This is a genomic window from Lederbergia citri, assembly GCF_018343625.1.
In the GTDB taxonomy this organism is placed as follows: Bacteria; Bacillota; Bacilli; order Bacillales; family Bacillaceae_C; genus Lederbergia; species Lederbergia citri.
Genome location: NZ_JAGYPG010000002.1, coordinates 1,222,680 through 1,280,350, shown reverse-complemented (window position 1 = coordinate 1,280,350; position 57,671 = coordinate 1,222,680). Strand labels below are relative to the sequence as shown.

Here is a 57,671-nt window from a genome sequence, read left to right as displayed (position 1 = left end):
ATTACAAAGACGTAGAACGTGTGCTGAAGGTGAGCGGAGTGGAAGACTTCGATACAGATAAAGTTGAAATGGCGTTCAAAACAGTCATCGATGACGAGAAGTATGAGCTAAAAGCAAGCAGTATTGTGCCAAAATATACGTCGAAATCAATCAAAATTAGTACGAAGGTAGCCAATATTTCGATTAGCCCCAAAGACTTGAGATATGTTAGGCAGGTCCATTTTAACGGGAAACGTTGTTTATTGATTGAGGTGGATGAAGATACTGAGATTGAAGGGTTTACGTTGATTGAGGAAGCGTTATTGAGCTAATAGATTATAGGACTTTAGCAAAGGCTTGGTATCTAGTGAACCTTTGGACTAAAATATAAAACCCGATTTTGATCAGAACCCTATCACAACACAGATTTGACATAAAAGGAGTTTATTCAATAATGACAGAAAAAGAAAAGGCAAAAGCAGGATTGCTTTATAATAATAATCACGATCCGCAACTCATAAAAGAAAGAACCGAGTGTAAAAAGATTTGTAGAAAATATAATCTTTTAGAAATTGACGACTTTGAAGGCAGGGAAGCTACCATTAGAGAGCTGTTTTCTAAGATTGGAAAAGACTTTGTTATTGAACAGCCGATGTATTGTGACTATGGATATAATATTGAAATAGGTGATCATTTTTTTTCCAATCATAATTTAGTTATTCTTGATGAGGCTAAAGTAACGATAGGTGATTATGTGTTTATTGGACCAGATTGCGGAATATATACTGCAGGCCATCCATTAGACGTTGAACAGAGAAATGAAGGACTTGAGTATGCTTATCCAATTACAATTGGTCATAATGTGTGGCTTGGTGGCGGCGTAAAAATTATGCCAGGAGTGGCAATCGGAGACAACACTGTTATTGCTTCAGGAAGTATCGTTACAAAAAGTATACCTAGTAATGTACTTGCAGGAGGAGTTCCTTGTAAAGTAATCAGAGAAATAACGGAAGCAGATAAAGAAAAATACAAATAAATTATGAGTATAATCCCCACTACTGTCGGTACAGGATAAAATAAGAGAAACTTCAGGAGATGCGAGAGACCGCCCGAAGTTTCTCTTTATCTTCTTTTATAATAAAATTCCTGCCATTTGGCGTTTCATTCATAATAAATGCGACGCCACTCTTCATTTCCGTTTCGATACGATTCTCCCCATTATCAAAAGTCCCGCGAATTATGACCCGTCGATGTGAATCATAGTGAGAAAATTTTGTTTCGTATAGGATAATGAATAATTATTTTATACAATAAATAAAAAAAAGAGCAGTTAACACTATACAGAACAGGGCAATCTCTGCTCACTCAGAAATATTTACTTACAAAAGGGATTTTGATTCGGGTTATAGATAAGGAGAGGGAGCAAGATGAACAAATTTACATTTTGGGGAGTGGCAGTGCTAATTGGATTGGTAATTGGTGCAGGAATTTGGTTTGCTATAAAGGTGAGTAAATCCGAAGAATTTGTGTACAGTGAAAATGGGAAATTGTATTGGCTAGAACTTAAGAGTCGAACAGGGAATGTAAAAGGTATATTTCATCAACAGGAACTCATAGATGAAATCGGGAATGTCCCTTTTATTGAAGAAAAAGAGTTTTCCATTACTGGTGAAACGACCGAAAAAGGATTTAAATTTAGCGTTGATGATGGTGGGGAAATCAAAAAGTTTTCCGCCAGGTTTTCTGAGAAAAATCTTGTCGTACAAGAGCAAGGTGAAAGTGATGTAAAACTATTCCAATCCGTGACAGATCAAAGTCTTGAGCAACATAAAAAAGAATTACAACAAGAGTTGCAAATAGCGATTTATCACTCGGAAGAAAAGTTAAATAATTTCTTGAGAACCTTTTTTTCCGAACTGAGAAGTGTCTATGGATATCTTTATTCCACGGAAAACGGAAAGTATCAATTGTTTCTGAAAATCGATGAAGCTCTTCTCGAAGGTGAACTGTCAGGTTCTCTTCTTATGATGGTTGATACTGGGAATGAAAAAATTCCGTATGAAGAAGACACGTATGAGTTGAACGGTATTACAGACGGACATATGTTGAAACTATACACCACTGTAGACGGGAAGAAAATTAAGCTGGAAGGAAATTTTCACGAGGATGTTAGTAGCTTCGATCTGTCGTTTTGGGCAACCAACCAAAAACTGACGTATCACGCAGTCACAAAAGAAGAGTTTGAAAAGAGTTACGATGATTTCAAAAAGAAGGTACAAAATAGGTAAAATAGAAACAAAAGATTAAATTGAGGCTGATATAAATAGGTGGGAAAAAACCGAATACCTATGAAAAAGTAATTGGGAATCTAATCCGGTTCAAAATGACATGTAATTTTAAGCCGGATTTTTTTGTATAGAATCAATAGTGAAGTATGTATTCAAGGATCGCATTAAAAAAACCTCGCTTCAATAATGAAACGAGGTCTACTATAGTTTCGTGAAGAAAACTTGGTCCTGGGTAAAAATGGATCAATATTATCACTAATAGTTTTAAAACTTATTTTTTAGAAGGATGCGTATTTGTAATATTCGGAAGCCCTGAAATATAACCTACATCCCCTGATTTATTGACGCCAATTTCTCGGTCAATTGTTTCAATTAACTTGGCTTTGTCAACAGCTTTAATGCTTTTTCCTTCTAGTTCATCTCCAGGATGCTGATAGTTACTCATAAGATAAGAGAATCCGTTGCGATCATCAGCTGCCATTAATCCTGTTGCTTCTGCACCTGCAGGAACTGATAGAATGCGGGAAAGCTTTTTTGTCTCCGGATCATACGCCCAAACATAGTTGTTCGTATGCATGCCACTGTCTTCGCCAATAAAGAGAGTTTTTAGCGCATCTGAGTAAGATAAGTTATCAGGATTTGCTACTTTCTCAGGATGAGCAGTGTTCCCATATTCGTCAGCGCTTGTCATATCTTCACCAACGACTAATCCCTTCATAGAGGCTGCTACATAGCTACTGTTAATTTTATTTCCATTCCGATCTGTTTGGTTAGCTTGTAAATTTAATTCATACGTAACACCAGATTTAATTTTTGGGAGGCGGATGTCATCCTGTGGATCACTGGGATTTACTTCCATTCCTTTGCTTTGATCAGAAATGGCCATATAAGCCTTTTTATCTGCAGTATTCAGTGCAAGACCTTCCATTTTATTAAACTCACTTGTTGCGCCAAGTGTGGCTGCATAGCGGCGAGATTCTAAGAAGGCTGCAGCTTTTTCCATGCCCGGTTTTACTTTCAAGTATTCAACTTTTTGTTGGTTAGCGTATGTTTTGATTGCTGTAAATCCTGCCTTTGGTTCTGTTGATGTTTCGAATATGTCGCTGAATGTAATGCCGCTTTCAATATATTTTTCTATTTCTTTATCTGTTGCATGACCTAGCTTAATCCATGAAAGATCTCCAGAACCGCCATTTTCTGTTCCAGTTTGATGGAATTTAGCCGCATATAAAGTTCCGCTTGATAGATCCTTCGCTTTATCAGCTATATACATAAACATCATCGTATAGGAGCCATCATCTCCGAAATAGGCTGTTTTGCTATCAGGCATCATCTTCATTAATTCTTTCGAGAAGCGCCCTGTGCTGTAATGTTTCACAGCCTTTGCTTTGCCATTTGGATGAACGATTACTTCAGGTACGAATCCATACCAATATGGATTAGCCATCTCGGCACCTTTTTCCCCAAAGTAATAGTTTGCGAATGATTTTACGTTAGTAGAATCCTTGTCTGTTCCTAGTTCCTGTTCAAAGATACGTGCATCTGGTTCATACTCTTCAGATCCAAGATGAGTGTTCCATGGAGAGAGTGAGCCATTACATGGAATCCAAAGCCCTTTTGTTTCCGAGAAATCAATTTTCTCCACACCAGCAACTGTGAGCTTACCGGTTTTCTTATCCTGCTGTAATGTTGATAAGGTCATTGAGGCAGGTACTCTTCCATAAGCGCTTGAACCAGAATTGTCTACAGTTTGATACTCATAATGAGAAACTAAATGAAGCTTGCCACTATTACCATTTAGAGGCTCTAACAGGCTATTAGAATCGGGAGCATCTGAAATAAATGGTACTGGATCATTCGGAACACTGTGGTCTATTATTGGATTGCCTTTTGCGTCAATAGGTGTACCAGCCGGAATTTGTTTTCCATTTTTACTAAAAGTATCTGTTGATTTAAAAAGCTTTTCGTATCGGAGTGGGAAAGTTTTCTTTGTGCCATCACTATACTTTACATCGATTGTCGCATTTGAATAGGCTTTGGACATTTCCTCAACTGTTTTCGGTGCATCCATGCCATTAAATGAGACTGCTTGTACCTCAGCTTGTTTCGGAGCAGCCTGTATGGCAGCGGCTGATGGAAAAAGTAGTGAAGCAGTCAGTGTTAAAGCAATATGCTTTTTCATTTCTTCTCAACCTCCATAAAATGATTTGTACAAGGCAATCATAAACGAGGAATATGAGGTTATTGTTAATGAAATATTAAGAGTTTGTTAGACTTTACTACAGTCTTGTAAATCTGTGTATTTCACCCCGGGTACTTTTTACTAATAAATGAAATAGAGCTGTTTGCTGAGATGGAATTGAGTGAGCATTATTCAAAATATGGCTGGAAGTATCGAGTTATGGGTTATACGTAGTGGGCCTGTAACGACCTAGTCAGTGCTTCCACAAGTGTAAAGTCTATTCATCTATGTGGATAAACACGACGATGAGAGCAGAACATTAGAAAGGAAATAGAAAAATCATTTAATTGGTATAAAAATGTCATCGCATCAAATGGGGAAAATTTATAGAGCGGGTATTTTGGAGACGTTGTAAAAGTTCTCCAAAATAAAAATAGCACTGCTTTTGGGGTTGTGCTTTTTAATTTTATATTGATTTCATAGTTTTGTTATTGCTCAACATTAAAGCCAGAAAAGTTTTTAAGAAATAAAAAGGCCGGTTCTAGAACTTCCTAAATAGGACGTTCTAGAACCGGTCATATTAATAAACCACAACGGGGTCATACGTATTGAGATTATCATACACTTGTTTCATGATGCTTGGAGGCGTATTGACACAGCCGGCCGAGCCATTCCTAAGATAGGCATTACTAGCCCAGTTTGAACGCCAGCTAGCATCGTGAAATCCTTGGCCATCGTTTGTGAATGGAGCCCAGTAATTAACCTTTGCGGTGTAATTGGGATTTCCTACTGCACTACCTTTAAGTGTGTACGGTGAGCTTTTAAAAAGGATATACCAAACTCCAGGATGAGTACCTTCTCCAGTGCTTTGTTTGCCGGTTACTACATGAGTTGTAACGACCAATTTTCCATTTTTATAGATCCATGCACGCTGTTCGGCAATGGATACCTCCGCATATGTGCCGCCAATACCATTATTCGTTGTTGCTTCATAGCCAATGCCCTCATTCGTCCAGCCATGGCCGTAAATATTAGAAGCAGAGAGCGATTTTTCCCCATTTTCAAATGCTGCTTGGATGAGCTCTGCTTCCTTATCAGCATCTAATGCCCAGCCATAGCCTTGGGCTTTTACTTGAATGACTTTTCCTGAATGGGTCTTAAAGTCAATGGTTTTATTTAATGTGGATTGAGCATTATTAATCTCATTTATTTTGTTCTGAATATCACTTCCGGTGATTGTTACCGCATCATCTTTTGAAATAAAGGCATCTGTAATTAATTCACTAGCTTTTAACGTATATACTTTGTCCTGTACTTTATAATCAACTGTCCTTTCAAGGAATGCATGATACTTTTGTTCCTCTTCTTTAATAATCGGATTATCCGCTTCAATTGGTTCTAAGTATGCAGGGTTTAGATGGATATCGCTCGAATAATTCTGTTTTGTAAAATCTTTTAATAAAGCGGCAATATCATATTGTTCTCCACCTTCACTATTAGAGATGACAACTTTTCCACCTTCCAATTTAACCACTGCATTTTGCGGAGCTTTTAAATTCTCGTTCATGGATAGAAGATTTTCTTCTAACTGTGTTTTCATTGTTTCGTTACGAAACTCATCCTTCTTTATAGGTAATACCCAATAATTTTTCGACTCTGAGGAAGGAAGAAACGTCCACTGTTTTTTCAGCAATTTTTTAATCTCGGAAACATCTTGTTCCGAAAATGCCATTTGGGTATCTTTTTCATCTAAAATAAGTTCTTCTCCAACATAGACTCTATTTTTTAATTCAGTTCCCTTTAATTTATCTATTGCCTTATCAGCAGTTAGTCCACCGACTGATACGTCATTAATTGTAATGTTCGAATTGAATCGTGTTGCCTGATAAAAGCTAAGTCCTGCAAGCATTATTGCAATCACCAAAATGCTAACTCCAATTATCGTGAGATAGCGATTAGTACGTGGTTTGACTCGATTACGCCGTCCAATCTCTACAACTGGTTGATTTAATGCACTCATAAACTTCCCTCCGTTACTTGGTAACCCAGCATTTTATATGTGTGGAATTCACCGAAGACTATTGATTATTTATCTTACTTTTATATTACTATTATATTACTATTATATTACAACACTTTTGGTGTGGAATTTGTCATAATTTGAAATAAATTTTTAAAATAATTTTATAGTTGAGGTAAGTGGGGTTGAGCCATTTATTAGTTATGTAATTCATCTGTTTGAATCTCATAAATTGATGGGAGGAATTTTTTTATGAATACAAAACTAATAATTGTAGAAGGTTTATCTGGATAAGGTAAACAAGTTGTTTCTAAAAGGGAATTTTTAATAAAAGATGAATTCGAAAATCAATAGTAGGGATTTTAAAGAAGTATTTATTGATAGGGCTATTAAAAGAGGAAAAAAATATTTGTTAACGAATAAGGACCCAAATTTTCAGATCGGTTATTAAATGCTACTTCTAAAAATGATGTATATGAAATAACACTTAAAAAAATATTGAATTAACTTCTGGAAAATGGTCAGAAATTGCTGAAAAATCAATAAAGAAAATAAAACTTATATTTTTTTATGTTGTTTCTTATAAAATCCATATAGAATACGGAAAGAAGGATGCTTAAAGATGGACTACGAGATTATAAAAGCCAGTTTGGATTATCAAGAAACACTAAAGAACTTATTACAATTGTATATTTATGACTTTACAGAGTTCATTGATGCGCATGTTGAGGAAAACGGAAGATTTAGTGAATATCCTTTGAGTGACTATTGGGCGGGAGATCATCATTTTCCATACTTAGTTAAGTTGAATGGATATTACGCAGGCTTTGCCTTAGTTAAATGGATCGAAACCGAAACAAAACCACATTTTTCAATTGTTGAGTTTTTTATTATGAAAAAATATCGAAGAGCTAGTTTAGGTAAATTAATCGCTAAAGATATATTTCGATTACATAGAGGGAATTGGGAAGTTTTCCAAATTGAAAAAAATAAACCTGCACAATCATTCTGGAGAAGCGTCATAAATGAATACACAAGTGGCCAGTTTATTGAGCATGTAGTGGAAGGAAAAGGAATAACACAAGAGTTTGTTAGTTAAAGCATTGGGAAATCAATGAAAAATGAGGGGTAAATCAAATTCCAAGTAATAGCACAGTCAAAATTTTATGGAAGAGGAGTTAATAAATTTACATTCATAATTTTGAATATTAATATAATGAAAAAGAAAAAGTCGTCGGGAGGTTCATCATGTTTCGCTTAGAGAATGTGAAATATAAACAGATTTTACATATAGATCATGCAGCCATTCCAGAAAGAAAAACTACTTGTATCATTGGTAAAAGTGGGAGTGGCAAGACGACCTTTATTAAGCTATTAAACGGACTCATTAGCCCAGATGCTGGAGAGGTCTACTATAAAGGCAAAGCTCTATCACAATTGGATTTAATTAAACATCGTCGCCGCGTTATCATGTTGCAGCAAACCCCATCCATTTATGACGGAACGATAAAAGATAATTTACAGATAGGTAGGAGTTTTTCTAATTTAGATGAGGCTACGGATACTGAAATGAAAAAGGCGCTAGACTGCGTAAATTTACATAAAGAATTGAAGTCAACCGCGAATGAACTGTCTGGTGGCGAAAAGCAAAGGTTAGCGTTGGCTCGGATTCTATTATTAAAGCCGGAAGTGGTCATCATGGACGAGCCGACTTCAGCTTTAGATGAAGAAACTGCCCATGAAATGATGCAAAAGATTCTCCAAATAGGTAAGGATAAAGGCCAAACTATGATTATGGTTACCCATTCAAAAGAAGTAGTGGAAGCATTTGCTGAGTCTGTAATCGAAATTGATGCAGGGCGAGTGAGGTGAAGGACCAATGAAATCTGGAGTCATTGACATAGAATGGTGGAGGCTGGCGGCTGCGTACTTATTTATCGTTATTTTAGTAGGCATCGTCAAATGGAGGAGGATCAATCGGGAAAAGGAAATTGTTATTGCAACGTTCCGGATGTCGATTCAACTCGTCCTAGTGGGGTTTATTCTAGAATATGTATTTAAGAATGCACACCCACTTTATACGATTGGGATTTTGGCGATCATGATTAGTTTTTCCATCTATACAATATTAAAGCGGTTAAAACATGATTTGAACAAGCAAATGAAGCAATTAATTGGTGTATCACTCATTGTAGGTGTTTTATTCAGTATCGCGTATTTTATTTTAGTAGTCGTTGGTCTTAAGCCTTGGTATTTACCGACATACGTAATACCGATTGCCGGCATGATTGTTGGAAATTCCATGACAGGTATTACCCTTGGAGTGAATACATATATGAATGAAATGAAGTCTCAGAGGAATCTTGTTGAGGGAGCGCTCATGCTTGGGGCTACGCCTAAAGAAGCGACAAGACAAATTGCCAACCGCGCTTTTGATGCTGCTATGATGCCCACCATAAATAATATGGTAGGAATGGGAATCATTTTTTTACCTGGCATGATGACTGGACAAATTTTAGGCGGTGCTTCGCCACTTGTTTCCATTGAATATCAAATTGCCATCATGCTTGGTATTGCCGGAGCCGTTTCCTTATCCGTTATTTTGTTTGTTTTGTTCGGTTATAAAACATTTTTTAATAAACGAGGGCAATTAAAGGAAGTTCGTTAAGAAAAGCGGATATCTCTAATAAGTACCTTTTTGCCATGGTACATTAGGCTTTAAGGGACAATCGGAACAGTCTTTATTACCATTCTGTATTAATCGTGTTTCTAACCGCCTTTCGTTTGAAGATAAAAATTAATTTTAGAATTTGATGTAAAATAATGTAAGAGCGTCTTTATTAATTGAATCGTGAAATTCATGAAATCGATTTAGATGTACTATTAGGAAGTAAGACTGATACTTTTAACTCCCCTGATTTTATATTTTTACTCGATTGGTGATTTCGGAATTGAATATCAGGAGGAGTACATGTGAAAGAGAAAGCATTAGGGGAAAGAAGATATGATATTGACTGGCTTAGGAATCTAGGAATCTTATTGTTATTCCCGTTTCATTCAGCCAGAGTTTTTGATTATTGGGATCCGTTTTATGTAAAAAATGAGAGTTTAAGTTGGGGACTAAGCTGGTTTATTGCCACGACAAGTTGGTTTATGCCCCTGTTATTTTGGCTAGCTGGATCAGCTAGTTGGTATGCTTTACAAAAACGCTCTAGTTCCCAATATTTAAAAGAACGTTATGATCGTTTATTTATTCCACTCATTTTCGGTGTTCTAGTCATTGTTCCGCCACAAGGATATTTTGCATTATTGCATCATACAGGTGAGGCTGGGAACTACTTCTCATTCTTGAAAGGATTTTTTATAGATTTCAGTGATTTATCTGGTTACTTTGGAACGTTTACACCTGCACACCTTTGGTTTATTCTCTATTTATTTGTTTTGTCCATTGTGGCATTACCTATATTTACTAGTTACATGCGTTTAAATACAGTTAAAATAGATAAATTTAATCAGATTTTTAGTAAGCCGTTAATTTTCATTTCTTTTTTCATTGTCTTACTTATAACACAAGCACTACCTGCTCCAGGTGGCCAAAATCCATTTTATTTTCTTGTCATTTTTATTATGGGTTTTATTACTGCTAGTGACTCTAGGTATCAAGAAATGTTTAATCGTATACGATTTAAAGCTTTATTATTAATATTCATTTTGGTACCTGGTCATTTCTTTCTTATGAATGTCATTCAAGATGTTCCAAAATTCTCAGCCATGGATATATTTTTGACCTTATTAAGAACCATGAATGTTTGGTTGACCTTAATTGTGATTTTGGGTTATGGCAATAAATTTTTGAACTTTCCTCATAAAACTATTACATATATGAACGAAGCGGCTTTTCCAATCTATATCATTCATCAAAGTATTTTAGTAGTCGTAGGATATTATATTGTAAAGCTGAACCTGGGTATTTTCCCGAAATTCTTAATGATTATGTCCCTGACACTGGTATCTTCATTTTTACTGTATGAATTTGTAATCAAACGAATTGTCGTTGCAAGAGTGTTTTTTGGACTAAAAGTACATAAGAAGCAAAGATAAAAATAAAATCCAAAGAACTGAGCCTCCTAAATTATGCTCAGTTCTTTTTTGTTTAGGTCTATTACCTGACAGGATCATAGTTTTCAATTTTTAGATCACGACGGACTCAATCGGGCCAGATTATTGAAGAAGGATATTAGCTATTTTTAACGAATTCTGAATTACAAACAAACTTTATCAAGAGTGGTGAGATAATATAGAAAATAAAACAAATTTCTTTTTGGATAATAGAACGGAAAAATGTATAGTTAACAAGCTTCGGAGCGCCGGTTGTGTTTTCGCAGAAGATGAGGCCCGCATACTTATCTCAGAAGCACTTACTCTAGAGGTTCTTATGAAAATGGTGGAAATGCGAGTCGACGGTTTACCACTTGAATACGTGGTGGGCTGGACGGAGTTCTGTGGTCTACGAATTGAAGTGGGTCGAGGCGTTTTTGTACCGCGTAAACGTACCGAGTTTCTTGTTCATCAGGCGGAAGCCCTGTTACGCTTTAGAGATATCGTTGTTGACCTATGTTGCGGGTCAGGTGTTGTGGGTGCAGCACTCGCAGCAGCTTTGGTAAGAGTTGAATTGTATTCTGCTGACATTGATCCTGTCGCAGTAAAATGTGCTAGCCGCAATGTAATGGATTTCGGTGGCCAAGTTTTTGAAGGTGACTTGTATAAAGCTCTACCCCACAAACTTAAAGGCAATGTAAACATCCTGGTTGCGAACGTACCTTACGTTCCTACCGAGTTAATAAAGTTTCTCCCCCAGGAGGCACGCCTACATGAACCAAAGGTGACGCTTGATGGAGGTGAGGATGGCCTTAACATTTTGCGAAGAGTGGCAGAAGAAGCATTACTCTGGTTAGCTCCCGATGGACATCTTTTGATAGAGACGAGCGAAATTCAGGCATCCAAGGCCTTTGAAATCTTTGTTGGCGCTGGGCTTACCACGAAAGTGGCTAGAGACGAGGAACTGGACGCTACTGTCATTATCGGATCAAATAGAGTAAATAAGTATACTCAATTAAAGGGAGTAAAAACTAAGTATTTTAATTAGTACAATTTGTTAAGTTGAGTTTTAATAAATCAACTAACATTAGGTATGTAAAATAATTTACTTAGATTATTGGGTGCATTTGTTTTACAAGAGAAAGTAGTTAAGATCCTCAACAATCGGGCCAGTTTGTGGAATATGGTGGGTCAAACCAGATGCGGAGTTCTTCATTAAAGATATTGTATTCATAATAATTAATAGATTGACCTAAAAGAAGATGCTAAAAATAGAGCATGCTTATAAAATAGTCCTGTTATCCACATTCTTATACTAGGAATTTCCATTCTTACTATAAATGCCATAAGCAATAATTCCAAATAAATAGCCTATTGCAGCACCTATACTAACTGTAAATACTTGAAAGCTTGGCTTGAAAAACATGCCAAAAATTACACCGATAGCGCAACCAAAAATCATTCCCAGTGGTATAAAACTATCTACGAAATTTTTAGCGTTACTTGACTTTTTCATACCTAATCGGCCTTTCTAAGTTCCTTTATTATTATAATAAAGTATTATCATTAGCATTTCTAATCATTTAGTAGTTTTGTAGGCCAGCCTTATCTTAGTAAATGAAACTATTCAAGATTAACGAGCCAGTAATGGAGCTTTATTTTGATAAAGCCCTATTCTTGAAAAACACTTAGAAGATAAATTATAAAATAGTAAAGTTTATGAAGGAATGTACTTAAAGAGACGGGATTATTAATGAAGGATAACAGCCATCTTGAGCGAATATATATCAATACCATACTATTATCTGCCAACTAGGAACCTCAAATGCAATTGGACGAGGAAAAACATACCATACGATGGTGTGGAATAATTTTCTAACGGAGGTTGAGTATGAATCAAAAACAAATCGAAACTGTTTCTCGTGTAGAGGGTCTGGCCCTTATTGTTGAGCGTGTGTATAATGTGCCTCAGCAATTAGTCTGGGATGCTTGGACACAGCCTGAACATGTTTCTCTCTGGTGGGGCTACGGGGGCGTACCGCTTTACGTTTGTGATGTGGATTTGCGTCAAGGTGGTTCCTACAGGTATGTGCAAAAAGGAGAAGATGGCACCGAATATCCGTTCATTGGAAATTACCGAGAGGTTGTCAGTCCTAAAAGGCTTGTCTATACTCAAATTTTTGACATCGAACCTTTTAATCAGCATGAGTCAGTGACGTACGATACGTTTGAAGAAATTGAAGGAGAGAAGACAAAACTGACGAGCAGAACGGAATTCAAATCGGCTGAAGCGCTCCAAGGGTCTTTAGATACAGGAATGGAACAAGGAGCAATCGATTCGATGGAACGGTTTGCTAAGCATCTTGAAAAGATGGAAAAGCTATAAGAATACATCATATTAGGATGATTCAATTGAATATAGAAAAAGCGTGTTTTGATCATCTTTTTCAAAACACGCTTTTTCTATTTGCCCTTTTATCAAGGAGTAAAGTTTATAAAACTTTACTCCAAGGCTACATCAGTAATTCCCGTTTAAGAATGTCACATCACTAAAATCCTATCCAGACGATCTGCAGCATCTTGTTTCATAAAAAGCAATTGGGATACTTCTTATTTAGTTTTTTTTATGAGATTATTGTTCATAAACCACAAGTGTGCTATTCTAATTTTAAGACCAATCGGTCCTTTTTAAGGAGGAGCCATAGCTATGCGAAAAGGAGCAAAAACTCGAGAATATATTATCATGCAAGCGGCTGAGCTATTTAATCAACAAGGATACGCAGGCTCTTCAATATCAGATATTATGCAAGTAACCGGTTTGCGGAAAGGGGGTATATACAATCATTTTGAAAGCAAGGATGAACTTGCACTTGAGGCTTTCGATTATGCTATCAGTCGGTTAAGTCGAAGATATGCGGAGGCAATAAAAGGGAAAACATCCGCAATTGATCAGTTAATCTCAATCGTCTCGATTTATCGCAATATTATTGAAGATCCACCACTAAAAGGTGGCTGTCCTTTGTTAAATACAGCGATTGAGAGCGACGATGCACATCCTGCCCTACGCGAAAGAGCCCGCCATGCAATGAATCAATTTTTGAAGTTTATCCGCATTGTAATCAACAGAGGTAAACGCGCAGGACAAATTCTTTCATCAGTCGATGCCGAATCCGTATCAATCTATATCGTCTCGACCATGGAAGGAGGAGTGATGATGAGTCAACTTTATCATGATAGCACCTATATGCAGCGCACGTTAGAAAACTTAACGAGTTATATAGAAAGTTTACGTACTTAGTATTTTTTTTATGAAAAAAACAGACCGAATGGTTTTAAAATAAAATGAAAAATGGAGGAAAACGATGATTATTTTTATAGGTATTTTCCTACTTCTGCTTGGAGGGATAGCGGTTGGGTTATGGGCAATGGTAGTGAAAAGTCAGACACCAAAGCGGATAGCGACGAATAAGACGCCGGACGTACCCTTTCGGGACATAGTGATTCCAAATGGAAATACAAAGCTGAGAGGATGGTTTATTCCAGCTTCATCTACGGAAAAACAAAGTCCTTTAATCATTCTCGTACATGGGTGGGGATCGGGTAAAACTCGAATGTTGCGCTATGTGAAGCCTTTATACGATGCAGGCTATGCAATACTTATGTTCGATGTCAGAAGCCACGGAGAAAGCGATGGCGACAAAGCTCCAACGGTTAAAACTTTCCATGATGATATAATCACAGCAGTGCAATATGCCCGTCAGATGAAGGATATTGATCCTAATCGGATTGTTCTGCTTGGACATTCATTCGGTGCTTTTGGCAGCATTATTGCAAATACGAAATCCCTCGGTATCCGAGCGTTAGTTACTGATTCAATGCCAACAAGATTCCGCACGATTATGGAGGCATCATTAAGTCATTATAAGTTGCCTTACTTTCCCCTTGGACCAATTATCTCAAAGATGATGTTCATTAGGGCAGGAATATCGAAAAAACAATTAAAAGAATTTCATGTCCTTGAGGCAATGGATCATCAGAAATCTCCTGTATTGATGATTCACTCCAAAAATGATAACTATGTGCCGCCAAAGGACCTGGCTTACTTACTTGATAATCACAAAGTGGATGGAACAAAGAAGTCATATTTATATGTTGAAAGCAAAGGACACCGCAGTTCCGAAACTGATCCTCAATTTTGGCCTAGTGTATTTGAATTTTTGGGGAGGCATGTAAATGTTAAAGAGAATTTAGTAACGAATCCAATTGATTGATGTCAGTTTTCTTATGTGTTAATAAGATTACTAGACAATATAAAAGCAGCAATAACGTGGAATTGTACACGTCGTTGCTGCTTTCGAGTTATTTCAAACAAGCATAGATTTCATTAAGTGTATTCAATGCTTTATTCTCTAAATCCATTAACTCTTTCACAATAGTAATGCAACGTTCTTTCTCGTTCAATTCAATGACCGGCGGCTCTTCATACGGGTACATTTCATTCAACATTTTATACCGTGACGTAATCGCACTGTATGTTGTTATTCCATCATCAATCAGTTGTTTGTCTATAAAAGCAAATTTCTCTTTTATCTCAGCTAGAAATTTTGCAGCATGATGTCTTCCTTCATTTAAAATCTCTATGAAAAGACTGAAATAATATTTATTGATAGCATTATTTTCTATCGCCGTTAACCAACGTTCATAAGCCTTTTGTCCAACAAAATACGCTTTGCCTTCCCATTTGTAAATACCTTCTTCATTCAAATGAATGACAAATTCAAGAGCTTCTTTAAAAGCTTTCAATTCATCAACTGCTTCTATCGGTTTAGCCCAATGTAAAGAAATAAGACCGCCTGTAGGGGTTACGAATTTAGATTCTTTGCGAGAATTTACACAGTTGATGCAAGGACAAAGACCGAGACCAAGTGCCTTCCAAGGAATAACATCCTCACTATGTTCATACCCTGTATGCCATGATTTCGTATAATAACCAATATCACTATAAGCATATACAACGGAAGTTTGGTTTCTGATATCAATGTTTTTTGCAAATACTGGCTGCTTGGAGCGAATCGCTAATTTCGCTTTCTCCCATGCTACCGCTTGTAAGTTTTTAAAATCTTCCCCTTCGGCATAATCATGGAATCCATTAATGTCAATTCCTAGATTACGAATCAGCTTAAAAATCTCAGGCTCTGGTGGCCCAATATTCGGTTTAACCATCTCTTCATCAAGTACATGTAAAAAAGCATACCCTGTCATCCCATATATCCATGATGTCGTTAAAGGAAGTTGGTAGTAGTCAATAACAGACTTTATGGCTCCAATTAATGAAGCATCTAATCCGCTGAAATTGTAATTTTCTAAGCTCACAATTTTACTAGAATCCACGACAATATCATCTCGCATAAACACACCTCCACTTTTCTATATTCTCTAAAATAAAGGGAAATCCTTCAGCTGAAGATCAATAAGAAAAGTCAATTAGTATCGTCCCATTATTTTAGACAAAGAACAAAAAAGGTAGGTAAAATACCTCTCCTCAAAAAAAGCCTTTTCCACATTCATTTGGAAAAGGCGTTATCTTAGTTATTAGTTTAATAAGCGTATAAACTCTCGCATAAATCCTGGCAGGTCAGGCCAAGCATGTCCGGAAACAAGATTTTCGTGGACGTGCAAGTGCTCATCAATATATGTGGCGCCGCATGCTTGTACATCTGGTTTACAAGCAATATAGGCCGTATATTCTTTTCCTTTCATCAAATCAGGGACAACGGAAAGGACCTGCGCCGCATGGCAGATTGCCCCAACAGGTTTGTTTTCCTCGAAGAAATGGCGGACAATTATTGGAACTGATTCATCTAAACGGATATATTCCGGTGCCCGTCCTCCAGGTATGATTAGTCCATCATATTCCGTAGGATCCACATCTGCAAAAGCCACATGAGAATCTAACCCATACGCTGGCTTCTCCACGTATGTTTCCGTTCCTTCGACAAAATCATGGCTCACTGTATACAACTTTTTGACAGAAGGTGAAGCGATCGTTGTTTCAAACCCCTCTTCCAAACAGCGATAATAAGGATAAAACACTTCTAGCGCCTCTACTGCATCACCGGTAATGATTAACACTTTTTTACTCATGAACATACCTCCAAAAAATTTTAGTCGTTCAAGATTGTGTTATCGCTCCATGGTGTCACATCATATGTATTCCACAATAATAAGAAATAACCCTTTAAATGAAATAACCGTTTTATAAAAAGCAGAACGAAACCAACTAGAAAGATGCTGGTAAATAACAGTCTGAATAAATCAGTATATTACGGTTAATGCTAATACTGGCTTTTGTAAGATTTAATGTGGATAAAGTTTCCCAGAATTTTAAACAACGCTAAACAGTATTAGCAACTATTCTTAAGTGATTACGGAGGGAATAACATGGTAAAAGACTCAGAGGCACACAAAGAAAATCGAAATGGTAAAGAAAAACGACCAGATGAACAACAAAAGAAAAAAGGTAAATCTAATGCTAGAGGCACAAGAAGCTAACGTATAACCGCTTTAGAAGAAACAACCGGCGATACTTGCTATTGAGCGGATGATTTCAATTAGGTAAACAAAAGGCAGTCATATTATTGTGCGTACAGTAAATATATTTTAAGGTAAACTGCAAAAAAGCTATCTATTCAGCAATTAGAATAGATAGCTTTAATCATTTCGCCATAAATGAATATGAATAAATACACATACATCTCCATTGTCACAACAGCCTCGTACATGATTAGTACGAATTTTTATAGGAAAGTGGGCATTTTTAAATGGCAAAAAAACGAAATCCCCGACTGTATTGGCTATACTTTCTGCTTCTTCTTCTTATTTTGGCTTTAGCTGTCTATGCATTCGGACTAATTGGTGGAGGGACCCGTTTGTTCAAAGAAAATCCAGCAGACAAAAACCCTATAGTTGCACCTCCGACTAATAACAAACCACCAGATAAAAATGAAGACCTTGATGTATTAATAAGGGACACCTTTTCATTTTCTAGAGAAGGGAAAGTAGTGTACACCCCTTTTATTTCCGGTAAGACTAAAGCAAGGGAAGTACATCATGAATGGGGAGAGCCAAATCACACTACAGAAGCAGATAGTGGGATCTATGAAGATTATGTAGATTACTATGTTGTACTTGGCTATGTAGGAGAAATTGTGAATGACATTAGGTCCTACGATTCTGAATTACAAAACATTCCGTTAAATGATGTCAAGAAGATAGGCGGTGAACCAGATGAAGTTCGCTACTACAAAGACGAAACCCATGACCAAATCATTCTTGTTTATCATGTGGCCCCTACAACTGATTTAAAGTGGATTTTACCAAAGCCTTCAGATCAGGTGCCGAATCCCAAAGTGGATCATATTTCTGTCTTAGCCCAAGTAAAGAATCAAACGAATCAACAAAAAAGTATATCAGAAACCATTGAAGGTATGAGTTTAGATGAGAAAATAGGGCAGATGATTCTCGCTGGCATTACCGGTACGACTTTGGATGCTAATAATAAAAGCTTGATCACAAAATACAAAATTGGCGGATATATTTTTTACAAAGAAAATTTAGTAAGCCCTCAACAATCGGTTCAGCTTTTGAATGAAATAAAGTCCTATGACCAGACTTTGCCTCCTTTACTAGGAGTAGATCAAGAGGGCGGTCACATTACTAGGCTTCCTGGAGGATTGGTCAATATTCCAACAAATCAAGAGATCGGAGCAATAAATAATGGCCAGTTTTCTTATAAGGTGGGAATGCTTTTAGGCAAGGAGTTAAAAGCATTTGGCTTCAATCTTGACTTTGCTCCAGTTCTTGATGTCAACAGCAATCCGAAAAACCCCGTTATCGGGGATAGGTCGTTTGGAAATAATCCAGAAATTGTTAGTGATCTTGGAATAGAAACGATGAAAGGTATACAGTCGCAACATGTTATCGCTACAATTAAGCATTTTCCTGGCCATGGGGATACTTCCGTTGATTCCCATCTAGAGCTTCCAGTTATAAATAAAAGCCTTAAACAATTAGAAGACCTTGAACTCATTCCGTTTAGGAGCGCGATCAATAACGGGGCAGATGTTGTAATGGTAGCCCATATCTTACTTCCACAACTGGATGATAATTTTCCAGCTTCTATGTCTAAACCAATCATGACGGATATTTTAAGAAATCAGCTTGGATTTAACGGTGTGATTATAACGGACGATATGACGATGGGAGCGATCACAGAGCACTTTGATATTGGGCGGGCTGCGGTTCAATCGCTTAAGTCAGGCAGTGATATTATTTTAGTCGGACACGAATATAACTATATAGTCGAGACCTTTTCATCCATAAAATCCGCGGTTCAAAAAGGAGAAATTTCCGAACAAAGAATAAATCAAAGTGTTGAAAGAATCATTACATTAAAAAGAAAATATAAACTCGACAATGCAAAAGTGGGACATGTAAATATAGGGGAGATAAACCAATCAATAAATGATCTCCTATATGAGTATGTAAAATAGTCTTGTTACAAGTGACATTTCTAAAATGGATCTGTCACTTTTTTCTTTACCATAGTATTACGATATACTAATGAACCATCATGAGAGAGGGCAAAAAATTACCCTTCCTCCATCATTCGATTTCTCCTACCACTATAGAAATCAATCAATCCTTCACTAACGTCACTCATCATTTTATTCAATTCAATCCCGAAAGAAACAAAGGCATGTCCTTGAGCGGTTAGAATATTTTTGTGCTTAAGCGTTGGCTGGTAACAATAATAATCCTCTTGGAAGCATCCAAGAAATTCTCGCTGTGGTTTTGCTAGCGTAACGGTGTAAGGAGCATCTGATAAAACTCCAGCTTTAGCAAGCACGTAGACGCCGCTACAAATAGCAGCCGTTATTTTTCTAGCCTCTACAAATTGTTTTGTCACTTCATATAATGCATTCGATTCAAACTCCACGACTGGTCTTAAATCCCCGCCGGGTATAATTAGGACATCATATTCATTTATAACTATTTCATTTACTGTGAGATCTGGTAATGTGGTCAATCCTGCTTCTGATTTAATCGCTTTTTTTTCAAGTCCAAACGTGTATAGGTCATGAGTGCTCCTTAACATGGAGATTGCTACAGCAATTTCAAACTCACAATATCCCTCGAAGATGAATAATAATGCTTTTCTCCTAGTCATATACTTTCCCCTTTTTCAAATGTATTCTCTATTTATTAATTTTAGATTTAGACATCCTCTAAATATACAAATTGATAAGGATTCTCTCTTATGCAATCACCAATTTTGTTTAGCGTAATAGGAGAAATCTCCTTGAATTTCGTAAACATTGATTGGATGAAATTTTGCAAATCCACTTGGTTATCTATATCTTTTTGAGACAGATTTATATTTTCTAAATTTCTTGAGTAGTTTTTTTCCCTGAAGAAGTCTTCTAACTCGTTTAAAATACATAACATTGACTTTGCTTTGAAGTGAATTAATGCTCTTTTGAGTTCGATCCAGGCATCGGGTTGGGCATAATAATAGGCACTCCACCAATAAAATTCATATAATGATTTTTCAGCATGATTATAGTATACAGAAAACATAAACAAATCTTTTTGCTCTGGCGATAACTGATTATATATCTGTTTCTTTATCTCGATGCTTTTCCCTCGAATCATTGGTATGATTGGTGCAAAACAAGCTTTTCCAAGTTCTATATTATCTATTGAACTAAACATTTTTTTAGTCATTTTTATTTTCAATCAGCGTTCCACCTTCATTAAGATTTCCTTTTTCTATATTTCCAGTTGTTCTCTGGCATCCAGCTCGCATAATAATCCACAGATGAAACAAATGACAGGTATTCTCCCTAACTAGTAATGGGCATTTAAAAAACCGATAATATCCTTATTAATTTTTATTAAATGCCCTTCTGATGGGAAGTGTCCCATATCATAAGTTTTAAACTCTGTTAAATTCGGGAGGATTTCTTCGGCAGCTTTTTTCACTTTACTTTCGGGAAAAAATACATCTTTTTCCCCTGCAATGATTAAAGTAGGTGAGTTGTAATTTGCTAGTTCTTTCTTCTCTGTTAACTTAGGCATTTCCTGTTCCAGTTTTGTGTATTTAAATATATCGCCAATAATCCTTTTATCTATTTCTTTCATACTATCATCCGACATGATATTAGTGATTTTCTGAAGATGTTTTTCTAATGAAGTCATATTAAATAGAATTAAAGGAAGTAATATATTTTTTATCATTCTCATTTTTGACCCTAAGCTTATTCCTGCTGGTGCGACCAAAATGGAACAATCAATTTTGCTTGGTAAAAATGCAGCTAATCTTAAAATGATTCCAGCACCGTAGGATGGACCAATAAAGGCACAACGATCAATATGAAAATGGTTCATTAGTTCCTCTATCCATAAAGCAAAGCTATATCCTTCGCTGAAATTCTATTTTCATCACTGTATCCAGGGTGACCAATTGTATCAGGTGCATAAATTCTATACTTTTCTACTAGTGGTATAAACCAAGTTAAGGTCATTGGATTAATACAATTTCCACCTTGAAATAAAAAAATGGGCTTACCCTCTTTAGGACCCGCTATAAGAACATGGGTTTTGCCATAGCTTGTTTCAACATACATTCTTTCGACATCAAACTTAAATGATTTTACATAGTCCTCATAATGATCTGTAATAATCTGTTTTCCTTCTTTACCTTTATAAATGGTTCCTTTACCCATCATGGCACCCCAATCTCAACAATTAACCTTTATTATCTTTTAGTGTAATTAGTATGAAGAAAAATTCAAGGGTAGAAAAAATCACCCTCCCTAACATTGAACATTCTCAGTATGATAATCCTATAAGTTTTATGGAGGGTTTTCAGTGAATAAAAAGATACTTTATTTTTTACTTATTAATTTTACGATTACGTGGGGAGCTTGGATTACTGTACTTGGAATAAATCAGGATGTTCCGTTACAACCAGGGCAATTTTCTTATATTTTATACGGTCTTGGAGGATTGCTTGGTCCGGTTGTTGCCGCCATTCTAGTTAGAGGTGTGTGGGGAGAAAAAGGAGAAGTAAAAGCGCTATTGAAACAAACGATTCATGCAAGAGTCCATATTGGCTGGTATATATTCAGCATGATTGTCCCATTTATTTTAATCATTACGCCTAGTCTCTTACATTTGGTTTTTACTGGTGAGTTTTTATTACATTTTAACCAGCCGCTTTATTTGATTTTTTTAACCCTGCCCGTCTCGATTATAGGTGGTGGTTTGGAAGAGGTTGGCTGGAGAGGGCTTCTTCTACCAGAGCTATGTAAAAAGTATTCTATCTTAGTTTCAGATCTAATCATTTTTCCAATATGGGCAATATGGCATTTGCCGTTATGGTTCATGAAAGGCACTCCACAGTTTGGTTCTAGTTTTATGATGGCGTTTTTGTCATTACTAGGGATTACTCTTGTTCTTGCAGTGATTTACGTAAAAACAAAAAGCATTTTTCTCTGTGTCTTATTCCACAGTTTTATAAATTCATTTGGTATGAATATAGAAGGTCCAAGATCCGTAACGGCGATGGAAGAAGTTGTTGTGATTGTTTTCAAAATAACGATGTGTGCCCTTATATTTTGGTTATTCATGAAACAAAGGACGAGTTCCATTATTCATAAAAGTGACTTTGAAATAAGTTTTGAAAAATAAAAAGGAGGAGGATTTTTCCCCTCCCTAACGAAAACGTCTTAGTTTTTTGGAAATATTTTTCATGTGAGTGCCGATCGTATCTAATGTGGTATGAAAATATTCGGCCATTTGAGAGCGTGTATATCCTTCTTCTTTTAAGGTATAAATATTTTTTTCCATAGGTGTAAGAGATTTAAGGCGGATTTCTCTAAGGATCGCCCCTGTTGCATCTGGGTGCAGGGAAATCTGATTATGATAAGCTTCGCGAATACATGCAAGAATATCTTGGATGCTGGATTTGCTGACATAGTTAGCAGCTCCAAATTCTATCGCTTTAATAATTGTCTCACGTTCAGTTATAGAGGTTAACATGATGATTTTAATGTCTTTTCCTAGCCTTGAAATTTCAAATGTAGCCTCAATCCCATCTAGATTAGATTCCGTCAAATTGATATCCATGAGAATGACGTCTAACTGAAGTTGGCTAGCTGCTCCTACAGCTTCTTCCTTTGTAGAAGCAATTTTGACAACCTCAATATCGGGTTCCATTTCAAGGTCATAAGCGATATCTTTTTGCCATCTTGGATCATCTTCAACCAGCATGACTTTTATTTTTTCCAAAAGCGTTCACGCTCCAAAATGTTTTCGAGTTTGTAGAGACCGGAAGCTGAATGCAAATGGTTGTCCCTTTTCCGACTTCCGAATAAGGAATCGAAAGCGAACCACCATGTTTTTTTACAACAAAATAAACATAATAAAGGCCGACGCCATAGTTGGAAAAGGATGTTTTTGTAGTAAATAAGGGTGTGATTACATCGTGCAAGTGATGTTTGTGAATCCCTTTTCCATTATCTGTTATATCAAGGATGGCGTCATGTTGTTTTTGATATAAATGAATGTGTATTTTGCCATTTTGGTGTTCGATGGCTTCAACACTGTTGGATAATACATTCGTGATGCACTCTCTAATGTGCAAAGGATCAATGTCTAATTCGATAGTAGTAGATAAATCTATTGAAAAATCAATTGTCGGGTGTCCTGATTTAAAGGCTGAAAGTGTTTCAAGGATAACGGTATTGAAGAAAAGCTTTCTTGGATTTAGTTCAATATCATCGGTTTTTTTAACAGCAAGAATCATATTGTTCATATGCTGCAAGGATTCATCCATCTCATTAAAATTTTTCTCAATGGCATCCTTTATCGGTATCTCAACAGTTGCTAGCATTCGTTTACTACGTTCATTTAAATAAGATAAACGGCTAATTTCATTTTTAAGTATGTGCATAACCATCGAATCAGCTTTCAATTTTAAATCGATTGGATCATTATGAAAGGTGAGAGGCTCAAAAATAGAACCTTTGGCAACATACCGTTTAAGTAAAATAGTTGTGACACAGCCTATGAATATCAATAATCCCCATGATCCCGTTTGGAGAGAAGCGTAATTAACCAATCTAACAGCAGAAAGGATATCAATCATTATCGTAATGGCTAAACAGATGAGTCCAACATTGATGATGCGCGCATCTTTGTTTCCCGAAAATGCCTTTACGATGGTGGCGATGACAATATAAATAATGGATAAGATATTAAGTACGCTATATGGGAGAAACGTATCCTCTAGACGAATGATCGAAAACAAGGAGCAGACCGAAATTAAAATCCAACATAAGAGATGTAGCTGCCATAATCGACGATTTATTTTTTTAAATCCTTGCCCAAAGATTTGTTCATAAAATAGGAAGAAAAATGTGCTGGCTCCGTATGAAGCATACTTGATGATGGACGAATAGGTAATGGCGGCTGGCATATGCCAAACTCCCAGCAAATTAATCGCTATCGCTGCTACAAACAAGCTGAAGTAAATCAAATAAGGAAGTATTCGTTTAGGTAAAGATATAAAAAATAAACAAACAAAAATAAAACTGATAGCAAAATACACATATATAAAGGAATATTGGAAAAAATGCGAGACCATACTATTCTCCTATTCTGCTTTTCTAAAAACAGTATATAAGACGTGTATGCATTTTACCAATCAATTTTAAAAGAAATGTGGTGTCATATGTCCTATTTAATATTTAATGATGAAGAGAATAAAAAATCCTATTATGAGAGCTACGATCTCGCCCTTAAACAATGGAAGGTGGAAATAGAAAGTGTGTATATTGATACATCATTCGGAAAAACGCATGTCATCATATGTGGGCCAAAAGACGCTCCGCCTCTGGTATTAATTCACGGAATGACGGTAAGCTCTACCATGTGGTTTGCCAATGCACCTGAGTGGAGTCAACATTTTAGAGTATTTGCGATTGATATAATAGGAGATTTTGGGAAAAGTGAATGTACGAAACCAATCTCTTCTCCTGAAGATATTAATATTTGGCTAGATGAAGTACTGGATACTTTAGATCTGGATGATATTTTTCTAGTTGGTCATTCAATGGGAGGCTGGATTTCTTTACAATTCAGTTTGAATTCCAAGCGTGTAAAGAAGTTGGTTTTGCTTGCTCCTGTAATGAGTTTTGCCAGTCTAAATTGGAAATTCCCTTTTAAATTATTTCCGGCTATGACAGCAAAAAATGCTTTCTTTATTCGAGCTTTGTATAAATGGATGTTTGCTAAACACAATGCGCCTGATGAAATCCTCTATCAACAATTTTACAAAGGCTATAAATATGGGAAAATTCAGTTGCGTGTAGTGCCTAAAGTATTTGAAAGGGAAGAGTTAGAAAGTTTGAAACCAATGACGCTCGTAATAATTGGGGAGCAAGAAGTTGTCTATTCATCTACTAAAAAAGCCGTTGTGTATGCAGACAGTTTTCCAAACATAAAAGCTAAATTAATTCCTAATTGTTCTCATTGCCTGCCTGCAGAACTGAAAGAGATTGTAAATCAATTAGTAAATGATTTTTTATTAAACTAAATAAAAGTAGCAATAACGTTGGAGTTGTTTAGCTCGCTGAACATAGTCTTTTCATAAAATCCCAACATAATCACTGTTGGGATTTTAATTTATGGAAAAAATACGATGGTTGTTGTGAATTTTTATAATTTTTATAAAATTCCTAATTTCAATAAAGAGATACTTGACCAAAAGAATCCTAGTAGGATAATAATACTATATAAAGGAAAAGTAAGGGAATGTGGACGATTGACTAAAAGAGATTGGAATTGGCAGGAAAATTTTTTATTTTGAATTCAAACGATATGGGTTATTTATAACTGTATGATGTTCATGCAATTACTTGCAGATGATTCGAAATAAATAAATGATCTTCACCTGGTTTATCGGTCTTTATTTAGTACCTTATATCTTTTACTGGCCCGGATACATAAATTCTTATTATTATTTAGGCACAGATGGAGAAGCATGGAATTATGCAAAGCCTGGTAATGAAATTGCTTCAATTATTTTTAATAAACGAATTTGGTTTATCATTCATTGAATTAGAAAGGAAATAATCCATGTTTAGTAGAATGACGCCAAAGATAGAAGGTACAAATGCCATTTCTGAGATAAGAAAAGTGAATATTGGCGGGGTGGATCAATGGCTATTAATCAGAGGAGAAAATAAAAATCTTCCATTACTATTGATGCTCCACGGAGGACCGGGTGCTGCTCAAATTGGTTTTATTAGGGAATATCAACAAGAGCTAGAAAAGCATTTTATTGTTGTTAATTGGGATCAAAGGGGTGCTGGCTTATCGTATAAAAACAGCATCCCAATTGAAACAATGAATATAAATCAATTTTTACATGATGCAATCGAAGTAGTGGACTATATTAAGAGAGATTTTCATAAAGAGAAAGTGTTCTTATTAGGTCATTCCTGGGGAAGTTTGTTAGGGATGTTAGCAATAAGTAAATTTCCTGAACATTTTATCCACTATTTTGGGGTTTCACAAGTAGTAAATATGAGTAAAGCAGAGGAATTATCCTACGAATTATTATTGGAAAGAGCAAGGGAGACAAACAATCAGAAAGCCATTAAAGATTTAGAGAAAATTGGAAAACCGCCATGGAAGCACTTAAAACATGATCGAGTTCATCAGAAATACCTAGAGCTAATGGGTGGAGGAATCTCTCACGATGGTAAACTCGTAAATGAGATTGTTAAAAAACTACTTAAAAGTAAGGAATATACAATATTTGATGCTATGAAATATGTAAATGGTCAATTATTTAGCATGAAAGCAATGCTAGATGAATTGAGACAATTTGATTTAACTAATGAAGTGAAAGAAGTGAAAGTTCCAATTTCCTTTATAATGGGCAGTCATGACTTAACGGTGCCTTCCTTACCCACAAAAGAGTTTTTTAATACAATAGAGGCTCCCTTTAAAGAATGGTTTATATTTAATAAATCAGCTCACTCACCAAACTTTGAAGAGCGAGAGAAATTTACTCGAATTGTTTTAGAGGCAAAAAATAGATATTTGAACATTAGGGAGCAATCGATGACGGGCTTGTAATTCCAAGCTCGTCTTTTAATACATCCGGATTGTAAAAGATTACTACCTTCCAGTACTATAAAATTCTACTCTGACCTCTTTTTTTACAAGTTAGTACAAGTATCCTTTCAAATTAAACAAGCTTGCATACCATGTCTTATAGATCATCATGAGTTTACAATTATTTTAAAGGGAGATGGATATGTATAAAAAGATAGCTATAGCCATAATTCATGGAATGGGAGATCAAAAGGAGGAGGATTTTGCTAAGGAAACAATCGAAAAGATTAGAAATGAATTCGCTAAAAAATTGGAGTATTTGGTTGAAGATCCTGCTTCACAGCTTGTCATTCAACCGATACTATGGGCAACGGTATTTAATGATAGGGAGGAAGAGCTATTTAAAATATTGGTTCAGGATAACGAATTGAATTATCAAGGACTAAGAAGATTCCTTATTACTTATTTAGGCGATGCCATTGCATATCAGCCCGTAGAGACGGCGAGACAAAATTATGAGAGAGTACACAAGAAAATAGGTGAGCATCTTAATATTCTTTCTGTAATAGCTGGGGATCTTGCTCCTTTATGCGTCATTTCACATAGTTTAGGTTCTGTAATTGCAAGTAATTATTTTTACGATTTACAATTTAAACAAAATGAAGTTACCTCCATTGTAAATGAATCATCACCTTTGGAAAGAGGGGATACTTTAACCCTATTTTATACGATGGGGACTACCCTCCCACTATGGAGTTTACGCTACTATAACTTCAGCCGCCCAATTAATATTCCCTCCAGAAGCCTCCAAAACTACCATCCTGGTTTAAATGGTGAATGGATCAATTTTTATAATAAAAATGATGTTTTAGGGTTTCCGTTAAGACCTGTAGATGAAAATTATCATGCTGCTGTTAACGAAGATAGAGAAGTAAAAGTAGGTAACATATTAACAAGTTGGAATCCACTATCTCATTCAAGCTATCTTACCGATGAGCATGTTATTGACCGAATAGTAGATGGTTTAGTTCTTACTTGGAAGCAGATAAACAATAAATAAAATTTGCTAGATTGCTTGATCCGTTATCGGATTCTTTTTTTGAAAAAACAAAAATTTATTTACCATAGAGTATTTCCTCTAATATTGGATAATGGAAAAATGCGAACAGAATAGATTAACCTTGTCCAAAATAATCCATTGAAAAATCATAAAGAACCAGATTCCTAATTTTCGGATTCTGGTTCTTTTCATAAAGAACCAGATTCCTAATTTTCGGATTCTGGTTCTTTAAAAGCTACTCTGCATTTTAAAATCGCTACTACGCTAACCTCATCTTAAAATCCTGGTAGCCAAATTCATGTACAACTTCGTAATCTCCACTTTTATCTTTTACAACGATGGCAGGTAGTGCCATGCCGTTAAAAGTAGTGTTTTTCACCATGGAATAGATGGCCATGTCTTCGAAAACGAGGCGATCTCCGCTTTTTAATGGCTGATCGAACGAGTAGTCTCCGATAATATCGCCTGCTAGGCAAGTTTGTCCGCCAAGTCGATATGTGAATGGTTTTTCTCCGGCTTCTCCTGATTCTTGAAGTGGAGGGCGATAAGGCATCTCCAATACATCCGGCATATGGCATGTAGCAGATGTATCAAGAATGGCAATTTCCATTCCGTTTTCAAGTGTATCTAGGACCGTAGTGACTAGGAACCCTGCATTAAGCGCAACAGCTTCACCAGGTTCGAGATATACTTCTAATCCATACTTGTCTTGCATTCTCTTAATACATTTTTCAAGTAATGGAATATCGTAGTCTTCTCTCGTAATATGGTGGCCGCCTCCGAAATTAATCCATTCCATTTCAGATAGCCATGGTCCAAACTTTTCTTCCACTGCGTTCAAAGTTGTTTCTAAATCGTCGGCGTTTTGCTGGCAAAGTGTGTGGAAATGAAGCCCTGAAATACCCTCAAGCAAATCGGGGCGGAAATGCTCTTGTTTTACACCGAATCTTGAACCCGGCGCACAAGGATCATAAATTGCATGCCCGACCTGTGTAGAACATTCAGGGTTAATGCGCACTCCCACTTTTTTTCCGGCCTTCAGGACTTTATCTTTAAACTTTTCAACTTGTGAGAAGGAATTAAAAATAATATGGTCACAGATTTCTACGATTTCGTCTATTTCATCCTCACGATAGGCAGGGGAAAAGACGTGGTTTTCTTTTCCCATTTCTTCGTAGCCTAATCGCGCCTCGTATAATCCGCTAGCTGTTGCACCGTTTAAATATTGTCCAATCAACGGATACAGTTTAAACATTGAAAATGCTTTTTGAGCCAAAATAATCTTACATCCTGTACGTTCCCTAACCCCATTCAGGATTTTTAGATTTTTTTCAAGTAATTCTTCATCGACTATATAGCAAGGTGTTGGTAATTCCTCAAGGCGCATCTTACCTGACGAGCTCCAATTCTTTTTCTTTAATAGGCTCATGATCAACAAGCTCTGGATTAAAGTCTTCTTTCCATGGAAGGCCCCAAATATTCAGTGCCTCCATGAATGGATCTGGATCGAATTCTTCAATATTGTATACGCCAGGTTTGTTCCATTTTCCAGTCATCACCATCATGGCGCCAATCATAGCAGGAACTCCTGTTGTGTAGGAAACTGCTTGAGAGCCTACTTCTTTGTAACATTCTTCATGGTCACAAACATTATATACATAATACGTTTTTTCTTTACCGTCTTTTTTACCTCTAAAAATACAGCCGATGTTTGTTTTACCTTTTGTGCGTGGTCCAAGTGAAGCAGGATCAGGCAATACAGCTTTCAAGAATTGTAACGGAATGATTTGTTTTCCTTCAAATTCAATTGGCTCAATTGAAGTCATTCCGACGTTTTCAAGACATTTTAAGTGTGTAAGATAGCTTTGGCCAAAAGTCATGAAGAAACGGATGCGCTTGATTCCAGGAATATTTACCGCAAGAGATTCAAGCTCTTCGTGGTAAAGCAAGTACATGTCTTTTTCGCCAATTTCAGGGAAATTATATACGCGCTTGATTTCCATTGGCTTCGTTTCAATCCATTCGCCTTTTTCCCAATATCTCCCGTTTGCAGAAACCTCGCGAATATTAATTTCAGGATTGAAGTTTGTTGCAAAAGGATAGCCATGGTCGCCGGCATTGCAGTCTAGAATGTCGATGTATTCAATTTCATCGAAATGATGTTTAAGGGCATAAGCTGAGAATACTCCTGTTACACCAGGGTCGAAGCCACTGCCTAAAAGAGCTGTAATTCCAGCTTTTTCAAAGCGCTCGCGATACTCCCATTGCCATTTATATTCAAATTTTGCCGTATCTTCCGGCTCATAGTTCGCAGTATCCATATAATGTGTTTTTGTTGCCAGACAAGCATCCATGATTGTTAAATCTTGATATGGTAATGCCAAATTCATAACGATATCTGGTTTTACTTCTTCGATTAATGCGATTAATTCATCTACATTATCTGCATCAACTTGTGCTGTTGTAATTTTTGTTTTGCCGCCATCTAGTTTCGCTTTTAAAGCATCACATTTTGACTTTGTACGACTTGCGATACAAATTTCTTCAAATACCTCGCTGTTTTGAACACATTTGTGAATAGCAACGGATGCCACTCCACCACAACCAATAATAAGTGCTTTTCCCATTCTTTTACTCCCCTTACTAGATAGATTTGGTGGTACTAAGAGAAATTCATCCCTACAGTTGCGAAACGACAAAAAAGCAAGTGAAATGACGCATAAGCGCGCACAACACTTGCTTTAGATACAATATTAAATATAAAAAGGCACACGCATACCTATGACCAAAAGCCATACGTATACATCTTCCATAAAAATCCATTATGGTAGAGAGCTTCTTCCTATTCAATATTCCATCATGGGATCAGAGTCTATATAGCAAATAATTACTTTTGACACTCTTATTGACCGTTTCACAAGTTGTGTGCAATATGCACTGGTTGTAAAGTAACCAACTTATAAAAGTTGAGCTTTTAACTCAATCAATAAGGCAACGAAAGTCGCCAATCGGCATTTGACCCGGCTGTCCGCATGGCCTTAACTCCATAAAGAAGTGGTCAAAACATTATCTGCTTGGAAAGACTCTAGATATTGAATAACAGCTTTCCAAAATAATTCTTTTTTAGAGTAACAACATGTAGGAAAAATATCAATAGGTAATCTAAAAAAAAAATTATTTAGTGAAAAATTTTCGTTGGCAGGATATGATAGTCGACCTAGTTCCTAATTTGACCCGATAAAATTAGAAAGGAATTTAGAGCAAAAAAACGAGCAAACTTCAAACCCGTAGTTTAAGAACATATGCCAAAATTGTTAAAGGCATTAGGAAGTAGATCATTCCCAATGCCTTTTGTCGGCAATCTGAAGCTGGAAATAAGTCAGCTTATTTTTGTTTTAATGCAGCGGTAACTTCATACGTTTTTGTAGTGGAAACGTAAGTTACAGTAACATTGTAAACTAATCCTCCAATATTAAATACTTCTGTGGATGAAGTTTGGTTTTTGGAAGTGGGATTTTTGATGGTGCCGCCTAATTGCTCATTTTCTATGTTTTTACTCGATCCGTCGGAATAATGAATAGTATATGAAGCTTTTACCTTAAATTGTTCTTTATTTTGTTCTGTAAGAGTCAATTGTAAGCTGCTTAGTTTCACAGCCACCACATCAACAACTGGTAAAGCAGGAGCAGCAGGAACAGTGATTTCTTGTGTTTTGGTTATCGTTCCGAAACCATCCGTGAGTGAATGGGAAACTGCATTTACTTCGCCTGGTGTTAAACCAGTTTTTGTTACCGATTCAGTCGTAACGTTACCTTTACTATCTGTAATTAGGATGTTAAAAGTAGCTGAATACGTATTCGTGTTTGAATCGAAGTCCCATTTAGGATCCTCCTGAGAGAAGACAAAGTCTTGAATGGCGGTTGGAACCTTGAGAATAGTACCCAATACTTTAACTTCCTTATCCATCCCTTGTACACTCATTGTCTTTGACGTAATAACAGGATCTCCAACTGACCAATTTTCCACTTCATCATAAGCCAAAGTGAATTGATTTGCTGAACGATCATAAGCCGTCCACTCTGTGTTTTCGGCAACCGTAGAAATTACATATGGTACGTGAATCTTTTGAATGGCAGTAGGTGCACTTGTATGAACGCTTCCCGCTGGCTTACCGTTCGTGTAAATGGTATACGCAGAAATTTTAATCTCTGCGTCACCTTCTATAGCAGATACATCAACTGTAGCCTCGTATTTCCATTTTTTATCCGCAATTTTTGTTACGGTCGTTTTTGTTGCGCCAGGAATGTCTACAACTAATTGCGGGCCATCCATTACGACGGTACCTGATAATTTTATTTCTTTCGCATATCTTGGGACAGTTACATCATTGAAGCTAATAGCTCCTGTTTGAACATTTTGTTCAGTCCGTCCTGTTTGCTTTCCATCATCTTTTGGAGCCGCACTAACAACGGCACCTAATCCAAATACTAGGGAACTGGCGACAATAGCAGAAACCATCTTTTTTGAATAGATTTTTAACATGAATTCAATTCTCCTCTTATATTTTTTTAATAAGAGGGTCGGTTACACTACTTGCTCCGCATAATCCAAGTGTCCACATAAAGACTATGCATCATTGCACCCCTAACGGTGAGGTTCTGTTTTCAATATAATCGTGGCCACATTCATTATATCGAACACATTTGCCTTATAATTATTATAAATAGAACGATAGGTAAAATGTACTATTTCTTATCGACAATAGAAGATAAACTTTCGACAAAATTAACGAAGATAAAGGTCGATAGAAAATAAGACGAACTTGTAATTCCGCGCCCGCCTTAACTTTATCTATACACTTAGTTGTTTTTTCAATCGAAATAATAGAATTCGTTCACAAAACCTATGAACTGATAGTCTTTGTTCATAGGTTTTAATATAATAAAGGGTAAGAGACCAGAGAAATCTAATTCGAAACATATATATGCTGAACGAATATAAATGGAAAGGGGTTTAATAAATGGAGAAAAAGATTGATAGAGAAAGGTTAATGGCGAATTTGTTTAAGGCGCGTTTTCCCTTTCTTTATGTAGCGACATGGGAAGAGGATAGAGTACTTTCACTCATACATTCAATTGCTTCTAATCAGGAATTAATTAAGACAGAAAGAAAAGTACTTACTTGGAAGCTAACTACTGGCTTTGAGGGAGAAGGAACTGGGAGAGCTGATACAAAATCTGCAATCAAAGCCTTGGAAATGATTGAAAATTATCAAAGTCCAGCTATTTTTGTGCTTCAAGATTTTCATATATTTTTTGGTGGTGAAGGGCGTCAGCCAGATCATCAAGTGATCCGTAAATTAAGAGATATTAGTTCAAAATTAAAGCACAGCTCCAATCCAAAAAACGTTGTATTTCTTTCTCCAGTCTTGATACTTCCTCATGATCTTGAGAAGGATATTACTATATTTGATTTTAACTTACCTACATTCAATGAAATCAAAGAAATATTGGACGAAATGATTGCTGTTAATAAACAAAGTGGTCGGATTGAAATAAGTCTAAATGAAGAGGAAAAAGAAAAACTCGTAAATGCAGCTCTGGGACTTACTTTATCTGAGGCGGAAAATGCATTTGCTCGGGCTATGGTAGAGGATGGAAAGCTTTCCATAAAAGATGTGGAAGTAGTTCTTGGCGAAAAAGAACAAATCATTAAAAAGACAGAAATTCTTGAATTTATTAATAACCGGTTAAATATGAAGGATGTAGGAGGACTGGAAAATTTAAAAAGATGGTTGCGAAAAAGAAATAAGTCATGGCTCGAGTCAGCTCAAAAATATGGTCTTCCTGCTCCAAAAGGAGTTCTGATTACTGGTGTACCCGGATGTGGTAAAAGTCTTATCAGTAAGGCCATTAGCGAGATGTGGCAACTTCCTTTATTACGGCTCGACATCGGAAAAATATTTAGCGGGCTCGTTGGAAGCAGTGAAGAAAATATGAGAAAAGCGATTCAAACAGCAGAAGCGATTGCCCCTTCAATATTATGGATTGACGAGATCGAAAAAGGTTTTAATGGAGTAAACTCATCGGGAGACGGGGGAACAACTTCTAGAATCTTTGGGCATTTTCTAACGTGGATGCAAGAAAAGGAAAAGCCTGTATTTGTTATCGCCACCGCGAATAATATATCTAGTTTGCCTACGGAATTATTGCGAAAAGGTCGATTTGATGAAATATTTTTTGTGGATTTGCCGACACATCGGGAAAGAATTGAGATTTTCAGAGTTCATTTAGAGAAAAGGTTAAAAGATCCTGAAATTTATGGTAACTTCCAAATCAATCAGGACAATCTAAATACTCTTGCAGGATTAACAGAAGGATTTGTCGGTGCTGAAATCGAACAAGTGGTCATAAATGGATTATTTGAGGCATTTTACGAAGAGCGAAGTGTAACAATGAATGATTTTGAAAAAATATGCAAACAAATTATCCCATTATCAGTCACGCAAGCGGAGCAGATTAAAAGTATTCGAGACTGGGCCAATGTAAGAGCTGTAGCGGCAACTCCGTTTGAAGATCGATCAGAATATAGTGAAAGTGTTGAGACAGCTGATAGTGATATTAGTACATCACGCGGAGGCCGTACGATTGATTTTTAGAAAGAAAGGTGGATGAAGCTCTGTGAGTATTGAACTCGTCTTGATACCAGTGGGAATTGTTGTCATACAAGCTGCAAGTTCTTTAATTGAGAGAAAAGAAGGGAATACATACAGTGTCCATACGGTAATGAAGCGACAACACCTGTTGCAAAAAGCAATAGAACAATATGGCTGTAATGTTTCAGAAATAAACGAGAATAACTATCAAACAGAAGTGGGAGACATTAAAATTTTCTTCCGGCAGAATGAGAAGGGAATATTTGAAGCGATATTTGATGAAAGTGTCAAAAGAGAAGAGGCATTGGAATTTATTGAGAATCTTCATACGGAATATAAATATTTAATTCAGCAAGAGACCTACCAAAAACTTCTACAACAGGCTCATGAAAAAGGTCTTTTATTAGAGTCAGAAGAAATTCAGCAAGACCGCTCTATTCTTTTAACATTTAATATAAATTAATTCGATTGATAGGTGGTCAAAATGAACGATAAAAAGTTAAAAATAAAAATCACAGAAGACGGGAAAATATTCGCGGAGACGATAGGAATTAAAGGCAAGGAATGCATGGAGTATATCGAGATTTTAGAGGAGCTGCTTGATGCGCAAACTATTGATTCTGCTTATACGGCGGAATACTATGAAATAGAAAGGCGGACAACTCTTCAAAACAAGCAGCAGGTCATTAAGGGGGAATAAATATGGCTATTACAAATAAAGGAAAGGCATGGGAGCTACGGAATTCAATCTGGGTACTATGGGCGATTTTTTCGTTTGGATTTTTGAATTATGTTTCGTTTTTTTATGCCTCCTATCGGGTCAAACAGAGAAAGTGGTTTATTGCCGGTATCATTTATTCAATAATATTTATTATGACTATGGTGGTAACTGAAATTTTTCCAGAGGAACATTGGGTTTACAATCTTACAATGGTTGCTTTCCTTTTAGGTTGGATTTTTTCAGTTTTCCACGTATTTAAAATTAGGCCAGAGTATTTATTAAGGCTCGAGGCGAGAATCGCATCCGGACAAAAGGAAAAAGATATTCAATCTTTGAAAGAACAAATTAACCGAGAATACAGTGGAGCTGAACCATTCCTTCGCTCAAACAACGATTCGAAGACTACTACTATTCAACCGAAGCATGAAGAAGAAATTGACATCATTAATATAAATACTGCTACAGAGGAAGAGATTGCTAGAGTCCCTGGAATAGGAGCTTTATTTGCAAAAAAAGTAGTAGATGCAAGATATAAGGAAAATGGTTTTACTTCGTTTGACCATTTTACGGAAGTCTTATCCATTAAACCGCACCTTGTTGAAAAGATGAAACCATACCTTGCCTTCCCTGAAAAAACAAAATCGAATGCCCCAGAAAGAGCGGAAGGGAGAATTGTCGACTTCTAATGGAACTGGTGATTCATCGATACTTACCACTTACTACAGTAGAAGGTCCAGGCAAAAGGTTTTGTCTATGGGTACAAGGTTGTTCAATTCGTTGTGAAGGATGCGGGGTTCCTTGGACATGGTCTAAGAAAAATGGAAAAACGATTAGAGTGGAAGATCTTTTTAACGAAATTAAAAAAAGCAAGGACGAAAACAATATAGAAGGTGTGACATTCTTGGGAGGCGAACCTTTTGATCAAGCGGAAGCCCTTGGAGAGTTGGCCTTTTTAGTAAAAGACCTTGGATTAACTGTCATGACATTTTCAGGCTATCATTATGAAGATCTGCAAAAAAGGAAAAATGCTCAACGTCTTCTTGCGAACACTGATTTATTGATTGATGGACCTTTCATAAAAGATAAGCTGGACTTAAGTAGGCCATGGGTTGGGTCTTCCAATCAAAGATATCATTTTTTGACTTCTGTCTATAAGCATTTAGAAAATAACTTAATGACAATTGGGAATAAAATTGAAATTCGCATTAGTGAAGAAGGAGCTGTGTCCGTCAATGGAATGGCTACACAGCAAACATTAAATGAGTTATTTGATATGAAAGAATTTAGAAAAATAAAGAGCAAATAAATTAGGAGGAGAAAAACGATCTGTTTTTCTCCTCCTGATTTTATTTGGGCAGCCCTAACTCGTTATTCAATCGAAATAACACCTTCACTGCCTTGCTCCACTTTCCCTTGTTTCCTTACATTCAATTTCGTTAAATTCGTAAAAATAATCGGGGTAATTTCTGATGTTGCATGCTTTTTAATGTAATCCAAGTCAAAAGTAAGAAGTTCTTGGCCTTTTGATACGTGTTCGCCATCATTTACATGTATAGTAAAGCCTTCTCCTTTCAGGTTTACGGTATCAATTCCGACATGAATCAAGATTTCATAGCCTTGACTGGATTGAATGCCAATTGCGTGCTTTGTCGGGAAGACATTCAATATTTCTCCATCGACAGGAGAGACTACCGTCCCTTTTTCAGGGATAATTGCAAATCCATCTCCCATCATTTTCTGTGAGAAGACTTGATCTGGTACGTCTGTAATTGGAACAACCTCACCTGTAATGGGCATGACAAAATCTTTTTCCGTTAGCGGTAAAAGTCTATTCGTATCAGGAGCAACATCACAGGATTCAGATTCAGTAAATTTTACATGATCCATATCCATCTTTTTCATCGCATCTGCAACGAATTCGACGTCGGTTCCCACTACAACTTGCAGGTTCGTCTTACTTAGCTTAGATATCCCTTTTGCCCCATGTGCTTTGAGGGCATTATCCTGTACTTTATCCATGTCTCTTATATTCAGACGGAGGCGGGTTGTACAGTTATCGATGGTGGTGATATTATCTCGACCACCAAGGTCTTGAATGAATTGATAAGCCATTCGATCATACTTATCGCCGGATGGAGTTGCACCAGCATTTGTGTCCTCGACAATTTCTTCATCCTCACGTCCGGGTGTTTTAAGGTTAAGCGCCCTAATCAAAAAGTAGAAAATGACGAAATAAACGGCGGCATAAATTAGCCCAATCAAAAGTAATAGCATCGGTTTCGTAGCGATATTAAAGTTCAGTAAATAATCAATTCCACCGGCTGAGAACGTAAATCCATCTTTGATACCAAGAGCGGTTGTTAGCCATAAAGAAATCCCAGTTAAAATAGCGTGAACTCCATATAGTAGCGGTGCTACATACATAAAGGAAAATTCAATTGGTTCTGTTATCCCTGTGATGAAGGAAGTTAGCGCAAGACTAATGAACATCCCAAAAACGGCTTTCCTTCTCTCTGGTTTGGCAGCCGCAATGATGGCAAAAGCGGCTGCCGGTAATCCAAACATCATAATCGGAAAGAATCCTGTCATATAAGTTCCGGCTGACGGATCACCAGCAAAGAACCTTGCAATGTCCCCCGTTTTCCCATTAAATTCTCCGAATTGGAACCAAAATAAACTATTTAAAACGTGGTGGAGACCTAGCGGGATGAGCAAACGATTGAAGAATCCGAACAATCCTGCTCCTGCTGCACCAAGTCCAATTATCCAGTTTCCTAAAGCATCAATGGCATTTTGAATAGGTGGCCATCCAAACCCAGCTATAAACGCTAATACAACCATAACAAGAGAGGTGATTATCGGCACAAAGCGCCTGCCACCGAAAAATCCTAACCAATCGGGGAGCCTTATATCATGAAATCGGTTATATAATAAGCCTGCGATAATTCCCGCAATAATTCCACCAAGGACCCCCATATTAATCGTATCATTAAGGGCTTTTGCCCCTTCTGTCAGCACCAAATAACCGATAGCACCCGCTAAAGCAGCGGTTCCATTGTTATCCTTAGCAAAGCCAATAGCAACACCAATCGCAAAGATTAAAGCCAAATTATTAAAAACAGCGTTTCCGGAATTGGCTATAAAGGGTATATCCAATAAATCAGGTTGTCCAAATCGCAAAAGCAGCCCTGCTGCTGGCAAAACAGCTATAGGAAGCATGAGCGCCTTCCCAATCCGTTGTAAAAATCCAAGCATATATACGCCTCCTTTTTGTATGTATGAGTATCGCAATCGGAAGATATGTAAGTTCTTTACCCAAATTGCCTATTAAATATCGATTTTTAAAATAGGTAAATTAAATATTTTTAAAGTATTTTGCCAATAAATAACTAAATATATTCAGTTAACTGGAAAAGGAGCTTTTCAATAAAAGGCATTACGGAGTGCAAACATACTACTGAAAAATTGGGGAAAATAAAAAAGCACTGATTATAGGCTTCAGTGCAGTGAAAAATTTATTAATCAGTATCCTTTTTCATTGGAAGTTCAAGCCCAATAGTGTTCTATAGTCCTCCGGCTGAACTACAATGTCCGCTAATGAATATTCATCTAAAACAGAAAGGTAAGCATCGAGTGCTTTATAGAGGAGCGAAAGAATTTTTGCAAGATAAAATAGATAAAAATACAATCTGTTATGTATGCGGTCCTGTTCCGTTTTTGCGTGCGGTTGTAAGTATACTTGAAAATCTAGGTCTTCCTGAAAACAATATTCGTTATGAATTCTTTGGACCTGCTATGCAATTACAAAAAGAAAAAGCTACAGTCTAAGCAAAGGCTGTCTCTTCAAGGGTAATAGATCCCCTTCTTGAGACAGCTTTTTTTTAGATGTCTAGCTCCAGGCGCCATCGGCTCGAGGTCAAATAACCTGATACGCAAAAAGTCAAAGTACGGACTTTTGCGTATCAGAACATTTGCTTGTCGCCGATAGGTATGGCGCCTTGCGCTTTTCTTATAAGTTACAAAATTGTAAGGTTAGTGGATAAATTGTAAGGATAAGTTATGGTTGAGCCTCCCTGTTTCTTTTATAGTAGGTTTATAAGATAAACGAGGGATGGATAAAATGGAAAATCATATTGTTTTAGAAGCCACAAATATAAAAAAGGTTTTTGGATCGAAGGGAAATATTCATACGGCGTTGGATGATATCGAATTGGATGTGTACAAAGGGGAATTTGTCGGAATTATGGGTCCTTCCGGAGCAGGGAAATCCACTCTATTAAATGTGTTATCAACGATTGATGTCCCAACTTCAGGTGAAATAAAAATCGACGGACAAAACATTATAAAACTTAAAGAAGAAGACTTAGCGGACTTTAGAAGAGATAAATTAGGTTTTATTTTTCAAGATTACAACTTAATTGATACGCTAACTGTAAAGGAAAATATAATACTTCCACTTTCCTTAGCAAATGTACCATATTATGAAATCGAAAGTAGGGTGGAGAGAGTTTCTAAAGCTCTTGGCATTGAGAATATTTTACAATCTTACCCTCATAGCATTTCGGGAGGCCAGCAGCAAAGAACGGCAACAGCTAGAGCGATCATTACAAATCCAAGCCTAATCTTTGCAGATGAACCGACAGGGGCGCTCGACTCGAAATCAGCCTATATGCTCCTCGGAACGCTCGCCGAATTAAATATACAAGAAAAAGCTACAATTTTAATGGTTACTCATGATGCTTATGCAGCGAGCTTTAGCAACCGCGTCTTATTTATAAAGGATGGGTCGATTTTCACTGAAATCAGGAAGGGCGACCGCAGCCGCAAGCAATTTTTCGGGCAAATCATCGATATCCTCGCTACCCTTGGCGGAGGTGGACATCATGACGTTATTTAACCTTGCCAAAAAGAATATTAAGCTGAATACAAAGCATTATCTGCTCTATTTTTATCCGATGGTTTTCAGCATTGTCATTTACTTTACATTTGTTTCGCTCCAGTATAATAAGCAAATTAACGAATCAGCGACCACCCTCGGAAAAGTGGAGCCCGCTTTTATGGCAGCATCCGTCTTGCTGTTGTTGTTTTCAGCGATCTTTATCTGGTATTCAAACGACTTTTTCATAAGAAAACGAAAAAAAGAGGTTGCCCTATATTCCTTGTTTGGGATGCGGAAAAAGCAGGTTGGTAAGCTCCTATTTTATGAAAATCTCATTATGGGGATTATTGCTCTTGGGATTGGAATAGCGATTGGCGTCCTTTTATCTAAGCTTTTTACGATGCTTTTAATAAGGTTAATGGGGTTCTCAATCCTCGCTAACTTCGAAATATCATCTGGAGCGGTTATTCAAACGTTAGTCATTTTTATTGTGATTATTGTCGTGACATCGATTCATAATTACCGGATGATTTACCGCTATACGTTATTGGATCTGTTAAAAGCAGATAAGCAAGGAGAAAAGCAGCTCAAGGTGTCAAAAATGGCCGCTACAGCATCTTTATTGGCGCTTGGACTGGGTTATTTTGTTTTACTTCAACCTGGCGATTCCAGTATTTATAAAGAATATGGTTTCCGTGCTGTCATGTTTTCCCTGCTTATGATTTTAATTGGCTCTTTTCTTTTTATTCGTTCTGTTTTCGCAGTTCTGTTAGAAAGAATAATGAACGTAAAAGGGATTTACTTTAAAGGGGTAAATTTATTAAGTGTTTCCCACCTTCGCTTTCGAATGAAAGGAAATACGCTCATCTTATCCATGATTGCGTTATTAAGCACGGTTACGCTTTTTGTTTTAGGGGCGATTTTTGGTTTACATCATAACGTGACCGCGATAGCAGAAAGTAATTATCCGTTAAGTCTTATGTATACATCGCAAAATAAGGAAATGGACGAAGAGATCGCTAAGCTCTTTTCGAGTAGCAAAGAACACGAGATTGTCTTTTCGGATCGTGTCGAGTATATACAGGTCCAAGGAGATCTTTCCGAAATAGGAAGATGGAATCCAGTTATGATTTTATCGGAAAAGGAATATCGACGTTTAGCTGAAAAAATCGGAAATCATAGCGAGGGCGTTGGAAAAGATAGAGCTATTGTCTTTAATGATGGAAATATTAATCAAAATACTGACCCTTATACAGGTAAAACGGTTACGATTATGAATCACAAGTTTACGATTCAAAAATATGAAGAAGAACCGGTGTTAAATCAAAATTATTTTGTATTACCAATGGTTATCAATGATGCCGACTATGAGCAGATTAAAGAGGGCGCTACTATCAAAGAATTACAAGTATTTAAAGTGAAAAACGAGAAATCAATGGAACCATTAATGAAGAACATTCAAGAAATAGTTTTTAAAGATTTAAATGTTGATCAAGATTCTATGATATTTTCTTCGTTTTTTCAGGAGTATCAGCATGGAGTTGAAACGTACGGTTTACTTATTTTCATCGGTGGCTTTTTAGGGATTGTATTTTTGCTAGCGACAGGCAGCATGCTGCACTACAAACAGCTGACCGAGGCAACTGCTGATCAAGGACGTTATCTTGTTCTAAGAAAAATAGGAATGAGCAGAAAGCAAATTCAAAAAACGATTGCTAACCAATTACTTCCTGTCTTTGTATTGCCGCTAGTAATTGCCATACCTAATAGTTCTTTTTTAATCTCTGCACTTGCAAGATTTTCTAAAATGAATTTGTTATTGCCTTTCTTGGGTACAATCATCATTTATATGGTAATCTACCTTGGCTACTATTTGATAACACTGAGAAAATACAATGTGATTGTAAATCGATAAATAAATCAGCGCAGTGGAAAAATCTAATAGGAATGTCAAAACGTCTAATAGAAACGTAATCATCTAATAAGAAGGCCGAAACTTCTAATAGAATCACTAAACAGCGAATAGAATTCCGAAAAAGATTCATGGAACTGAAGAGGACATTGAATAGAAGTAGGAAATGACAAAGTTGCCCTCGCCAAAAAGTATATAAGTTAGGACGTGATACAGTCATCACGTCCTTATTTATGTGTAAATTCCTGTCGTAACAAGTCAACGGTTTTTGAAAAATGGATAGATGCTTCAGTATATCTCCCTTCCTTAGATTGAAGGGAGAGCTGATGACCTAATTTACCGGCAATTTTATTAGCGAGGTATAACCCCATCCCGGTAGAAGCGGCAACTTGTCTTCCATTTTTACCTGTAAACCCTTTTTGAAAAACTCTTGGCAAATCCTCTGAAGGAATACCAATTCCGTTATCGCGAATGAGAATTCTTCCTTTATTTTGATCGATTTGAATTGAAATTTCACCGCCAACGGGTGTGTATTTTAATGAATTTGATAAAACCTGATTGATGATAAATAGAAGTCCTTTTTTATCTGTTAAGACTTCTAAGGGAGATAAATTTAATTGAAGTCTTATTTTTTTTGATAAAAATAATTTCCGGTTCCCCTTAATCGCTTCCTTCATCATTTGTTCAACATCGATCTCTTGTATGAAATAATCTTTGCTAAAATCACTCGTTCTATTGTAATAAAGGGCTTGTTCGACTAAATGCTCGATTTTTTCTACTTCTTCTTCTAAGCTATTTGGTATCTGGTTTGTTTCAATCATCATTTTGGTTACGGAGATCGGCGTTTTAATCTCATGTACCCAAGATGTCATGTATTCGTGCCATTCTTTTTGTTCATTTTGAATTTGTTCGATCTTTCTCTCAAATTGTTCTTTTTGAATATTTAATAGTTGAACAATGAATTTCTCTTCGGATTTGTTAATCTGTGAAGGTTTTAAAATATATCGTGAATTAATATGATCTTTTAATTCACGATAGAACCCTTTTTTCTTACGATAATCAAATAGTAAATAAAATGAAAAAAGTAAGGTCAATATGAACAATAAATAAAGAAGATTACTTAGATGAATATGTACGTTTGGATCCAGCCATATGATAATGGATGTGATAGCTAATACGAAGAAAAATATAAGCAAAAGAGACAGATTATCACGAAGGTAGTTTTTCCAAGTCATTGTAATAAGTATCCTTGTCGTTTCTTAGTCGTGATGGCATCTTCAACCCCAATCTCCTCCAGCTTTTTCCGTAGCCGATTTACATTCACGGTAAGAGTATTATCATCAATAAACTGCTCATCCTCCCATAATGCCCGCATAATTTCATCCCGAGATACAATCTGACCTGTCTTTTTCATTAAGAGATAAAGGATCTGGAACTCATTTTTCGTAAGGGCAGCCTTTTTACCCCGGAATTCGACAAAGGCATTTTGGAGGTTAAGGGTGAGCTCGCCGACCGTAAGCATGTCCTTTTCCAAATGTTGAATAGAGTTGGATCTTCTTAGGACGGCATTCATTTTTGCCACCAATACTTCGAGTGAAAATGGTTTTTGGATATAGTCATCTCCACCCATATTTATCGCAATGACAATATCCATACTTTCCGAGCGAGAAGAAATAAATATAATCGGTACATCTGAAAGCTGCCGCAGCTTGCTGCACCAATAAAAACCATCAGTTCCTGGTAGGTTTATGTCTAAAAGGATAATGTGGGGGTTTTCCTTTAACGCGATTTGGTCGATATTTACAAAATCCTCAACCAAAACAGGTTGGAAATTCCACTTTACTAAATATTGCCCCATTAAGCTACGCAATTTATGATCGTCTTCAATAATTAAAACCTTATACATGTTTATCACCTAAGTTCAGTATACAAAGGGAGCTAGGATTTTAATAGAGGAGGAAAATAAAAACACCTCCTTGAATAGATACAACTATGTTTATTAATAAAAACCAAATTAAGAGTTTTCGATATAAAATACTTTTTAAATAAAATAAAATCGAGCTTGATAGACTAAGCTCGTTTTGTTTGGAAAAATATAAACACTAAATGATTAGATATTTATTCTTTTATTTTCAATCTTTTAATGGTCTGATCCTATTCTTCCTTTGTTTTTGATAAAAGATAATGCTCGATCCCATCTAATATCCGCTCGAGTCCAAAATCGAAGTCATCTCCTACAGTGTTCTTCTCTTTATATTCCTCGGTATAGGCTCCTGACATCAAAACAGGATATAGATCAGGGTAGCGGTCTTGTGTAACAAGTTTTTTAAGTGCTGCGGTGTAGTCGAGACCGCTAATTTCACCAGGACGTTTTCCTGTTTGCATTGCCATGGTCATATCCTTCATGATAATCCCACACCAACGTGCATAGCCACTTATAAGAAGAACAATCGCCATCTTTTCATAATCGTTTAATGGGAGATTACGAGTCGTTCGGAGCGCCATATCTACCCATTTTAGCTGATTGGGTGTAAGAGGTACACTTGTAATAGGAATGTCACTAAACCAAGGGTGGTCCTGAAAAACCTTAATGGTCATTCTTACATACTGACGTATTTTTTCACGCCAATCTGCATCCACTTCTTCATTTGGATAATCAATATCAGAAACTTTCTCCTGCATTAGTAAAAGTAAATCATCCTTACTAGGAATGTATCGATAGAGTGACATAGGCGTAAACCCTAGAGACGATGCCAGTCGGCTCATTGATAATGTTGCTAGTCCTTCCTTATCTGCAATTTCTACAGCAGCTTCAACGATTTGATCGATATTAAGTTCTCGCTTTGGCCCGCGTTGTGGTTGTTTCCCTAACCCCCAACTTAATGCTATCCCAGAAGGCAATCCTTCAAATTCGTGGTCTGATTTCTCTTTATCCTTCACGTTTAATTCACCTCTAGTTTTTTCACTGCAAATTTCAAAAATAATTTAGAAAAAAATTACATTTTATGGTTGCAACTTAATTGTATATGCAATATACTGTGTATGCAATAAACTGTTTATGATGTATACAAATTAAAAGGAGGCAATCTTATGAGTGAATTTGCAATTGAGGTCTATAACATTCAGAAGAAATTTAGGAAACTAACTGTTTTAGATGGGATAGACTTAGCTGTTCAGAAAGGGATGATTTTTGCCCTGCTTGGTCCGAATGGTGCAGGAAAAACAACCTTAATAAATATATTATCTACGTTAATTACACCTGATGCAGGATCGGTTCGAGTGGCAGGCTATGACATTGTAAGGAATAAGGAAGAAGTAAAAAGTTCCATTAGTCTTACTGGTCAGTTTGCGGCAGTTGATGAAATGTTAACGGCGGAAGAAAATTTACGAATGATGGGTAGACTTTCAGGTCTGTCTCGCAAAGAAGCACGTTTACGAGCGGATGAATTAATTGAACATTTTGATTTAACGGATGCTGCTCGAAAAAGGGTAGGGACATATTCAGGAGGAATGCGACGACGCTTGGATCTTGCGGGCAGTCTTGTCGTCCACAGACCCATTTTATTTTTAGATGAACCAACAACAGGTCTCGATACTCGCAGCAGACGCGCGCTATGGGACATCATTCTTCAATTGGCTAGAGAAGGTGTTACGGTTTTTCTTACGACCCAGTATTTAGAAGAAGCTGATCAGTTAGCCGATGCTATTGCGGTGATTTCAAATGGTCAAATAGTAGCACAGGGAACCCCGATGGAAATGAAATCACGGATTGGCAACGAAGTAGTTGAATTACGGAATGAAAAAGATGAAGTGATTCACGAGATTCCAACGATCGGAAATATTTACGAAGTCAAACAAATTCTCGAACAAGTGGCTGCTGAGATGCCGATAAATACACGAATAAGCATCCGCAGACCTAGTTTGGATGATGTATTCTTATCACTAACTTCTGAAAAAGGGAGGGTTTCATGATGAACATGATTTCACAAACAAAAAAACCGTCGTTGCTGGTCAACAGCTTTGTATTTATTGAAAGAAGTTTACTCCATAGCCTTCGTAATGTAGATGCATTGATAATGGCTATTATGCTTCCCATCATGCTCATGTTGATGTTCACATATGTATTTGGCGGGGCCATTGATCCGAGTGGACAATATGTAAATTATGTAGTTCCGGGCATTATATTGTTGTGCGCGGGATTTGGGTCATCTTCTACTGCATTTGATGTGTCTACTGATATGACGAATGGAATTATTGATCGTTTCAGAACGATGCCTATTCAAAGTATGAATGTAATTACAGGGCATGTTGTTGCAAGTCTTGCACGTAATCTTCTTGCAACAAGTATCGTAATCATCGTTGCTCTGCTGGTTGGATTTCGTCCAAGTGCCACTATCTTTGAATGGTTTTCTGCAATAGGCGTTATTGCTTTATTCATTTTGACCATTACATGGCTTTTCGCAGCAATTGGCCTTGTAGCTAGCACTCCTGCGGCAGCGAGTGGCTATGGATTCATCATATTATTTCTCCCTTACTTATCAAGTGCATTCGTTCCAACAAGTACAATGCCAAAATGGTTGCAAGGAGTAGCTGAAAATCAACCAATAACACCTATCATTGAAACCATTCGTTCGCTCCTCGTGGGTGGTGAAGTTGCTAATCATATATGGTGGGCAATAGGATGGTGTTTGTTGATTCTTATATTGTCAATCATGTGGGCGGCATGGACATTCAAAAGGAAGGCAGGTAGTCGTTAGCTTAAGGAAAAAAGATGCGCCATTCTACTAGGTTAATTCTCTTTAATGGAATTACGATTGAAAAATATATATTGAGCAAAAAATTCATTCACCTCTACCTAAAATTTCCCTAATCAAAAAATTAATATTTTTCCCAAAAAATAAAGTATAATAGATTTACACTTATGAGTAGGGGTACAACACAATGATGAAAGAATGGAAAAAGATACTATTACTTGCGATACCGTCGATTGCTTCATTTGCTTCGTCGACGCTTACTGGAACGATAAATTTAATTTTAGTTGGTCATTTAGGAGCGCTGGCTATTGCCATAGTCGGTGTGACGAATGTTGTCATGTATAATGTTTGGGCGTTATTTTCAGGAATCGGTCATACTACGAATTATTTGGTTGCTCAAAATTATGGATCAAACGACATGAAAAAAGGTATAGAGCGAACGTATATTGCCTTTTATCTTTGTATAGCCGCCAGTGTGTTTATTTTATTAGTTGGATTGCTTTTACCTGAAGGAATTTTTAAAGTATTGGGCAGTTCAGCTGAAATGATAGAAGAAGGAACAAGCTATTTGCAAATTCGTTTCTTTGCAATGATATTCGGAACCTTCACATTTGTGTTTCATGGATTTTTACGAGGTATAGGTGATACGAAGACGCCGATGATTAGTACGATCATAGGTGGAGCTTTAATGATTTTTTTCACCTTCGGATTAACGTATGGAAAATTTGGTCTTCCTGAAATAGGATTGGTTGGTGCAGGGATTGCCTTTTTTATAGGTGAAGTTGTGACCTTCCTGTTTTGCGCTTATGTCTATTTCATAAAATTGCATCCAGAGTATGGCACGCGTGTACGAATAGCTTTTAATCGTTTAGAATCAAAGCTCATTTTCGGTGAGAGTTCCAAATTAGGAATTCAGGAATTCTCATTAGCAATGGCGATGTTCGTATTTACAGGCTTTGTCACAAGATTAGGAACAGAAGCATTAGCCGCAAATGAGATTGCCTTAAGCGTTATGAGCTTTGGCTTTATGCCAGCTTTTGCATTCGGATCGACTGCCACTATTTTAGTTGGTCAAGAAATCGGAAGAGGGAAACCTCTTAATGGTCGAAGGGCGGGAACACACACAGCCATTTTAGGATGTATATTTATATTGCTGCTTGGCACATTTGAATTTTTCTTTTCGGAACAAATTGCAAAAATTTATACTAAAGATCCCCAGGTGTTTCATTTAGCTGGTAAATTAATTATGATCTCTGCGTTTTTACAAATATTTGATGGATTATTAAATTTCTATGCTGGAGCTCTTCGCGGAATCGGCGACACTTCATTTTTACTTAAAATTTCACTAGTATTAGGATGGGTATTATTCATTCCACTAAGCTATGTATTGACCTTTACGCTAAACTTAGGCAGTGTTGGGGCATGGATATCCTTATATGCCTACTTAACAGTGTTTGGTATTAGTATGATGGTCCGTTTTTATCGGACAGATTGGAATACAATCAGGTTAAAAACGGTGGAAAATGCAAGTTAAAACTTTATCTAGAGTCAAGGCAACAAGATATTACTTCTTAGCCTTGGCTCTTTTTTATCATATTTTAAGGAGGATTTCTAAAATGCAAATAGTTTCCGCTTATGTATATGGAGGAAGACTGCTGTCAGTTGATGAGATTAAGGGAAATTGGTTAACGCATATCAATTATGCATTTGCAGTTATTAGAGATGGAGAAATCGTTCACTTGTTCAATCAAGAAAATTTAAATGTTCTAAAAAAGGTGAAGAGACTCTACCCTCACATCAAGCTGATTATTTCTGTAGGAGGGTGGGGAGCAGATGGATTTTCGGATGCCGCTTTTACCGAAAGCGGTAGGATGAAATTTGCTAAAACTGTTGCTCATTTTATAAAAGAAAATGATTTTGATGGAGTCGATTTGGATTGGGAGTATCCAAGTTCTGATATGGCAGGAATCAAGGCGCGAAAAGAAGATAAAGAAAACTTTACACTTATACTAAGGGAAATTCGTAAAGCATTAAAAGAGCTAGAATTGGAGAAACAACGACCGCTTTTATTGACCATCGCTGCCGGAGCTGAACCCTGGTATCTAGATGGAGTTGATTTAAAAGATATTGAGCCGATTCTCGATTATATGAATCTTATGACGTACGATTTTTATAATGGCTGGAGTAAAAAGACGGGACACCATACAAATTTATTTACTCCTGCACATCGACCTGAAGATAATAGTATTGATAAGGCAGTTAAACTATTTACAGACCAAGGGTTTCCAAAACATAAGCTTGCAATTGGTGCGGGGTTTTATGGCCGGGGATTGCGTTCCGTTAAAGCGACCGGCAATGATATTTTATATGCAGATGGTAGTGAAAATTTTGATGTAGGGTATTCAACCCTTGTAAAAGACTATATTCATAAAAATGGTTTTAAAAGATATTGGGATGATTCGGCCAAAGCACCTTATCTATATGATGGTGATGTGTTTATTACATATGACGACGAAGAATCTATCTTTTTAAAGGGACAGTATGTCGCAAAAGAACAGCTTGGGGGATAGTCATGATCCAACTGGAACATTATTGCAAGCCCTCATGAAAGGGATGGGGGTCCGCTAAAATTTCGAGAAAGCTTAGCTCGTAAATCTTCCAACTTCTTATGCTGTGCATCGATGTTTTGATAAAGGAAGGTTGGGTACATATTTGTTCTTCCAAGAAGGGAAAAAAGAATGGATTGGCGAATAAAGAAATATAAAAAAGGGGGTCAATTTTTGAAACCTACTATTCATAATAGGATTGATACTGTTTTTATCCACGTTCGAAATTTAAAAGAATCGGTAAGATGGTATTCGACTCTATTTGGACTAGAATTTCAAGAAGGGGAATATGAAGGACCAATTTATACGATCGACATGGGAGCTGATAGGCCGGGGCTAACTCTAGATAACCATTGCTTCGACAAAGATTATGATTTTAAACCTTCAAACCACCCCATTTTCAATGTGAGTACAGATGATATTAATGCTGCATATGAACATATCAAAAATATGGGGGCAGAAATTGTAACTGAAATCGAGACATTCCCAGACCTTGCAGATTTTTCGTTTAAGGATCCGGACGGAAATATCATAATGGTGTGTACCTGTTTTACATAATCCCGAAGAATTTTGCGAGATAAGAAGAATTGATAAAAAGGAGAATAATGATGGATACTTTAAAAAAGCCATCCGGCTTTCAAATGAGGGAAAACACGAGAAGTATTCTTGAAATCATAAATGTAGAGACTGGTGAAAGAAAAACATTGGCTTCATTTGATTACGTGATTGAGGCGCCGAATTGGACTCGAGACGACAAGCTGATTTATAACAGCGGAGGACTTATTTACTCTTTCGATATTCATACTATCGAAAAAACTGTGATTGATTCGGGCTTTGCTGATTTTTGCAATAATGATCATGTTTTGTCTCCCGATGAATCTCATATTGCTGTCAGTCATCACACTTTGGAAGACCGTCAATCCCGTATTTATATTTTTCCACTTGAGGGTGGAAACCCTACGCTGATTACACCGATGGCACCATCTTATTTACATGGCTGGTCACCCGATGGAAAGACGTTGGCATATTGCGCTGAGCGTAATGGGCAATATGATATTTATACGATTCCAGCAGCAGGAGGAGAAGAAAAGCAACTTACCGATTTTTCGGGATTGGATGATGGTCCAGAATATTCTCCAGACGGGAAGCATATTTGGTTTAACTCAACGCGCTCAGGGCTTATGCAGATTTGGCGCATGAATGCGGATGGAAGCGAGCAGACGCAAATGACGTTTGAAGAAAGCAATAACTGGTTTCCGCATGTGTCTCCTGATGGTAAAAGTGTGGCCTATATCGTTTATCGAAAAGGAGATGTCGAACCTGGCGATCATCCACCGAATAAGGATGTTGAAATACGGTTAATGTCCAGCTCAGGTGGAGAATCTCGTTTGCTTGTGGAACTGTTTGGTGGGCAAGGAACGATCAATGTGAATTCATGGTCACCGGATAGTAAGCATCTTGCGTTTGTGAGTTACGAACTTACTTGATTATGCGGCAACTGTTGACTTCTGCATCAAAGAATAAGTATAAGATGTATGAAAAATTCCCCTAAATAATAGGGCGATTTTTTGAAATGTAGCTAAACTAGATAGATTTAAGAGAAATCTGTTGTCAAACATGACAAAATAATCGGAAAATTGATATAATCTGAATAGAAACTACATAATTAGGGGAGGTACGGCGGTATGAAAATTGGTGTATCAAGCTGGAGTATGAATAAAGAATTTATCGAAAAAGGCATGACAATGGTGGATTTTGTTCGTGTTGTTAAAGAAGAATTTGGAGCGGACGCTGTTGAAATGGTCCATTGGATGGTGGGCGACTTGGATTCTGAAAGCGCTGAAAAAATGAAATTTGCTCTTGAACAATTTAGTAACCCTGATAAAGATCCTGAAAAAATTCAACAAGCAATTGGCGGATTTATGGAAGTTATGGAGAATGTGAGCCTGAACAAGCCGAAAAACCTGGATGATGTAAAGGCAGCTCTTGAAAAGCATGGGGTCCAAGTGCTTAATATGCCAATTGACTATGGTAATATTTCTGGTTTGGATGAAGAAAAACGCAAATCAGATCTAGAGGTTATTAAATCATGGATTGATGTTGCATCCTACTTAGGAAGTAAGGGTGCGAGGGTTAATACTGGTCAGCAGCCAGAAGACGTTTTCGACCTTTCTATAACAGCGAATTCATATAGAGAACTTGCTGAGTATGCCGAGACGAAAGGTGTTGCTTTAGTTTTAGAAAACCACGGTGGCATGTCGGCGGATCCAAAAAATATCATAAAGCTTTTTGAAATGGTGAATCATCCGAATTTCAGAATATGCCCTGACTTTGGAAATTTTGATCCGGACATCCGTTATGAAGCGATTGATATGATCTTTAACAATCCTATCTTGGTCCATGCAAAAACATATGAATTCAACGAAGACGGAAGCCATGTTCAATTTGATTTTGAAAAATGCATGGCAATCGCGAAAAAACATAACTACGACGGATACTATTCTGTAGAATTTGAAGGTCCTGGAGATCAAAGAGAAGGGGTCCAAAAAACAATCGACCTTTTAAAGAAATATAGTTAAATTGCAAAAATCGTCCACTAGTGGGCGATTTTTTTGTATTTGTAATAGACTAACCACTCCGTTTGTTTAGAAAATTAAGAGGATATTAAATATTTAAATTTTAATGTTGATATAGGTAAAAAGTACCGATATAATAGTGTATAGAAAATAATGGTGAAATATACATAATTTTGTTTACTGTAAAGCCTCAATCTATCTTTTTTAATTAAGTATAAAAAAGAAGGGAGCAATAAGATGAAAAAAGTATTTTCGGTTTTATTCTCAATGGTATTGGCTTTTACAATAGGATCGCCTGTTTTTGCTGCGAAAGAAAACGATATTATGGAAGCGCTCAAATTAATTGAAAAAACAAACAAAGAAATTGATGAAAAAATCGAAAAGGCAGTAAAAAAGGCCGATCAGTTACAGGAAGAGTATCTCTATGAAGTTCGGAAAATAGAAGAAGGAGATACAGTTGTTAAGTTAAACAAAGAAATAGGCAAAGTACAGTCTGATTTAAGTAAAGCTAAAAATGATGCTAAAAAAGAAGAGAAATATTACGAGAAACTATCAAAGCTTGAATCAAAGTTAGCAAAAGAAGAAGCAAAAATTGCAAATAAAATGTTTGAAATTCGACAAGAAATAGATGCAATCTCAGGGCAAATAATGTCTGGAGAAAAAGATAGTAAAAAGTTAGAGGGAAAAATAGAAAAATTAAAAGGAAAATTAGATAAAAAAGATGAAAAGTCTAAAGAAAAAACAGATAAATATACTAAAGAACTTGAGAAGTTAATTGAAGATATTTATAACGAAACAATTAAAATGTCAGCTGATACCATTGCTAAGGCTTCCAAAAAAGGTGTAATTGCAGAATGTAGTTGGCAGCTTGTACGGTTTGCTGATCGGTGGGAATGGATTGATCCTGTGCGTGTTGTAAAAATGTGATAGAGAATTAGATAAAGTGTGGAAAAGCGAGTCTGTCAGAAGGCCTCGCTTTCTTTGTATCAAGGGCAGAGGTGAGGTACATGGCTTTTACTATAGGGAGAAAAGGAGAACATATCGAACAGGTTAATTTGGAGTATTTTAATATTGGCTTACTTGCTCGTGGTGATGGTTCCGAAATTATGATTCAGAGGATTGTAAAAAATAATTTGTTTTATATTTATCCAAGTGACAATCCGAATGTTATGGAGTTTTTTTATATTTTAAGAGGTGAAATGGTCTGTGACTTGAATGGTGAAAAAATAAAACTTGGCCCTTTTGACTATTATACTGCTCATAACTTGAAAGAGCCGGTTCACTTTACAACACTAACAGATGTGGAATATCTATGGGTGATCACTGAGCCAACTTTTTATCAATTAAGTGACGAAATAACAAGTTTGAAAAACGTCGTAGATGAGGTAGAAAAAAAAGATCGGTATACATATAAACATAGTGAAAGAGTTTCTGAATACGCTGTGAAAATTGCGAAGAAACTAATGCTCCCAAAACAAAGTTTAGAGAATTTATATATAGCATCCATTCTACATGATATAGGAAAAATAAATACTCCTGGTGAGATTTTAAATAAAACTGGCAAGTTAACAGATGAGGAATTTGCCATTGTTAAACGCCATCCAAAGGATGGAGCAGAGATGGTTAAGGATCTCTACTATAACGAAATATCTAAAATCATTGAGCAGCACCACGAAAGATTAAATGGCAGCGGGTATCCCCATGGGCTAAAAGGAAATGCCATTCTACTAGAGGCAAGGATTATAGCTGTAAGTGATACATTTGATGCTATGACAGAAGATCGTTCATATCGGAAAGCTTTAAGCCTACATTTTGCTGTAGAAGAATTAAAACGACTGATCCATACTCATTATGATGAAAAGGTAGTAAACACTTTAATTGAGATTTTGAAAGAAGAAGGAAAAATCTAAAGTTATTGAAAGCGTGATAGGTAAACGAAATAAGTATAAAAAAAATCGTAAAAGCAATTGAAGAAATAGAAAAAATGCAACCAACTCTTTAAAAATCGTCCGTTTTAGGGCGATTTTTTTTTATGTAACGCTTGATTCTTTAAATTAAGAAATGCGTATAATAAGTTATAAAAAGTAGACATTAAAAAGGCTTTAAAGTGTTTTTTATACGGTAGGAAAGTATAAGATATTATATGATCTTTATTTTGAATAAATCCTCGTTGTCTAGCTCCAGGTGCCATCGGCTCGAGGTCAAAAACCAGCTACGCTAAAAGTAAAAGAACAGACTTTTGTCGTCTCAGAACATTTGGTTGTCGGGCGCCTTGCAATTTTCTTGTTAGTTTAAAAACATTAATTTTAATAAAGGAGAAACTATGGATAAAAGAATAGAAACAGGATGGAACTTAGACAATAGTTATTCGAGACTGCCAAATTTGTTTTTCACAAGCACGAACCCAACTCCTGTAAGCTCACCAAAGTTAGTTATCCTTAATCATTTGTTTGCCGAATCCCTCGGTTTGAACATCGAGGCAATGCAAAGTGAAGACGGTGTAGCGGTGTTTGCTGGTAATAAAATTCCTGAAGGCGCTTCGCCAATTGCACAAGCGTATGCAGGACATCAATTTGGGAATTTTACAATGCTAGGAGATGGCCGAGCAGTATTGTTAGGAGAGCAGATTACACCACAAGGAGAGCTGTTTGATATCCAGCTAAAAGGCTCAGGTAGAACCCGCTATTCTCGCGGAGGCGATGGGAGGGCGGCGCTTGGACCTATGCTGCGTGAATACATTATTAGCGAAGCGATGCATGCTCTTCGTATTCCTACCACTCGGAGCTTAGCCGTAGTGACAACGGGAGAGTTGATTATCCGAGAAACTGAGCTTCCGGGCGCTATTCTGACCCGGGTGGCAGCTAGTCATCTGCGTGTTGGTACATTTGAATACGCAGCGCAAAGGGGAACAGTAGATGAGCTTCAAATATTAGCTGACTATGCGATAGAGCGCCATTATCCGGATATTGCTTCTAAAGAAAATCGATATATTGCATTTCTTGAGGAAGTGATCAAGCGCCAAGCGGAACTTATTGCTAAATGGCAGCTCGTTGGATTTATTCATGGCGTAATGAACACCGACAATATGACGATAAGCGGGGAGACAATTGATTATGGTCCGTGTGCTTTTATGGATACGTTTGACCCCGCTACTGTATTTAGCTCCATTGACATTCAAGGTCGCTACGCCTACGGAAATCAGCCGTATATTGGAGCATGGAATCTCTCTCGATTAGCAGAAACGCTATTGCCGCTTTTAGACGAGCAGCAGGAAAAGGCCATTGAAATAGCTCAGGAAAAGATATCAAATTTCAGTACGCATTATTATACGCATTGGTTCGCTGGAATGAGAGCGAAACTTGGGATTTTTAACGAAGAAAAAGAAGACGAAGCATTAATCGAGGACCTTCTTAACATAATGAAGGATCAACATGCTGATTATACGAATACCTTCCGAGCGTTAACGTTTGACACTCAGGAGGAAGAGGATGTATGTGAATCCAGAGAATTTACTCAGTGGAAGGAAAAATGGCTTGCTAGACTCGAAAGACAGACAGAATCAAAAGATGCTTCGAAAGAATTAATGAAGAATAGTAATCCTTCGGTAATTCCGCGGAATCACCGAGTGGAAGAGGCTTTGGATGCTGCCGTTGAGAATGGAGACTATAGCGTAATGGAGCGCCTTTTGGCGGTCATTTCAAATCCTTATGAGTATTCCTCCGAACAAGAAGAGTATACTGTTGTGCCTGAGTCGCCGACTCCGTATCGAACCTATTGTGGAACGTAGTTTATAAAAATAATGCTGCCCATACATTTAAGGCAGCATTATTTTTGTTTAACGAAGTCTATAATACATATCAATCTGACTATCCTATTTCGTTTTATTAACGGTATTCCAGACAATAAGCAATAAATCAGCCGTTATTTACTCCAATTTAGCTAAGAAGTTTATTGAACTAATTTCTTAAAACTATGTTAATTGATTTCATATAACTGGATCCAGTATTAACAGGCAGGCTCATTTAATAGATGCACTTCTTTCATTTCTAAAAGAATCAGTAGAATAAGAGCTTACCTGTCAGAATATTATTATTCCAAGGTGTGTAAAAATCAGGGGAGGTTGAAATATTGGATATACCATTTTTTCGTCGAGCATCTGAGGGTAACACCGTTTTATTTTTAGGAAATAAAGTTTCTGTTTTAGTTGGCGGAGAGGATACAAATGGCCGGTATGCGACTATTTTAACTGAGGAAAGACGAGGGTTTGAACCACCCCCACACACTCATACGAGAGAAGATGAAACTTTTTGTGTTCTTGAAGGTGAAATTACATACTATGTTGACGATACTGTTATTCATGCCACTCCTGGAACGTATGTTTATGCACCTAAAGGGTTAAAACATACCTTTAAAGTTAACACGGAAAAAGCAAAAGTTTTACTAACTGTTTATCCCTCAGGATTTGAACAGTTTATTAATGAGTTAAGTGTTCCTGTTCCTGAACAATTGCCTCCTGCTCCAAGTGGTCCGCCTAGCCCTGAAGAAATTCAAAACTTGACTATGATTGCAGCCAAATATGGTATAGAAATATAATATTATGTAGCATACGAATTTTATTGAAAAACTATGAGGTACAAATGCTCGGAGCATAAAAGCTCCGAGAATTTGTATGTTAATTGAGTGATAGCTTTAATGTGAAAATAAGATTTTCTTTGCAAATTTCGTACTACTAAACGAACCCGTTAAAAATACAATTAGTCGCCTTTTTTCATAATAAAGCAAAGATGTCTTCCGCATTTTTTGTCTTGACGATAAGAGAAACCATGTTCACTTACATACGTACACGTTCTGTCAATGGCAATCTGCTTTTCCGGAACGCCCGCCAGCATACATTGTTTTTTCACCGTTAACTGATTATCAATATGATATTTGTTTGTCTGTTCATTATAATAGATAAAATCATCCGCATAACCAAGATCTTTAAATTTTATATATACATCCTCGTCGACTTCAAATTTTTCCTGACTTAGTGCAGGGCAAATTTGAACATGAAAATCACTAGGATCACAATTTTCCTCTTGAATTAAATGCTTAAAAAGCTTTAACGTAATTTCTTTAACAGAACCCTGCCATCCAGAATGAATGACACCAACAATACCTGTTCCTTCGTGATAAAAAATCACCGGGACGCAGTCAGCATTAAAGCTGCATAACAATAGATTCGACTCGTATGTGTATAAGGCGTCCGTGTTAGGAATAGCGGTTTCCATTTGGTTGGATCCTCTTCCTTTGTCCATAAGCTCTACTCGATGAAAATTCGCGCTATGGGTTTGCTTTGCACACACAAAGTCATCTAGCCCACAATTCAAACTAGCAGCCAACTTTTTGCGATTTTCCAATACTTGTTCAAGGTTATCGCATGCGTGAAGGGCCATGTTATTGCTTTCAAATTCCACTTCATCCTTCAAAGTCATACCAGCTACCATCTTTTTATTGTTTATATATAGCTTTGTTTTCATATGGTCACCACCATTCAAACCATCGATTTATAATAATCTCGCAGCAAATAAGCAATCCATTTGCAATGAGGATGATTTCGTATATTTTCAAATAAACCTTTTACAATAGCAGGACTTAAAGTTGGTTCAATAAGCTGCTCTTTAAGTAATATTAATGATTCTTTTTCAATAGATTCTTCCATTTCTTCGATTTTTCGATCAATCATTTCAATCATCTGTTCTTTCGTTACC

Annotated in this window: 55 protein-coding genes, 1 pseudogene and 1 riboswitch (2 of these 57 cut by a window edge); of the genes and pseudogenes, 36 read left to right on the top strand and 20 right to left on the bottom strand. The window is 36.7% G+C overall.

Annotated elements, in window-relative coordinates:
* From KHA97_RS14770 to KHA97_RS14760, 3 genes are all read left to right on the top strand, one after another.
* Positions 1–311: the 3' end of a DUF4317 domain-containing protein gene (locus KHA97_RS14770; protein WP_213125466.1), read on the top strand. It extends 871 nt beyond the left edge of the window; the window shows 311 of its 1,182 coding nt (coding positions 872–1,182); the start codon falls outside the window, past its left edge; its stop codon occupies positions 309–311.
* A 122-nt stretch (positions 312–433) separates the two neighbouring features.
* The gene (locus tag KHA97_RS14765; RefSeq protein ID WP_213125465.1) at positions 434–1,015 is read left to right on the top strand and encodes a sugar O-acetyltransferase; all 582 of its coding nucleotides are present in this window, start codon (positions 434–436) and stop codon (positions 1,013–1,015) included.
* 391 nt (positions 1,016–1,406) lie between these two features.
* A complete protein-coding gene (locus KHA97_RS14760; protein ID WP_213125464.1) occupies positions 1,407–2,267 on the top strand; it encodes a hypothetical protein in 861 nt (286 codons plus the stop codon).
* A 271-nt stretch (positions 2,268–2,538) separates the two neighbouring features.
* Here the strand turns inward: KHA97_RS14760 and KHA97_RS14755 are convergent, their stop codons facing one another.
* Positions 2,539–4,449, bottom strand: coding sequence for a PhoX family protein (locus KHA97_RS14755; RefSeq protein ID WP_213125463.1), 1,911 nt, complete (start codon positions 4,447–4,449; stop codon positions 2,539–2,541).
* A 280-nt stretch (positions 4,450–4,729) separates the two neighbouring features.
* Here KHA97_RS14755 and KHA97_RS24650 point away from each other — a divergent pair.
* Positions 4,730–4,839 (top strand): annotated as a pseudogene (locus KHA97_RS24650) (hypothetical protein); the annotation flags it as partial.
* 190 nt (positions 4,840–5,029) lie between these two features.
* Here the strand turns inward: KHA97_RS24650 and KHA97_RS14750 are convergent.
* Positions 5,030–6,469, bottom strand: coding sequence for a L,D-transpeptidase (locus KHA97_RS14750; RefSeq protein ID WP_213125462.1), 1,440 nt, complete (start codon positions 6,467–6,469; stop codon positions 5,030–5,032).
* 622 nt (positions 6,470–7,091) lie between these two features.
* Between KHA97_RS14750 and KHA97_RS14745 the strand changes: the two genes are divergently transcribed.
* From KHA97_RS14745 to KHA97_RS14725, 5 genes are all read left to right on the top strand, one after another.
* On the top strand, positions 7,092–7,568 hold the full coding sequence (locus KHA97_RS14745; RefSeq protein WP_213125461.1) for a GNAT family N-acetyltransferase: 477 nt from the start codon (positions 7,092–7,094) through the stop codon (positions 7,566–7,568).
* A 149-nt stretch (positions 7,569–7,717) separates the two neighbouring features.
* Entirely contained in the window at positions 7,718–8,341 is a 624-nt protein-coding gene (locus KHA97_RS14740) for an ABC transporter ATP-binding protein (protein WP_213125460.1), read from the top strand.
* A 7-nt stretch (positions 8,342–8,348) separates the two neighbouring features.
* On the top strand, positions 8,349–9,137 hold the full coding sequence (locus KHA97_RS14735; protein ID WP_213125459.1) for an ABC transporter permease: 789 nt from the start codon (positions 8,349–8,351) through the stop codon (positions 9,135–9,137).
* A 305-nt stretch (positions 9,138–9,442) separates the two neighbouring features.
* Positions 9,443–10,570 carry an acyltransferase family protein gene (locus tag KHA97_RS14730; RefSeq protein WP_213125458.1) on the top strand — a complete coding sequence of 376 codons (1,128 nt, stop codon included), beginning with the start codon at positions 9,443–9,445 and terminating at the stop codon, positions 10,568–10,570.
* 220 nt (positions 10,571–10,790) lie between these two features.
* Entirely contained in the window at positions 10,791–11,615 is an 825-nt protein-coding gene (locus tag KHA97_RS14725) for a putative protein N(5)-glutamine methyltransferase (RefSeq protein ID WP_213125457.1), read from the top strand.
* Positions 11,616–11,882: 267 nt separating this feature from the next.
* On the opposite strand, the gene KHA97_RS14720 is transcribed toward KHA97_RS14725, so the two are convergent.
* On the bottom strand, positions 11,883–12,083 hold the full coding sequence (locus tag KHA97_RS14720; protein WP_213125456.1) for a hypothetical protein: 201 nt from the start codon (positions 12,081–12,083) through the stop codon (positions 11,883–11,885).
* Between the two features lie 375 nt (positions 12,084–12,458).
* On the opposite strand from KHA97_RS14720, the gene KHA97_RS14715 reads away from it, so the two are divergent.
* The 3 genes from KHA97_RS14715 to KHA97_RS14705 all read left to right on the top strand — a co-directional run bounded on the left by KHA97_RS14715 (position 12,459) and on the right by KHA97_RS14705 (position 14,838).
* Complete coding sequence (locus tag KHA97_RS14715; protein ID WP_233713578.1) at positions 12,459–12,953, top strand: SRPBCC domain-containing protein; 495 nt, start codon at positions 12,459–12,461, stop codon at positions 12,951–12,953.
* A gap of 321 nt (positions 12,954–13,274) precedes the next feature.
* Positions 13,275–13,865 (top strand): TetR/AcrR family transcriptional regulator, encoded by a 591-nt coding sequence (locus KHA97_RS14710; RefSeq protein WP_213125454.1) that lies wholly within the window; start codon positions 13,275–13,277, stop codon positions 13,863–13,865.
* 64 nt (positions 13,866–13,929) lie between these two features.
* Entirely contained in the window at positions 13,930–14,838 is a 909-nt protein-coding gene (locus KHA97_RS14705) for an alpha/beta hydrolase (protein ID WP_213125453.1), read from the top strand.
* 88 nt (positions 14,839–14,926) lie between these two features.
* Here the strand turns inward: KHA97_RS14705 and KHA97_RS14700 are convergent, their stop codons facing one another.
* Both KHA97_RS14700 and KHA97_RS14695 read right to left on the bottom strand, forming a co-directional pair.
* On the bottom strand, positions 14,927–15,976 hold the full coding sequence (locus KHA97_RS14700; protein ID WP_213125452.1) for a hypothetical protein: 1,050 nt from the start codon (positions 15,974–15,976) through the stop codon (positions 14,927–14,929).
* 183 nt (positions 15,977–16,159) lie between these two features.
* A complete protein-coding gene (locus tag KHA97_RS14695; RefSeq protein ID WP_213125451.1) occupies positions 16,160–16,711 on the bottom strand; it encodes a DJ-1/PfpI family protein in 552 nt (183 codons plus the stop codon).
* A gap of 677 nt (positions 16,712–17,388) precedes the next feature.
* Between KHA97_RS14695 and nagZ the strand changes: the two genes are divergently transcribed.
* The gene (nagZ, locus tag KHA97_RS14690) at positions 17,389–19,119 is read left to right on the top strand and encodes a beta-N-acetylhexosaminidase (RefSeq protein ID WP_213125450.1); all 1,731 of its coding nucleotides are present in this window, start codon (positions 17,389–17,391) and stop codon (positions 19,117–19,119) included.
* Between the two features lie 98 nt (positions 19,120–19,217).
* Here nagZ and KHA97_RS14685 read toward each other — a convergent pair whose 3' ends face one another.
* The 4 genes from KHA97_RS14685 to KHA97_RS24060 form a co-directional block, all read right to left on the bottom strand.
* Positions 19,218–19,796 carry a DJ-1/PfpI family protein gene (locus KHA97_RS14685; RefSeq protein WP_213125449.1) on the bottom strand — a complete coding sequence of 193 codons (579 nt, stop codon included), beginning with the start codon at positions 19,794–19,796 and terminating at the stop codon, positions 19,218–19,220.
* Positions 19,797–19,843: 47 nt separating this feature from the next.
* Positions 19,844–20,365: a hypothetical protein gene (locus tag KHA97_RS14680; protein WP_213125448.1), complete on the bottom strand. Its 522-nt coding sequence runs from the start codon at positions 20,363–20,365 to the stop codon at positions 19,844–19,846.
* A gap of 111 nt (positions 20,366–20,476) precedes the next feature.
* Positions 20,477–21,016, bottom strand: coding sequence for an alpha/beta fold hydrolase (locus KHA97_RS24065; RefSeq protein ID WP_233713491.1), 540 nt, complete (start codon positions 21,014–21,016; stop codon positions 20,477–20,479).
* An 8-nt stretch (positions 21,017–21,024) separates the two neighbouring features.
* Positions 21,025–21,354, bottom strand: coding sequence for an alpha/beta fold hydrolase (locus KHA97_RS24060; protein ID WP_233713490.1), 330 nt, complete (start codon positions 21,352–21,354; stop codon positions 21,025–21,027).
* A gap of 145 nt (positions 21,355–21,499) precedes the next feature.
* Here KHA97_RS24060 and KHA97_RS14670 point away from each other — a divergent pair, with 145 nt between their 5' ends.
* Complete coding sequence (locus KHA97_RS14670; RefSeq protein WP_213125447.1) at positions 21,500–22,321, top strand: CPBP family intramembrane glutamic endopeptidase; 822 nt, start codon at positions 21,500–21,502, stop codon at positions 22,319–22,321.
* Positions 22,322–22,345: 24 nt separating this feature from the next.
* On the opposite strand, the gene KHA97_RS14665 is transcribed toward KHA97_RS14670, so the two are convergent.
* Both KHA97_RS14665 and KHA97_RS14660 read right to left on the bottom strand, forming a co-directional pair.
* Positions 22,346–22,921, bottom strand: coding sequence for a response regulator transcription factor (locus tag KHA97_RS14665; protein WP_213125446.1), 576 nt, complete (start codon positions 22,919–22,921; stop codon positions 22,346–22,348).
* Entirely contained in the window at positions 22,893–24,278 is a 1,386-nt protein-coding gene (locus KHA97_RS14660) for a sensor histidine kinase (RefSeq protein ID WP_213125445.1), read from the bottom strand. The genes KHA97_RS14665 and KHA97_RS14660 overlap by 29 nt, the downstream gene beginning before the upstream one ends.
* 183 nt (positions 24,279–24,461) lie before the next feature.
* Here KHA97_RS14660 and KHA97_RS14655 point away from each other — a divergent pair, with 183 nt between their 5' ends.
* From KHA97_RS14655 to KHA97_RS14645, 3 genes are all read left to right on the top strand, one after another.
* Positions 24,462–25,229, top strand: a complete 768-nt coding sequence (locus tag KHA97_RS14655; protein WP_213125444.1) for an alpha/beta fold hydrolase — start codon at positions 24,462–24,464, stop codon at positions 25,227–25,229.
* 542 nt (positions 25,230–25,771) lie between these two features.
* Complete coding sequence (locus KHA97_RS14650) at positions 25,772–26,779, top strand: alpha/beta fold hydrolase (protein WP_213125443.1); 1,008 nt, start codon at positions 25,772–25,774, stop codon at positions 26,777–26,779.
* 181 nt (positions 26,780–26,960) lie between these two features.
* On the top strand, positions 26,961–27,818 hold the full coding sequence (locus KHA97_RS14645; RefSeq protein WP_213125442.1) for a chemotaxis protein: 858 nt from the start codon (positions 26,961–26,963) through the stop codon (positions 27,816–27,818).
* 259 nt (positions 27,819–28,077) lie between these two features.
* Here the strand turns inward: KHA97_RS14645 and nspC are convergent, their stop codons facing one another.
* From nspC to KHA97_RS14630, 3 genes are all read right to left on the bottom strand, one after another.
* Positions 28,078–29,205, bottom strand: a complete 1,128-nt coding sequence (gene nspC / locus KHA97_RS14640) for a carboxynorspermidine decarboxylase (RefSeq protein WP_213125802.1) — start codon at positions 29,203–29,205, stop codon at positions 28,078–28,080.
* 1 nt (position 29,206) lies between these two features.
* Positions 29,207–30,445, bottom strand: coding sequence for a saccharopine dehydrogenase family protein (locus KHA97_RS14635; protein WP_213125441.1), 1,239 nt, complete (start codon positions 30,443–30,445; stop codon positions 29,207–29,209).
* 757 nt (positions 30,446–31,202) lie between these two features.
* Complete coding sequence (locus KHA97_RS14630) at positions 31,203–32,360, bottom strand: hypothetical protein (protein ID WP_213125440.1); 1,158 nt, start codon at positions 32,358–32,360, stop codon at positions 31,203–31,205.
* 27 nt (positions 32,361–32,387) lie between these two features.
* Positions 32,388–32,471, bottom strand: a riboswitch (cyclic di-GMP riboswitch).
* Between the two features lie 367 nt (positions 32,472–32,838).
* Between KHA97_RS14630 and KHA97_RS14625 the strand changes: the two genes are divergently transcribed.
* From KHA97_RS14625 to KHA97_RS14605, 5 genes are read left to right on the top strand one after another with little or no spacing between them, the layout of a single operon-like run.
* The gene (locus KHA97_RS14625) at positions 32,839–34,476 is read left to right on the top strand and encodes an AAA family ATPase (RefSeq protein WP_213125439.1); all 1,638 of its coding nucleotides are present in this window, start codon (positions 32,839–32,841) and stop codon (positions 34,474–34,476) included.
* Positions 34,477–34,498: 22 nt separating this feature from the next.
* Entirely contained in the window at positions 34,499–34,936 is a 438-nt protein-coding gene (locus KHA97_RS14620) for a DUF1257 domain-containing protein (protein WP_213125438.1), read from the top strand.
* A gap of 21 nt (positions 34,937–34,957) precedes the next feature.
* A complete protein-coding gene (locus KHA97_RS14615; RefSeq protein WP_213125437.1) occupies positions 34,958–35,173 on the top strand; it encodes a DUF2997 domain-containing protein in 216 nt (71 codons plus the stop codon).
* A gap of 2 nt (positions 35,174–35,175) precedes the next feature.
* Positions 35,176–35,880: a ComEA family DNA-binding protein gene (locus KHA97_RS14610; RefSeq protein WP_213125436.1), complete on the top strand. Its 705-nt coding sequence runs from the start codon at positions 35,176–35,178 to the stop codon at positions 35,878–35,880.
* Entirely contained in the window at positions 35,880–36,500 is a 621-nt protein-coding gene (locus tag KHA97_RS14605) for a 4Fe-4S single cluster domain-containing protein (RefSeq protein ID WP_213125435.1), read from the top strand. The genes KHA97_RS14610 and KHA97_RS14605 overlap by 1 nt, the downstream gene beginning before the upstream one ends.
* Positions 36,501–36,562: 62 nt before the next feature.
* On the opposite strand, the gene nagE is transcribed toward KHA97_RS14605, so the two are convergent.
* Positions 36,563–38,449, bottom strand: coding sequence for an N-acetylglucosamine-specific PTS transporter subunit IIBC (gene nagE / locus KHA97_RS14600; RefSeq protein ID WP_213125434.1), 1,887 nt, complete (start codon positions 38,447–38,449; stop codon positions 36,563–36,565).
* 342 nt (positions 38,450–38,791) lie between these two features.
* Between nagE and KHA97_RS14595 the strand changes: the two genes are divergently transcribed.
* The 3 genes from KHA97_RS14595 (at position 38,792) to KHA97_RS14585 (ending at position 41,988) form a co-directional block, all read left to right on the top strand.
* Positions 38,792–39,022, top strand: a complete 231-nt coding sequence (locus tag KHA97_RS14595) for a hypothetical protein (RefSeq protein ID WP_213125433.1) — start codon at positions 38,792–38,794, stop codon at positions 39,020–39,022.
* A 292-nt stretch (positions 39,023–39,314) separates the two neighbouring features.
* On the top strand, positions 39,315–40,091 hold the full coding sequence (locus tag KHA97_RS14590; RefSeq protein ID WP_213125432.1) for an ABC transporter ATP-binding protein: 777 nt from the start codon (positions 39,315–39,317) through the stop codon (positions 40,089–40,091).
* On the top strand, positions 40,078–41,988 hold the full coding sequence (locus tag KHA97_RS14585; RefSeq protein WP_213125431.1) for an ABC transporter permease: 1,911 nt from the start codon (positions 40,078–40,080) through the stop codon (positions 41,986–41,988). The genes KHA97_RS14590 and KHA97_RS14585 overlap by 14 nt, the downstream gene beginning before the upstream one ends.
* Before the next feature lie 224 nt (positions 41,989–42,212).
* Here the strand turns inward: KHA97_RS14585 and KHA97_RS14580 are convergent, their stop codons facing one another.
* The 3 genes from KHA97_RS14580 to KHA97_RS14570 all read right to left on the bottom strand — a co-directional run bounded on the left by KHA97_RS14580 (position 42,213) and on the right by KHA97_RS14570 (position 44,925).
* Positions 42,213–43,220, bottom strand: a complete 1,008-nt coding sequence (locus tag KHA97_RS14580) for a sensor histidine kinase (RefSeq protein WP_213125430.1) — start codon at positions 43,218–43,220, stop codon at positions 42,213–42,215.
* A complete protein-coding gene (locus tag KHA97_RS14575) occupies positions 43,217–43,891 on the bottom strand; it encodes a response regulator transcription factor (RefSeq protein ID WP_213125429.1) in 675 nt (224 codons plus the stop codon). Before KHA97_RS14575 ends, KHA97_RS14580 begins: the two co-directional genes overlap by 4 nt.
* Before the next feature lie 248 nt (positions 43,892–44,139).
* On the bottom strand, positions 44,140–44,925 hold the full coding sequence (locus KHA97_RS14570) for a TetR/AcrR family transcriptional regulator (protein WP_213125428.1): 786 nt from the start codon (positions 44,923–44,925) through the stop codon (positions 44,140–44,142).
* A 150-nt stretch (positions 44,926–45,075) separates the two neighbouring features.
* Between KHA97_RS14570 and KHA97_RS14565 the strand changes: the two genes are divergently transcribed.
* From KHA97_RS14565 to KHA97_RS14515, 11 genes are all read left to right on the top strand, one after another.
* Positions 45,076–45,957 (top strand): ATP-binding cassette domain-containing protein, encoded by an 882-nt coding sequence (locus KHA97_RS14565; RefSeq protein ID WP_213125427.1) that lies wholly within the window; start codon positions 45,076–45,078, stop codon positions 45,955–45,957.
* A gap of 5 nt (positions 45,958–45,962) precedes the next feature.
* Positions 45,963–46,742, top strand: a complete 780-nt coding sequence (locus tag KHA97_RS14560; protein ID WP_213125801.1) for an ABC transporter permease — start codon at positions 45,963–45,965, stop codon at positions 46,740–46,742.
* A gap of 184 nt (positions 46,743–46,926) precedes the next feature.
* The gene (locus KHA97_RS14555) at positions 46,927–48,273 is read left to right on the top strand and encodes an MATE family efflux transporter (RefSeq protein ID WP_213125426.1); all 1,347 of its coding nucleotides are present in this window, start codon (positions 46,927–46,929) and stop codon (positions 48,271–48,273) included.
* A gap of 82 nt (positions 48,274–48,355) precedes the next feature.
* Positions 48,356–49,309: a glycoside hydrolase family 18 protein gene (locus tag KHA97_RS14550; RefSeq protein WP_213125425.1), complete on the top strand. Its 954-nt coding sequence runs from the start codon at positions 48,356–48,358 to the stop codon at positions 49,307–49,309.
* 210 nt (positions 49,310–49,519) lie between these two features.
* Positions 49,520–49,903, top strand: a complete 384-nt coding sequence (locus tag KHA97_RS14545) for a VOC family protein (RefSeq protein ID WP_233713488.1) — start codon at positions 49,520–49,522, stop codon at positions 49,901–49,903.
* Between the two features lie 50 nt (positions 49,904–49,953).
* The gene (locus KHA97_RS14540; protein WP_233713487.1) at positions 49,954–50,832 is read left to right on the top strand and encodes a TolB family protein; all 879 of its coding nucleotides are present in this window, start codon (positions 49,954–49,956) and stop codon (positions 50,830–50,832) included.
* A 198-nt stretch (positions 50,833–51,030) separates the two neighbouring features.
* The gene (locus KHA97_RS14535) at positions 51,031–51,924 is read left to right on the top strand and encodes a sugar phosphate isomerase/epimerase family protein (RefSeq protein ID WP_213125423.1); all 894 of its coding nucleotides are present in this window, start codon (positions 51,031–51,033) and stop codon (positions 51,922–51,924) included.
* Positions 51,925–52,158: 234 nt separating this feature from the next.
* Positions 52,159–52,848, top strand: coding sequence for a hypothetical protein (locus tag KHA97_RS14530; RefSeq protein WP_213125422.1), 690 nt, complete (start codon positions 52,159–52,161; stop codon positions 52,846–52,848).
* Positions 52,849–52,928: 80 nt separating this feature from the next.
* Positions 52,929–53,831 (top strand): HD domain-containing phosphohydrolase, encoded by a 903-nt coding sequence (locus KHA97_RS14525; RefSeq protein ID WP_213125421.1) that lies wholly within the window; start codon positions 52,929–52,931, stop codon positions 53,829–53,831.
* A 413-nt stretch (positions 53,832–54,244) separates the two neighbouring features.
* On the top strand, positions 54,245–55,708 hold the full coding sequence (locus KHA97_RS14520) for a protein adenylyltransferase SelO (RefSeq protein ID WP_213125420.1): 1,464 nt from the start codon (positions 54,245–54,247) through the stop codon (positions 55,706–55,708).
* 341 nt (positions 55,709–56,049) lie between these two features.
* Entirely contained in the window at positions 56,050–56,514 is a 465-nt protein-coding gene (locus tag KHA97_RS14515) for a cupin domain-containing protein (protein WP_213125419.1), read from the top strand.
* A gap of 161 nt (positions 56,515–56,675) precedes the next feature.
* Here KHA97_RS14515 and pgeF read toward each other — a convergent pair whose 3' ends face one another.
* Both pgeF and KHA97_RS14505 read right to left on the bottom strand, forming a co-directional pair.
* Complete coding sequence (pgeF, locus tag KHA97_RS14510) at positions 56,676–57,440, bottom strand: peptidoglycan editing factor PgeF (RefSeq protein ID WP_213125418.1); 765 nt, start codon at positions 57,438–57,440, stop codon at positions 56,676–56,678.
* Positions 57,441–57,454: 14 nt separating this feature from the next.
* A protein-coding gene (locus KHA97_RS14505) for a TetR/AcrR family transcriptional regulator (RefSeq protein ID WP_213125417.1) crosses the window boundary here: on the bottom strand, positions 57,455–57,671 show its final stretch. 620 nt of this gene lie beyond the right edge of the window; only the last 217 of its 837 coding nucleotides appear in the window; its start codon lies off the right edge, out of view — the gene reads right to left on this strand; the stop codon is at positions 57,455–57,457.

What these genes read in the sequence shown, in the direction of transcription:
- KHA97_RS14700 (WP_213125452.1), bottom strand. Translation starts at nt 15,976, where the DNA reads ATGCGAGATGATATTGTCGTGGATTCTAGTAAAATTGTGAGCTTAGAA.
- KHA97_RS14685 (WP_213125449.1), bottom strand. Translation starts at nt 19,796, where the DNA reads ATGACTAGGAGAAAAGCATTATTATTCATCTTCGAGGGATATTGTGAG.
- KHA97_RS14650 (WP_213125443.1), top strand. Translation starts at nt 25,772, where the DNA reads ATGTTTAGTAGAATGACGCCAAAGATAGAAGGTACAAATGCCATTTCT.
- KHA97_RS14645 (WP_213125442.1), top strand. Translation starts at nt 26,961, where the DNA reads ATGTATAAAAAGATAGCTATAGCCATAATTCATGGAATGGGAGATCAA.
- KHA97_RS14565 (WP_213125427.1), top strand. Translation starts at nt 45,076, where the DNA reads ATGAGTGAATTTGCAATTGAGGTCTATAACATTCAGAAGAAATTTAGG.
- nagE (WP_213125434.1), bottom strand. Translation starts at nt 38,449, where the DNA reads ATGCTTGGATTTTTACAACGGATTGGGAAGGCGCTCATGCTTCCTATA.
- KHA97_RS14530 (WP_213125422.1), top strand. Translation starts at nt 52,159, where the DNA reads ATGAAAAAAGTATTTTCGGTTTTATTCTCAATGGTATTGGCTTTTACA.
- KHA97_RS14605 (WP_213125435.1), top strand. Translation starts at nt 35,880, where the DNA reads ATGGAACTGGTGATTCATCGATACTTACCACTTACTACAGTAGAAGGT.
- KHA97_RS14625 (WP_213125439.1), top strand. Translation starts at nt 32,839, where the DNA reads ATGGAGAAAAAGATTGATAGAGAAAGGTTAATGGCGAATTTGTTTAAG.
- KHA97_RS24065 (WP_233713491.1), bottom strand. Translation starts at nt 21,016, where the DNA reads ATGAACCATTTTCATATTGATCGTTGTGCCTTTATTGGTCCATCCTAC.
- KHA97_RS14535 (WP_213125423.1), top strand. Translation starts at nt 51,031, where the DNA reads ATGAAAATTGGTGTATCAAGCTGGAGTATGAATAAAGAATTTATCGAA.
- KHA97_RS14765 (WP_213125465.1), top strand. Translation starts at nt 434, where the DNA reads ATGACAGAAAAAGAAAAGGCAAAAGCAGGATTGCTTTATAATAATAAT.
- KHA97_RS14740 (WP_213125460.1), top strand. Translation starts at nt 7,718, where the DNA reads ATGTTTCGCTTAGAGAATGTGAAATATAAACAGATTTTACATATAGAT.
- KHA97_RS14610 (WP_213125436.1), top strand. Translation starts at nt 35,176, where the DNA reads ATGGCTATTACAAATAAAGGAAAGGCATGGGAGCTACGGAATTCAATC.
- pgeF (WP_213125418.1), bottom strand. Translation starts at nt 57,440, where the DNA reads ATGAAAACAAAGCTATATATAAACAATAAAAAGATGGTAGCTGGTATG.
- KHA97_RS14750 (WP_213125462.1), bottom strand. Translation starts at nt 6,469, where the DNA reads ATGAGTGCATTAAATCAACCAGTTGTAGAGATTGGACGGCGTAATCGA.
- KHA97_RS14660 (WP_213125445.1), bottom strand. Translation starts at nt 24,278, where the DNA reads ATGGTCTCGCATTTTTTCCAATATTCCTTTATATATGTGTATTTTGCT.
- KHA97_RS14520 (WP_213125420.1), top strand. Translation starts at nt 54,245, where the DNA reads ATGGATAAAAGAATAGAAACAGGATGGAACTTAGACAATAGTTATTCG.
- KHA97_RS14695 (WP_213125451.1), bottom strand. Translation starts at nt 16,711, where the DNA reads ATGAGTAAAAAAGTGTTAATCATTACCGGTGATGCAGTAGAGGCGCTA.
- KHA97_RS14745 (WP_213125461.1), top strand. Translation starts at nt 7,092, where the DNA reads ATGGACTACGAGATTATAAAAGCCAGTTTGGATTATCAAGAAACACTA.
- nspC (WP_213125802.1), bottom strand. Translation starts at nt 29,205, where the DNA reads ATGCGCCTTGAGGAATTACCAACACCTTGCTATATAGTCGATGAAGAA.
- KHA97_RS14755 (WP_213125463.1), bottom strand. Translation starts at nt 4,449, where the DNA reads ATGAAAAAGCATATTGCTTTAACACTGACTGCTTCACTACTTTTTCCA.
- KHA97_RS14630 (WP_213125440.1), bottom strand. Translation starts at nt 32,360, where the DNA reads ATGTTAAAAATCTATTCAAAAAAGATGGTTTCTGCTATTGTCGCCAGT.
- KHA97_RS14735 (WP_213125459.1), top strand. Translation starts at nt 8,349, where the DNA reads ATGAAATCTGGAGTCATTGACATAGAATGGTGGAGGCTGGCGGCTGCG.
- KHA97_RS14760 (WP_213125464.1), top strand. Translation starts at nt 1,407, where the DNA reads ATGAACAAATTTACATTTTGGGGAGTGGCAGTGCTAATTGGATTGGTA.
- nagZ (WP_213125450.1), top strand. Translation starts at nt 17,389, where the DNA reads ATGGCAAAAAAACGAAATCCCCGACTGTATTGGCTATACTTTCTGCTT.
- KHA97_RS14580 (WP_213125430.1), bottom strand. Translation starts at nt 43,220, where the DNA reads ATGACTTGGAAAAACTACCTTCGTGATAATCTGTCTCTTTTGCTTATA.
- KHA97_RS14585 (WP_213125431.1), top strand. Translation starts at nt 40,078, where the DNA reads ATGACGTTATTTAACCTTGCCAAAAAGAATATTAAGCTGAATACAAAG.
- KHA97_RS14555 (WP_213125426.1), top strand. Translation starts at nt 46,927, where the DNA reads ATGATGAAAGAATGGAAAAAGATACTATTACTTGCGATACCGTCGATT.
- KHA97_RS14560 (WP_213125801.1), top strand. Translation starts at nt 45,963, where the DNA reads ATGATTTCACAAACAAAAAAACCGTCGTTGCTGGTCAACAGCTTTGTA.
- KHA97_RS14540 (WP_233713487.1), top strand. Translation starts at nt 49,954, where the DNA reads ATGGATACTTTAAAAAAGCCATCCGGCTTTCAAATGAGGGAAAACACG.
- KHA97_RS14710 (WP_213125454.1), top strand. Translation starts at nt 13,275, where the DNA reads ATGCGAAAAGGAGCAAAAACTCGAGAATATATTATCATGCAAGCGGCT.
- KHA97_RS14720 (WP_213125456.1), bottom strand. Translation starts at nt 12,083, where the DNA reads ATGAAAAAGTCAAGTAACGCTAAAAATTTCGTAGATAGTTTTATACCA.
- KHA97_RS14590 (WP_213125432.1), top strand. Translation starts at nt 39,315, where the DNA reads ATGGAAAATCATATTGTTTTAGAAGCCACAAATATAAAAAAGGTTTTT.
- KHA97_RS14615 (WP_213125437.1), top strand. Translation starts at nt 34,958, where the DNA reads ATGAACGATAAAAAGTTAAAAATAAAAATCACAGAAGACGGGAAAATA.
- KHA97_RS14705 (WP_213125453.1), top strand. Translation starts at nt 13,930, where the DNA reads ATGATTATTTTTATAGGTATTTTCCTACTTCTGCTTGGAGGGATAGCG.
- KHA97_RS24060 (WP_233713490.1), bottom strand. Translation starts at nt 21,354, where the DNA reads ATGGGTAAAGGAACCATTTATAAAGGTAAAGAAGGAAAACAGATTATT.
- KHA97_RS14550 (WP_213125425.1), top strand. Translation starts at nt 48,356, where the DNA reads ATGCAAATAGTTTCCGCTTATGTATATGGAGGAAGACTGCTGTCAGTT.
- KHA97_RS14715 (WP_233713578.1), top strand. Translation starts at nt 12,459, where the DNA reads ATGAATCAAAAACAAATCGAAACTGTTTCTCGTGTAGAGGGTCTGGCC.
- KHA97_RS14575 (WP_213125429.1), bottom strand. Translation starts at nt 43,891, where the DNA reads ATGTATAAGGTTTTAATTATTGAAGACGATCATAAATTGCGTAGCTTA.
- KHA97_RS14635 (WP_213125441.1), bottom strand. Translation starts at nt 30,445, where the DNA reads ATGGGAAAAGCACTTATTATTGGTTGTGGTGGAGTGGCATCCGTTGCT.
- KHA97_RS14525 (WP_213125421.1), top strand. Translation starts at nt 52,929, where the DNA reads ATGGCTTTTACTATAGGGAGAAAAGGAGAACATATCGAACAGGTTAAT.
- KHA97_RS14595 (WP_213125433.1), top strand. Translation starts at nt 38,792, where the DNA reads ATGAATATTCATCTAAAACAGAAAGGTAAGCATCGAGTGCTTTATAGA.